Here is a 57,671-nt window from a genome sequence, read left to right as displayed (position 1 = left end):
GTTCCTGTCCGGCGGCCAGACCGACGAACAGTCCACCGCGCACCTGGATGCCATGAACCAGATGGGCAACCTGCCGTGGCCGCTGAGCTTCTCCTACGGCCGCGCCATGCAGCAGGCCGCGCTGAAGCTGTGGGCCAAGGACACCAAAGCCAACATCGCCAAGGCCCAGCAGACCGTGTACGACCGCGCCAAGGAAAACGGCCTGGCCGCACAGGGCAAGTGGAACGGCTGATACCGGCCTGACCGCGAATGAAGAAACGCCGGCCTCGCGCCGGCGTTTTTTTGGGTTCTTCGTCGATTTGCGCGAACTCACCTGCGAGCTACAGCCTCAGATCAACGGCAGTGACCGGTATGCGCTGATTGGGCTGGCGCGGGTGGGTTGGCGGGACACGCCGTGAACCCCGCTCCGCGGCCCGGCCCAGCCGCCGGCGGCTGAGCGTTCAGTCGCATGCGAGGCAGTGCCTCGCAAGCAATGCGCCTTCACCCATGGGGGCTTGGCGAAAACATCCATGTTTTCGACAGTCCCGCCAACCCACCCACGCCAACCCTCCACACATGGCTGGTACGCATGGGAAAGCGTAGGTCCAAGCCAAGCTTGGACAACGTGATGCCGAGACGAAGTGTGTCCAATCACGGGTCGGACCTACCCCCGATGGGGTTGCCAGGAATTGGAGCAGTAGGGCCCACCGATGGTTGGACGCCGTTGCCGTTGTCGTTGCTGTTGCTGTCGCTGGTGATCTTGACCTTGATTTACCTCCCCCTTGGAGCGAGCCGAGCATCGCAGCGGCAGTGGGGGCGAAGAGGCGCGGGCCAAGCATGAAGCGTGCTAAGGGATGCGCGGCAACACATGGGCGCGTGGCGACGCGTTGGAGCGACCGGCGCCCGCTGGTCTGGGGGCGCGAGCGAAGCGAGTTCCGCGCCGTCCCCCGATGACGCGAGAAGCGCAGGGAACCGGCGGGCGCAGCCCGCTGGCGAGCGGACGGGGGCGTGTTCTTTGGTTACTTTCTTGCACGAGCAAGAAAGTGACTCGCGTCCCGAAGGGGCACGAAACGCTTTCGACGTTGACGTCATCCGCGAAGCGGAAAAGCAACAGCATCCAACGGCCGGCATCACCAACCTCTCTACCCTGCCAACGACCTTTGGACGGCAGCCCTGGACCTGGGCGAAGAACCCTTTGGCCAACCCCCCGGTGCTCTGTCACGATGCGATCCATCGTTTGCCTGGATCGACCCGATGATCGTGCGTGCCTGTGCACTGCTGCTGTTACCACTGCTCCTTGCCTGCACCGTCGCGCAGGCCGCGCCGTCGCGCGGATTCGATGTGCTGCACTACGCGGTCGCGCTGGTGCCCGACATCGCCGCCAAGCGCGTACAGGGCCAGCAGACCCTCCGCTTCAGGGCCGGGCAGCCGCTGCCCACGCTCACCCTGGATGTGGGCGAGCTTGAGGTGACCGCAGTGATGCAGGGCAATCGCGTGCTGGCCTTCGAACAGGGCGACCAGCAGCTGCGCATCCGCTTGCCCACGCCGCTCAAACGCGGCGCCGTGGCCGAGCTGCGCATCCTCTACCAGGGCGCGCCGACGTTCGGCCTGGAATTCGACCCCGCACGCGACGAGGTCTATACGATCTTCTCCACCCGCCAGTGGATGCCCTCGGTGGACGCACCGGACGAGCGCGCCACGCTCGACCTGTCGGTGACGCTGCCGCCGGCGCTGCTGGCCACCGGCACCGGGCGCGCGCTGCCCACGCGTACGCTGGCCGATGGCCGCCATGAACATCGCTGGCGGCTGGATACGCCGATGCCCGGCTATGTGTATGGCTTCGCGGCAGGCCGCTACCAGCAGGCCACGCAACAGCATGGGGCGGTCCAGCTGCGTTTCCTTTCCGTGGACCGTACGCCGGCCCAGTTGCGTAGCGTGTTCGCGCGCACCGGCGACATGCTCGACTTCTTCGCCGCGCGCGCCGGCCTGCCGTATCGCGGTGATTACCAGCAGGCACTCGTGGCCAGCACCATCGGGCAGGAAATGGCGGGGGTGTCGTTGATGTCCGAGGCCTACGGGCAGGATGTGCTTGCCGATCCCAGCCAGACCGCGTTGATGGCCCATGAGGCCGCGCACCAGTGGTGGGGCAACCGGGTGACCTGCGCCAGCTGGCAGCATTTCTGGCTCAATGAAGGATTCGCCAACTTCATGACCGCCGCCTACCTGCAGCAGGCGCAGGGCGAGGCCGCCTATCAATCGCAGGTGCAGCGCTGGCGCACGCGCTGGGAGGCCGTGCGTGCGAAGGGCGCCGACCATGCGCTGGTCTATGCGAACTGGGATTCGCCCAGCGGCGACGACCGCACGGTGGTCTACCAGAAGGGAGCCTACGTGCTGCACCTGCTGCGCAGCGAACTGGGCGAGGAGGTGTTCTGGCACGGTATCGGCGACTACACCCGCGCCAACGACGGCCGCTCGGTGGTCACCGCCGATTTCCAGCGGGCCATGGAGAAGGCCGCTGGACGTTCGCTGCAGCCGTTCTTCGCGCAGTGGGTCTACGCCGCGGCGGCAGCGGCGCGGTAACCGGCCCCGCTGGCTGGCTCAGTGCGCCGCCGCCGGTGGCAGGCCGAGCTCCAGCGACGGCAGCAGCGGCGCGGGCGGGGCATCGATCGGCTGGCCCTGGGCGGCCAACGCCGACTGGTAGGCCTTGAAGGTGGCCGCGTTGTAGGCCACCAGGATGATCCGCCGCGGCTGCTGGTGCGAGCGCTGCCAGGTCAGGATCTCGGTGGCGGCGATCTGCGCGGCCTGGTGCAGCGGGTAGCCGAACACCCCGCAGCTGATCGCCGGGAACGCGATCGACTGCACGTCCAGCTTTTCGGCCAGCTGCAGCGATTTCCAGTAGCAGTTGGCCAGCAGCGCCGGTTCGTCGCGCTGGCCGTCCTGCCAGACCGGGCCGACGGTATGGAAGACATATCGTGCCGGCAGCTGGTAGGCCGCCGTGGCGCGGACCTCGCCGGTGGTGCAGCGGATGCCCGGGCGGATTTCGGCCAGCGCCCGGCATTCGGCCAGCAGTTGCGGACCCGCCGCGCGGTGGATCGCGCCGTCCACGCCGCCGCCGCCGAGCAGGGACTCATTGGCCGCGTTGACGATCGCATCCACCGCCAGGGTCGTGATGTCGCCCTGCCACACTTCGATCTTCATGCGTACCACTCCTGACTGAAACCGGGTCCATGCAACGGGATGCCACCTCGACGCCTGCACGTTACCGGGCAGGACGTCCAGGCTGCGTCATCGTCGTCTCAAGCAGTGCGACCCGGCGTGCACTGCCCCGCATTCATACGATGGGGGGCGCTGCCTTCACCGCAGATGAAGGCGGCAACGCGACCTGAATACGAACACGCCCACCAGGAGGTGGGCGTCGGTGGGATATGCAGGACAACGCGGGGATCAGGGCAGACCGGCCAGCCAGTCGTCGTCGGAGCCGTCATTGATGTCGGCAAACAACGGCGTGGAGAAGTAACGCTCGCCGGTGTCGGGCAGCATCGCCAGGATCACGCTGCCCGGCGCGGCGCGCTCGGCGATGTCCAGCGCACTGGCCACGGTGGCGCCGGCCGAGATGCCGACGAAGATGCCTTCCTCGGCGGCCAGCCGGCGCGAGGTCTCGATCGCGCGGGTATCGTCGATGCTCAGCAGTTCGTCGTAGACGCTGCGGTTGAGCACCTCCGGCACGAAGTCCGGGGTCCAGCCCTGGATCTTGTGCGGCTTCCATTCCTCGCCCTTGAGCAGGGCCGCGCCGGTGGGTTCGGTGGCCACGATACGGGTGTCCGGGCGCGCCACCTTGAGCACTTCGCCCACCCCGGTCAGGGTGCCGCCGGTGCCCCAGCCGGTCACGAAGTAGTCCAGCCGCCTGCCGGCGAAGTCGCGCAGGATCTCCGGGGCGGTGGTATTGCGGTGGTAGGCCGGATTGGCCGGGTTGGCGAACTGGCTGGCCAGGAACCAGCCGTGCTCGTCGGCCAGCTCCTTCGCGCGGCGCACCATGCCCGAGCCGCGCTCGGCGGCCGGGGTCAGGATCACCTTGGCACCGTAGGCGCGCATCAGCTTGCGGCGCTCGATCGAGAAGGTTTCCACCATGGTGGCCACGAACTTGTAACCGCGCGCGGCGGCCACCATCGCCAGCGCCACGCCGGTGTTGCCCGAGGTCGCTTCGACGATGGTATCGCCGGGCTTGAGCACGCCGCGGGCCTCGGCGTCGAGGATGATCGCCAGCGCCAGCCGGTCCTTGACCGAGCCGCCGGGGTTGAACGACTCGACCTTGGCATACACGGTGACGTGCGCCGGGGCGAGGCGGTTCAGGCGCACCACCGGGGTGTTGCCGATGGTGTCCAGGATCGAGTTGTACAGGGCCATGGGTTGCTCCGAGGTAGGTCCGGCCGCCGCATCGGGGCGGCGGCGCGCAGGAAGGGCCGGTGCCGGCCCGGCCGGGATCGATCAGACCGTAGCGCCGGCATATGACCGCGCGAAATGACCTGATTACCTTCTTAAACAACATTTGGTTATAAGCTGGTGACGGCAATTGCCCTACAGTCGGATTGCCCTCCCTTCGCCTGCCGTGCCGCACGCCCATGACGCTGACCCAACTCCGTTATCTGGTGGCCATCGCCGACGCCGAGCTGAACATCACGCTGGCCGCCTCGCGCGTTCATGCCACCCAGCCCGGCCTGTCCAAGCAGCTCAAGCAGCTGGAAGACGAGCTGGGCTTCCTGCTGTTCGTGCGCAAGGGCCGCAGCCTGGAAGCGGTGACCCCGGCCGGGGTGGAAGTGATCGGCCGTGCCCGTGCGGTGCTGGGCGAAGCCAACAATATCCGTACCTATGCCGCCAACCAGCGCCGCGAAAGCCAGGGCCAGCTGGTGCTGACCACCACCCATACCCAGGCGCGGTTCGTGCTGCCGCCGGCGGTGGCGCGGATCAAGCAGGCCTATCCGCAGGTCAGCGTGCATCTGCAGCAGGCCGCCGAAAGCGATGCGCTGGACCTGCTCAGCCAGGGCGATGCAGACATCGCCATCATCTCCACCGCTGGCGCCGAACCCGGTGCCGGCATCGCCATTCCGCTGTACCGCTGGCGCCGGCTGGTGCTGGTGCCGCGCGGCCATGCACTGGACCGCCCCGGCGCGGCGCCGGACCTGCAGGCGCTGGCCGGCCATCCGCTGATCAGCTACGAATCCTCCACCCGCGGCAGCTCTTCGTTGCAGCGTGCCTTCGCCAGTGCCGGGCTGACCCCGGACATCGCCCTGACCGCGCTGGATGCGGACCTGATCAAGACCTATGTACGCACCGGCCTGGGCGTGGGCCTGCTGGCGGAAATGGCGGTCAATGCCGGCGACGAAGACCTGCGCGCCTGGCCGGCGCCGGCCCCGATCGACGAGTGCATCGCCTGGGCGGTGCTGCCGCGCGACCGGGTGCTGCGCGACTACGCGCTGGAACTGGTGCACGTGCTGGCGCCGCAGATCGATACGCGCGACCTGCGCCGGGTGATCGACGGCAACCAGGAAGCCAACTGGCCGTTGCCGCCGACCTGGGAATCGCTGACGCAGACCATCACCGTCTGAGAAGCGACGGTGATGGCCGCGCATGCTTCCTCTACCCCGCGCCTTTGGCGCGCCCCCTTCAACAGAAGGGGGCTTTTCTCCAGACGGGGTGAGGGAATCGGCCGGGGCTTTGCAGAGGCCGCTGCGACGGTTGGTCGCAGGGCTTTGGGCTGCCCGACCAACGGTCGGGCGCTACCATGACGGGGTGAACGTCCGCCGTCGCCCGTATGCCGTCTTTCTGCAGCTTGCCTTCGTGGCGACGCTGCTGATGGCGCTGGCGCCGCTGGTCAGCCGCTGGCGGCAGGCGCATGCCGAGGCGCCGCTGATGCTGATGCCGATGGGCATGGCGATGCCCGGCATGGACCACCCGATGCCCGCGCCGGCGCCAACCGCCGACCCGCATGCCGGCCACCACATGGCCGGGCATGGCACGCCTGCGCACGCGCTGCCGGCACACACGATGCACAGCGATGCCGCACCGGATGACACCCCCGCACCCACGCCGCCGCTGAGCGAACACGCCGGCCACGGCGAGGCCTGCGAGTACTGCATGATGGCCTCGCGGCTGATGCCGTGGCTGGCGGTATTGATCCTGCTGCTGCCGGCGCTGCCGGTGATCGCACCCCGCGTGCCGCGCGCGGTGGCCACGCCACGCAGCCTGCGCTGGCCCGCACACGCCGCCCGCGGCCCGCCGCTGCACGCCTGAAACCGTCATCTCCTTCCTGTTGCGCGACGCCGTGATGGCGCCGCGCGCCTGTGCGTTTTCCGGAGTTCCATCATGAATATTCGTTCCCGCAGCGCGGGCGCATCGACGCGCCTGTCTGTTTCCCTGTCCCTGGTACTGGCCGCATTGCCGTTGCAGGCTGCCGAGCGCGACACCGCGCAGACCCTGGACACCTTGGTCGTCACCGCCACCGCGCCGTCCTCGCCGCTGCACTGGGTCACCGACCCGCGGCTGCCGCGCCAACCGGTGCCGGCCAGCGATGGCGCCGACTACCTCAAGACCGTGCCTGGCTTCTCGGCGGTCCGTAACGGCGGCACCAACGGCGACCCCGTGCTGCGTGGCATGTTCGGTTCGCGGCTGAACATCGTCAGCAACGAGGGCAACCTGATCGGCGCCTGCCCGTCGCGGATGGACAACCCGCTGTCCTATATCGCCCCGGAAACCTTCGACCGGCTGACCATCATCAAGGGCCCGCAAAGCGTGCGCTGGGGTGCCGGTGCGTCGGCCGGCACGGTGCGCTTCGAACGCGACACCCCGCATTTCGATGCCCCCGGCATCGACCTCAACGCCAGCGCCCTGGTCGGCTCGCGCAACCGCAACGACCAGGTGCTGGACCTCACCGCCGGCGCAGCGCAGGGCTATGTGCGGGTCAACGGCAACCGTTCCGAAGCCGACGACTACACCGACGGCAACGGCGAGGTGGTGCCATCGAAGTGGCGCAAGTGGAACAGCGACGTGGCCGTCGGCTGGACCCCCGATGCCGACACCGTGCTGGAACTGTCGGCCGGCAGCGGTGATGCCATTGCCCGCTATGCCGGGCGTGGCATGGATGGTGCCGCGTTCAAGCGCACCAGTTACGCCGCCCGCTTCGAGAGGGACAACCTGCCCGGCGCCTGGGACAAGCTGCTGGCCAACGTCTACTACAACGACGCCGACCACCTGATGGACAACTACACCCTGCGCACCCCCAACCCGGCCAGCAGCATGCCGATGCCGATGGCCGCCAACGTGGACCGGCGCACCCGCGGTGGCCGCATCGCCTCGGAATGGCGCTGGCAGGGCATCGCGATCGTGGCCGGCGTCGACGCGCAGGACAGCCGCCACCGCAGCCGCAACGGCATGGGCCGCAACACCTACCGCCAGCAACCCTGGGAGACCGACGCACGCTTCGAAAACCTGGGCGCCTTCACCGAAATCACCCTGGGCGAGGGCACCGCCCGGCGCTGGGTGGGCGGCCTGCGTATCGACCGCGCCGAGGTCACCGACCAGCGCGCCAGCACCGGCATGATGGCCATGCCCAATCCCAGCGCCGGCCAGCGGCGCCGCGAAAACCTCGGCAGCGGCTTCCTGCGCATGGAACGCGACATCGCGCCGGCGCTGACCTGGTATGCCGGCATCGGCCACAGCGAACGCATGCCCGACTACTGGGAACTGTTCTCCCCCGACCGGGGGCCGGTCGGCACGGTCAACGCGTTTTCCGCCATCGCGCCGGAGAAAACCACCCAGCTCGATCTTGGCCTGCAGTACCGCAGCGAGCGCCTCAACGCCTGGGTATCGGCCTATGCCGGGCGCCTGCAGGACTACATTCTGTTCACCTACCGGGACGGCGGCATGATGGGCAGCATGAGCCAGGCCAGCAACGTCGATGCGCGCATCGCCGGCGCCGAAGCCGGCGCCGACCTGCGCCTGGGCCAGCACTGGAAACTCGGCGGCACGCTCGCCTATGCCTGGGGCGAGAACCGCAGCAGCGGCGGCCCGCTGCCGCAGATGCCACCGCTGGACGCCCGCCTCAGCGCGAGCTGGGAGGGCCAGCGCTGGACCCTGGGCGCCCTCGGCCGCGCCGTGGCCCGCCAGCACCGCGTCGCCGATGGCCAGGGCAACGTGGTGGCGCGCGACCTGGGGCCCAGCGCAGGTTTTGCCACCCTGGCGCTCAATGCCAGCTATCGGCTCGGTGAGGGGCTGCTGCTCAGTGCCGGAATCGACAACCTGTTCGACCGCGCCTACAGCGAACACCTGAATCTGGCCGGCAGTGCCGATTTCGGCTTCCCGGCCGACCCGGTGCGGATCAACGAGCCGGGCCGCACCGCGTGGATGAAGGTGAATTACCGCTACTGACCTGCCAGGTGGCGCCGGGCAGGGCCCGGCGCCACCGTGGCCCGCCCGGCGTCGGCCGACACCCGCCGATACACGTTGACACACAGCCGGCGGCCCCAGCACGAAAGGGGTTGCGGCCGTCACCCGGTGCCGGTAAACGCTTGGCACATATGCCCGGATGGCCCCGGCCCGTACACTCGGCGGTCGTGCAACAACCGGGATTGTTTTTCATGTTGGGACGCAATACAGGGCGCTTCGCCGCTGGCCTGGCCCTGGCCCTGCTGGCCGGGTGCGGCAGCAAGGACCAGGCCGCGCGTGGGCCGGCCGAGGTCGTGCCGGTCACCACCCAGGTGGTGCAGCCCTCCGCATGGAGCGACACCCTGCAGGCGCTGGGTACCGCCAAGGCCCGCGAGTCGGTGACCATCACCGCCAAGGTCAGCGAAATCATCGAGACCGTGCACTTCGAAAGCGGCCAGCAGGTTGCCGCCGGCACGCCGCTGGTCACCCTGCGCGGGCAGGCCCAGGAAGCGGCCCTGCTGCAGGCCCAGGCGACCTTCGCCGAGGCCGACCAACTGTACAGGCGCCAGCGCGAACTGGCCGCCCAGCAACTGGTGGCCAGCGCCACCCTGGATACCCAGCGCGCGATCCGCGATGCGGCCGCCGCGCGCGTACGTGAAATGCAGTCGGACATCGGCGACCGCCGGGTGCGCGCGCCGTTTGCCGGCGTGCTCGGTATCCGCCAGGTCAGCGCCGGTTCGCTGCTGACCCCGGCCACCACGATCGCCACGCTCGACGACATCGAGCGCATGCATGTCGACTTCCAGGTGCCCGAAGCCGAACTGGCCACGCTGTCGCAGGGCGACAAGGTCAGCGCCACCAGCGTGGCCTATCCCGGCCGGCAGTTCGACGGGGTGGTGGCCACCATCGATACCCGGGTCGACCCGGGCACGCGCGCGGTGACCGTGCGCGCCGACTTCATCAACACCGACCACGCGCTGCGCCCGGGCATGCTGCTGGATGTGCGCATGTTCCGCCCCGAGCGCCAGGCCCTGGTCATCCCCGAAATCGCCGTGGTCCAGGTGGGCCGCGATTCGTTCGTGTACCGGGTCAAGGCCGACCACAGCGTCGAACGCATCGACATCAGCAGCGGTGCGCGCCGCGCCGGCGTGGTCGAAATCCGCAGCGGGCTCAAGGCCGGCGACCGCATCGTGGTCGACGGTACCGGCAAGCTGCGCCCGGGCCTGAAGGTGGATGACCGTCCCGATCCCGCCGTGGCGGCAACCAAGTCCAGCGGCGCCGCCGGATGAAACTCTCCGACGTCTCCATCCAGCGCCCGGTGTTTGCCGTGGTGATGAGCCTGCTGCTGGTGGTGCTGGGCATCATGTCGTTCACCCGGCTGACCCTGCGCGAGCTGCCGGCCATCGACCCGCCGATCGTCTCGGTGTCGGTGGACTACACCGGCGCCTCGGCCGCGGTGATCGAAAGCCGCATCACCCAGGTGCTGGAAGACGCGCTGGCCGGCATCGAAGGCATCGACACCATCAACGCGCGCAGCTCCAACGGCCGCGCCCAGGTCAGCATCGAGTTCAATTCCAACCGCGATATCGAAGCGGCGGCCAACGACGTGCGCGATGCGGTCAGCCGGGTCGCCGACCGCATGCCCGAAGAGGCGCGCCCGCCGGAGATCGCCAAGGTCGAAAGCGACGCCGACCCGATCATCTGGTTCAACATGACCTCCTCCAGCATGGACACGCTGGAGTTGAGCGACTACGCCGACCGCTACGTGGTCGACCGTTTCTCCAGCCTGGACGGGGTAGCCCAGGTACGCATCGGCGGCCGCCAGCGTTACGCCATGCGGATCTGGCTGGACCGCGACCAGTTGGCCGCGCGCGGCTTCACCGTGGGCGACGTGGAAACCGCGCTGCGCAACGAAAACGTCGAACTGCCGGCCGGCCGGATCGAATCGACCGACCGCGATTTCACCCTGCGGGTGGAGCGCAACTACGTCAAGCCCGAGGACTTCGCCACCATTCCGCTGGGCAAGGGCGCCGATGGCTACGTGGTCCGCATGGGCGATGTGGCCAAGATCGAGCTGGCCTCCTCCGAGCGCCGCGCCTATTACCGCAGCAATGGCGAGCCGGGCATCGGCCTGGGCATCGTCAAGACTTCCACGGCCAACTCGCTGGACGTGGCCCGCACCGCGCGCGCCGAAGCCGAGCGGGTCGGGCTGACCCTGCCCGAAGGCACCCACATCTTCGTGGCCTTCGACAACACCACCTTCATCGAGGCGGCCGTGGACCGCGTGTACGCCACGCTGGTGGAAGCCATGCTGCTGGTGCTGGTGGTGATCTGGCTGTTCCTGGGCAGTTTCCGCGCCGCCTTGATTCCGGCGGTGACCGTGCCGGTGTGCCTGGTCGCCGCGTTCATCGCACTGTATGCGTTCGGCTTCTCGATCAACCTGCTGACGTTGCTGGCGTTGGTGCTGTGCATCGGGCTGGTGGTCGATGATGCGATCGTGGTGGTGGAGAACGTGCAGCGCCGCATCGACCTGGGCGAGCCGCCGCTGGTGGCCTCCAAGCGCGGCAGCGCGCAGGTCGCCTTTGCGGTGATCGCCACCACGGCGGTGCTGGTGGCGGTGTTCCTGCCGGTCGGCTTCCTGGAAGGCAATACCGGGCGCCTGTTCCGCGAACTGGCCGTCGCCCTGGCCGCGGCGGTGGCGTTGTCGGCGTTCGTGTCGCTGACGCTGACCCCGATGATGGCCTCCAAGCTGCTCAAGCCGCATACCGGCAAAGCGCCGCGCGGCCTGCACGGGGTGATCAACCGCAACCTGGACCGGGTTTCGGCCGCCTACGGGCGCGTGCTCGATGCGCACGTGGGGCGCACCTGGATCTACGTGGTGGTGATGGTGCTGTCGTTGCTGGCCAGCGGCCTGCTGCTCATGGTGCTGCCCTCCGAACTGGCGCCGGCCGAAGACCGCGGCTCGTTCCAGATCATGATCGATGGCCCCGAGGGCGCCGGCTACGACTACACCGTGGCCCAGGTGCAGCAGGTGGAGAAGGTGGTGGCCGGTTTCGTCGGCGACGACAAGCCGATCGTGCGCGCCAACCCGCGCGTGCCCGGGGGCTTCGGTGCCAGCGAGGAAATGCATACCGGTCGCATCAGCGTGTTCCTGCAGCCGTGGCGGCAGCGCGCGATCGGCACCCCGGAGGTGGCCGCCGAGCTGCAGACGCATTTGAACGATCTGCGCGGCGTGCGCGTGCGCACCCAGGTCGGTGGCGGCCTGGTGCGCAGCCAGGGCCAGCCGTTCCAGATCGTGCTGGGCGGCCCGGAGTACGCCGAGATCGCGCAGTGGCGCGACCGCCTGCTGCAACGCATGGCCGACAACCCCGGCCTGGTCGGCGCCGATTCGGACTACAAGGAAACCCGGCCGCAGATGCGGGTCAACATCGACCGCCAGCGCGCGGCCGACCTGGGCGTGTCGGTCACCGCGATCGGCAGCGCGCTGGAAACCATGATGGGCTCGCGCCGGGTCACCACCTTCGTCGACAACGGCGAGGAATACGACGTGCTGGTCCAGGCCGGGCGCGACGGCCGCGCCTCGCCAGCCGACCTGGCCGCGATCCGGGTGCGCGCCAGCAGCGGTGAACTGGTGCCGTTGTCCAACCTGGTCACCCTCAGCGAAGTGGCCGAAGCCGGTTCGCTGAACCGCTTCAACCGGCTGCGTTCGATCACCATCAGCGCCGGCCTGGCCCCGGGCTATCCGCTCGGCGAGGCGATCGCCTGGGCGCAGCAGACCGCCCGCGAAGAGCTGCCCCAGCACGCCCAGCTCGACTGGAAGGGCGAGTCGCGCGAATACCAGAACGCCGGCGGCGCGGTGCTGCTGACCTTCGCGATGGCGCTGCTGGTGGTGTTTCTGGTGCTGGCCGCGCAGTTCGAGAGCTTCATCCACCCGCTGGTGATCATGCTGACCGTGCCGCTGGGCGTGCTCGGCGCGCTGCTGGGGCTGTATGTCAGCGGCGGCAGCATCAATCTGTTCAGCCAGATCGGGATCGTGATGCTGGTCGGCCTGGCGGCCAAGAACGGCATCCTGATCGTGGAATTCGCCAACCAGCTGCGCGATGAGGGCCGCACTGTGCACCAGGCCATCGTCGAATCGGCGATGGTGCGGCTGCGCCCGATCCTGATGACCTCGATCGCCACGGTGGTCGGTGCGGTGCCGCTGGTGGTCGCCGGCGGCCCCGGCTCGGCCAGCCGCGGCACGATCGGCATCGTGGTGATCTTCGGCGTCGCGGTGTCCACCTTCCTGTCGCTGTTCGTGGTGCCGGCGTTCTATGCGCTGCTGGCCCCGTACACGCAGTCGCCTGAAACGGTGGCGCGCGAGCTGGAGCGGCAGGAACAACAGACCCCGTCGGTGGGCGGGCATGCCTGAGCCGGCGCCGCGCGGCCTGGCCCGCGGCGGCCATCGGCTGCCCTGAGCGGCCGGCGGGCCCCACCCCGGGCCGGTCCAGGCCAGGCCGGCCGGCCTGATCCGGCGGCCGGCCCGGCAAGGCGCAATCGGCGCTACCCGTGGCGGCCGCGATCAGGGAGAATCGAACCGGTCCCCTCCAGCCGTCGGGACGTCCTTCATTTTCCGCCGACTGGAGAGAGTAAGTGGAAGCAGCCGTAGAGTTCATCAACAGCATCATCTGGAGCAAGGCACTGATCTTCCTGTGCCTGGCCGCCGGCCTGTACTTCAGCGCCCGCACCCGCTTCATGCAGATCCGCGGTTTCTTCGAAATGTGCCGGCTCACCGTGCAGGGCGAAAAGTCCGAGGCCGGGGTGTCTTCGTTCCAGGCCCTGGCCATGTCGATGGCCGGGCGCATGGGCATCGGCAACATCGCCGGGGTGGCCACCGCGATCGCCTTCGGCGGCCCCGGCGCGATCTTCTGGATGTGGATCATGGGCTTCCTCGGTGCTTCCACCTCGTACGTGGAATCCACCCTGGCGCAGATCTACAAGACCAAGGACGCCGAAGGCCGCTACCGCGGCGGCCCGGCGTACTACATCGAAAAGGCGATGGGCCTGAAGTGGTATGCGCTGGCCTTCGCGGTGGCCACCATCGCCGCGGCCGGCTTCCTGATGCCCGGCGTGCAGGCCAATGCGATCGCCGACAGCATCATCAATGCCTGCCGCGGCGGAACCCTGTGCGGGCCGCTGGACGGCCAGTTCATGGGCATGGCATCGGAGCAGGCGCTCAAGCTGGGCATCGGCACCGTGGTGGCGCTGCTGCTGGGCGTGGTCATCTTCGGCGGGGTCAAGCGCATCGCCAACTTCGCCGAAGTGGTGGTGCCGTTCATGGCCGCCGCCTTCATCCTGATGGCCATCGTCATCATGATCATCAACTACGACCGCGTGCCGGACATGTTCCGCACGGTGTTCAGCAGCGCCTTCGGCGCGCACGCCGCGTTCGGCGCGATGATGGGCCTGGCCGTGGAGTGGGGGGTCAAGCGCGGCATCTACGCCAACGAAGCCGGGCAGGGTACCGGCCCGCACGCGGCGGCCGCCTCGGAGGTCTCGCACCCGGCCAAGCAGGGCTACGTGCAGGCGTTCGCGATCTACTTCGACACCATGCTGGTGTGCACCTCCACCGCCTTCCTGATCCTGGCCGCGGGCACCTACAACGTGTACTCGCCGGTGGCCGGCGGCGCACCGGTGTTCGCCGGCCTGGCCGGCGTTTCCGAAGGCGCCGGTTACGCGCAGGCGGCCGTCGAGACCGTGTTGCCGGGCTGGGGTTCGGCGTTCGTGGCGATCGCGATCTTCTTCTTCGCCTTCACCACGATCATGGCCTATTACTACATGGCCGAAACCAACCTCAGCTACATCAACCACAACCGCAAGCGCCCGCTGACCGTGCTGCTGCTGCGCCTGGGCATCATCGGCATGGTGGTGTTCGGTGCGTTCCACAACGCCAAGATGGCCTGGGCGCTGGGCGACATCGGCGTGGGCCTGATGGCGTGGCTGAACATCATCGCCATCCTGATCGTGCAGAAGCCGGCGTTGCTGGCGCTGCGCGATTACGAGAGACAGAAGAAGCTCGGCCTGGATCCGACCTTCGACCCCGATGCCCTGGGCATCAAGAACGCCGATTTCTGGCGTCACCGCAAGCTGGAGCCGTCCCGTAGTGAATGATCCCTGGAAGAATGCCCGCCGCCCGTCGGCGCGACCGCCGCGGGCCACCCCGTTGCCGCCGCGCGAGGGCGCGACGGCCCCGCCGCCGGGGCGCGGCAACGACGAACTGCGGCTGTACGGCTGGAACGCCGTGCAGGCGCTGTTCGACAAGCGCCCGCAGGCCCTGCGCAAGCTGTACCTGGTGGAGGAACTGATCCCGCGCCTGCAGCCGTTGCTGAAGTGGTGCGTGGCCAACCGGGTGGGCTACCGGGTGGTGGAGGAGGGCGACCTCAACAAGCTGGCCGCCACCACCCACCACGAAGGCGTGGTAGCCGACGTATTGCGCGCGCCGATGCTGGAGCTGGGCGACTGGCTGGACGGCCTGCCGGCCGGCCAGCCGGTGCTGGCGCTGTGGCTGGACGGGGTGGGCAACCCGCACAACTTCGGCGCGATCCTGCGCTCGGCCGCGCATTTCGGCGTGGCCGGCCTGTTGCTGCCGCCGGGGGCGACGCTGGCGTTGTCCGGGGCGGCCGCGCGGGTGGCCGAGGGCGGTGCCGAAGCGGTGCCGCTGGTGCGTCTGCCGGCACTGCCGCAGGCGATGGCGCAGCTGCGTGCGGCCGGTTTCGGCCTGGCGGCGACCCTGGTCGAGGGCGGCGACAATCTGTTCGCCAGCACCTTGCCGACCCGCCTGGTGTATGTAATGGGCGCCGAAGGCGAAGGCATGGACCGCGAGCTGGCGCAGGACTGCGACCAGCAGCTGTCGATCCCCGGCAGCGGGGCGGTGGAGAGCCTGAACGTGGCCTCGGCCACGGCGGTGCTGCTGGCGCACTGGTACGGGCAGAAGGCCCGCTGAGGCCGTGGTTTTCGGGCAGCGCGCAGGCGCGCCCGCCCCGCGCGGAGTGTGGTACGAGTCACTGATCGCATCGTGACTACACGCGATTCGGATTTTTCGCATAGTGCACGGGCGTGACCCCGCGCACAGTGCGATGGCGCTGTGCTGCGTAGGTGAGGAGAGACACCCACCCAGCGCGGTGCCGTTGTCCGGACCGCAGTGTCATCTGTGGCACTCACCGCGTGGGGTGTGTCGAATCCCGGTAACCCGGTCGCCGTGCGGCCGGGTTTTTTTGTTGCTGGATCCCAGCCGGATGCCGCAGTCGTCGGTGTCGTTGCAGCGCAGCGTTCTCCGCGGTGGCGGTGACCGGATAGGTGCGGCCCATGATCGGACTTGCATTGCAAATGGAAATCGATAATCCGCCGGCCATTTGCAGCGCATTGGGTTTTTCAACGCCATCGCGAAGGGTGTAAAACCAAGTCCGTGTGGTCGTTCACAGATCCGCACTTTTCACGATTCTGGATATTCTCCCGCGCCCGGATGCAGGCGCAGATTGTCGCCGCGGTGTAATCGATACCGCTGCCCGCAATCTTCTGGGAGACAGTCCATGACCCTGCATCCATTGCGTTCCATCCGTGTGGTTCCCCTCGCCGCTGCCGTAGCCTTCTGCGGTTTCTTCCCGCCATCGGCCAGTGCCCAGCAGCGCACGCTGGACGGCGTCAACTTCACCGGCCCGCTGATCACGCCCAATCCGGCCGGCCTGCCGAAAGGCCATTGGTACATCGAACCGTACCTGGTGCGCGTCGACAGTAGTGCCTACTACGACGGCAGCGGCCAACGCCGCCGCAGTGACGAGGACAGCGGTGCGTGGGTTACCGTGGTGCCCTTCATCTACGGCTTCAGCGAGCGCGTCACCGGCCAGGTCAATCTCAGCGCGTCCACCGCCGAGTCCGGGCGCGCGCGCAGCAGCGGCTTCCGCGCCGGCGATACCACCGCCAAGCTGCAATACCTGCTGCAGGCGCCCAGCGCCGATGGCACCCGCCCGGCGGTGTCGGTGGCCTTGAGCCAGCGCTATGCCACCGGCAGCTATGACCGCATCGCCGGCAATCCGCTGAACGCGCAGGGCGACGGCGTGCAGCGCACCAGCCTGTCGCTGGCTGCCCAACAGGTGGTGTGGATGCCCAACGACCGCCCGCTGCGCTGGCGCGGCCAGCTCACCGCCAGCCCGGCACCGTCGCGGGTGGCCCTGCATGGCAGCAGCGTGTACGGCACGCCGGACGGCTTCCGCGGCAGCATCGCGCGCGGCTCCTTGCTGGGCGTATCGGCGGCAGCCGAATACAGCTTCAATCCGCGCTGGGTCGGGGTGATGGAGTTTTCCGCCAGCCGCGAATCGCAACGGCAACTCACCGGCTATGCGCCCGACGCCGATGGCGTGGCCCGGCGCATCGATGAGCGGCGCCCGTCCAGCAGCAGCATCACCCTGGCACCGGCGATCGAATACCACTTCAGCCCCAGCATCGGCCTGATCGCGGGGGTGGAATTCAGCGTGGCCGGGCGCAACAGCGGCCACTTCGTCAGCCCGCAGGTCGCACTGGGGATGTTCTTCTGAGCCGCCAGCGGTGGCCTGTTCCGGCGCTGCAGGGTGGCGCCGGTTTCTCGGTAACAAGGAGTGTGACATGAACGTGGAAGCTGTCATTGGCTGGATCCTGGCGGTGGTCTGGAGCCCGGCCTTGGTGGGGCTGTGCCTGTTGGCCGGGCTGTATTTCAGCGTGCGTACCCGCTTCATCCAGTTGCGCGGGCTGCCGGACATGCTGCGCCTGATGTTCCGTTCGCCCAGTTCGGTGGCCGGGCTGTCTTCGTTCCAGGCCTTGAGCATTTCGCTGTCCAGCCGGGTCGGGGTGGGCAACATCGCCGGGGTGGCGATGGCGATCGCCTTCGGTGGCCCGGGTGCGATCTTCTGGATGTGGGCGGTGGCGTTCTTCGGCGCCTCCAGCGCCTTCATCGAATCGACCCTGGCGCAGATCTACAAGGACCGCGATGCCGACGGCCTGTACCGCGGCGGCCCGGCCTACTACATCGAAAAAGGCCTGGGCCAGCGCTGGTATGGTTGCCTGTTCGCGGTGAGCACGATCGTCGGCGGCGGGCTGTTCCTGCCCGGAACCCAGTCCAACGCGATCGCCGCTGCGCTCGACCATGCCTGGGGCGTGCCGGCCTGGGGCGCGGCGGCCGGTGTGGTCGCCCTGCTGGCGCTGGTGATCTTCGGCGGCGTGCGCCGCATCGCCCATGTCACCCAGGTGGTGGTGCCGTTCATGGCGCTGGGCTACCTGCTGGTGGCGGCGATCGTGGTGGTGCTGAACCTGCCGGCGGTGCCGGAGATGTTCATGCTGATCGTGCGCAGCGCATTCGGTACCGACGCTGCGTTCGGCGGAATGATCGGTGCGGCGATCCAGTGGGGCGTGCGCCGTGGCGTGCTGTCCAACGAGGCCGGCATGGGCAGCGGTGCGCATCCGGCCGCGGCGGCCGAGGTCAGCCACCCGGTCAAGCAGGGCCTGGTGCAGTCGTTCTCGATCTACATCGACACCCTGGTGGTATGCAGCGCCACCGCCTTCCTGATCCTGTCCACCGGCGCCTACAACGTGCACGACCCCAGCCCGGCCGTTGCCGGCGAGGCGGCGCGGATGATCGTGGCCAATGTGCCGGCACTGGAGGCCGGGCCCAGCTTCGTGCAGCACGCGGTGGAATCGGTGCTGCCCGGCTTCGGCTCGTCGTTCATCGCGCTGGCGATCCTGCCGTTCGCGTTCACCACGATCCTGGCGCTGTACTACATCGCCGAAACCAACCTGGTCTACCTGCGCCGCAGCCGGCGTTCGCCCCGGCTGCTGCTGGCGTTCAGGCTGGCCTTCCTTGGCGGGGTGACCTATTCGGCGTTGAACACGGCCACGGTGGCCTGGTCGCTGGGCGATATCGGGGTGGGGATGATGGCCTGGTTGAACATCATCGCGCTGATCCTGCTGCACAGGCCGGCGCTGGCCGCGTTGCGCGACTACGACGGCGCGCGTGCGCGTGGGCTGGACCCGTGCTTCGATCCGGAGCGGATCGGCATACACAATGCGCCGATCTGGGCCGACATCGCCGCCGCCCGCGCCGAGGCGAAGTAACCGGCGTCACCGGGCGCGGCCCCGCCGGCCGCGCCCGGTGCATGGTTCACTCGTTGGGCGGGGTGGTCGGCTTGGCTTCGCTGCCGAAGCTGCCCTCGGCCTCGGCAGCCAGGTAGGCGAACACGGTATAGGCGGCCACGTTCTGCGCCAGCGCCGCCGGGTCGATCTTGTCCAGGGTGTCGTCGGCGGTGTGGTGCAGGTGGAAGTAGTCGCTGCCATCCTGCGCCAGCCACGCCCAGGCGCCGCCCTTGGCCGCCAGCGGGCCGACATCCGGGCCCGGGCCGCCCTTGTCCGGCGCGTAATCGATGCCCAGCGGCTTGAGCACCTCGGCGATCTGCCGGGTGGCCTCGCGCGAGCCGGCCGGATTGGGCGAGCCGGTGTTGAAGGCATAGATGCGGCCGGCACCGAAGTCGCTTTCGGCGGCCAGTTGGTGCAGCGCCACGTCCTTGGCATGCGCCTCGGCATAGGCCTTGCCGCCGTAGAGGCCCTGTTCCTCGTTGGCGAAGGCCACCACGCGGATGCTGCGCTTGGGCGCCTGCTTGAGTTGGCCGATCAGGTGGCCGGCGGCCATGGTGATGGCCACGCCGGCGCCGTCATCGACCGCACCGGTGCCCAGGTCCCAGGAATCGAGGTGGCCGCCGATCACCACCACTTCCTTGGGCAGGCTGCGCCCGTTGATCTGCCCGATCACGTTGTAGGAGGTGGCCGTGCCGTCCCAGCCGCAATCCAGGCTGAGCTTGAGCGTGGTGCTGCCGAGGGCGACCAGGCGTGCCAGCTGGTTGGCGTCGGGCACCGACAGCGCCGCCGACGGCACCGGGGTCAGGCCATCGTCGAAGCGGGTGATGCCGGTGTGCGGCACGCGGTGCGAGTCGGTACCGGCCGAGCGCATCACAAAGCCCACCGCGCCCTTGCGGATCGCCTCGGACGGACCCTTGCTGCGCACCGCGCCGCCATTGCCGTAGTCGCGGCCGTCGCGGTAGGCGGTCATCTGGTAATCGACGAAGGCGATCTTGCCCTGCAGCGAACCGGCCGGCGCGGCCTGCAGCGCGGCCAGGTCGGCAAAGCGCACCACCTCGGCCTCGACCGTGCCGCCCGGGCTGCCGCCCAGGGCGGTGATGCTCAGCGGCTGGGCATGCCTGCCGGTGACCTGGGCGTGTTCGCTGCGGCGCTCCCACTTGGGGAAGGTCACCGGCTCGGTCCAGACCTTGTCAAACCCCAGTGCCTTGAACTTGGCCACGGCCCAGGCCACGGCGCGGGCATCGGCCTCGCCACCGGCGATGCGCGGGCCGATCTCGGTGGTCAACGATTCGACCACCTTCCAGCCGGTGTCGTCCTTGAGCGCCTGCTCGCGCAGCTGCGCAGCAGTGCCCAGCGAGGCCGGCGGCAGGGTGGTGGCCGCCGGTGCGGCGAACGCCGGCGACGCCAGCAGGGCAAGGGCGGATGCGAGGGCAACAACGCGGGCACGCATGGCAACTCCGGTAGGCAGGGCGTAAGCCCCAGAGCTTAACAGTCCGTGCCTATCGCACATGGCCGGTAGGTCATGCTCCGGTGAATGCTGTTTTCCATAGGCGAAAGCCCCGCCAGGGCGGGGCTTTCGAATGTGCATGGACCGGTAGTGCCGGCCGCTGGCCGGCTCCAGGCGATGCTGGGTTTATGCAGAGCCGGCCAGCGGCCGGCACTACCCGGACCCGATCACCTCAGCGCTTGAGGTTGTCGCGGATCTCGCGCAGCAGCAGCACTTCCTCGGCCGGCGCGGCCGGTGCGGCGTCCTTCTTGCGGGCCAGGCGGTTGATCACCTTGATCACCAGGAAGATCGCAAACGCCACGATGACGAACTGCACCAGGGTGTTGAGGAAATCGCCGTAGCCGATCACCACCGCCGGGATCTCCTTGCCGTCGGCCCCCGGCCGCGCCGGGGCCAGGGTCCAGGCCAGCTGCGAGAAATCGACCCGACCGATCAGCCAGCCCAGCGGCGGCATGATGATCTTGTCGACCAGGGCGGTGACGATCTTGCCGAACGCGGCACCGATGACGACACCGACCGCCAGGTCGATGACGTTGCCACGCATGGCAAATTCCTTGAACTCGGTAAGCACTCCCATCGGAGTCTCCTGTGGCGGGTAATTAAAGGGCTGCGCAGCGTAACCCAGCGCTTGTCATCCAGCGATGATGCCGTGGCGTTCGGCGACATTCTCCAGCCGCGCGCTGAAACGGTCGCCCGGCTGCAGCGCGGCCACCCCGGCCGGGGTGCCCATGAACACCAGGTCGCCGGCGCGCAGCGCCCACAGCTTGGACAGCTCGTGCAGGATCTCCGGCACGTTCCAGATCATCTGGTCCAGCAGCGACTGCTGGCGGACCTGCCCGTTGATTTCCAGCGACAGGTTGAGCGCGGCCAGGTCGCCCACTTCGCCGGCCGGGACCAGCTCGCTGACCGGCGCGGAGTGATCGAAGCCCTTGGCCGGATCCCACGGATGGCCCTTGGCCTTGGCCGCGGCCTGCAGGTCGCGGCGGGTCAGGTCCAGGCCGACGCCATAGCCGAACACCAGCGCCTCGGCCTGTTCGACCGGCAGCACGCCGGCCGGGGCATCGCAGCCGATCGCCACCACCAGTTCCACTTCGTGGTGCAGCTCGTGGGTGGCCGAAGGATAGGGAATCACATCGTCGTGCCCGACCACGATCGCATCGGCCGGCTTGCTGAAGAACATCGGCCGGCCGCGGTCATCGGCCGCCGGCACCGCGGCCCCCATCTCGCGCGCATGGTCGGCGAAATTGCGCCCGACGCAGTAAATGCGGCGCACCGGGAAGGTGCCGCCGCCGGCAACCGGAATGCGCGGTTGCGCGGGAGTGGGGATTACATCGGTCATGCTCGCGTCCTGTCACGTAAGGTCGCAGGCAGTCTAGAACGAGCGTGCGCGCGGTGCCACGCCGGCGTGGCGTTACCGGGTACGGAAAAGCATGCGGGCGAAGGGCCGCGCAGCAGCGCGGCGCGAATTCAACGCGACAGCGGCAAGGCTTGCTTGCGCACCACGCGGTACTCGGCGTCGACCACCTGCGGATCGCTCTGGCGGCCGGCCTGCTTGCGCTGGGCCAGCAGCTTCCAGGCCAGCCCGGCAATGATCATCGCCGCGCCCACGAACACCCCCACGAACACCAGCGCGGCCAGGATCGCCAGGCCCAGCAGGCCCACTGCAACGCGCACCAGCGGATGGCGCGGCTTGCGCGGCGCGAACAGGGTACGGAACGTGTTGAACTGGAAGTAGCGGCTGTACATGGTGGTGGCTTGGCTGAAGTCAGCGAGCCATGAGTATCCGGGGTGGCCTCTGTCATTGAGTGAAAAACTCGTTAAATGTCGCTGCCGTTCATTTCAAATCAATGACTTGTGTTCATCGCAGGGCCAGCCACGTGAGGGCGTGAGAGAATGCCGGCCCGTTGAATCCGTGTGCCGACATGTCCGTTTCCGATACCGCTGCCGCCCCGTTGATCGCGCTGGAGGCCATTGCCGACCAGGGTTTCGCCGAGGTCGAAGCAACCGTGGACGGCGACAGCGAATCGGTGGTGCTGTACCGCAACGGCGGGCAGGTACGTGGCTGGCTGAACATCTGCCCGCATGCCGGGCGCCGGCTGGACTGGGCGCCGGGGCAGTTCCTCAAGAGCCGCGAGGGCCACCTGGTCTGCGCCGCGCATGGTGCCTCGTTCGCGCTGGATGACGGCAACTGCGTGGCCGGCCCATGCAAGGGCGACCGCCTGCGCGCGGTGCCGCTGCAGGTGCGCGATGGGCAGGTGTGGCTGGATGCCGCCCCCTGACTAAAGGGGTTCTGCACCAGATGCATGGTCGGTAGTGCCGGCCGTTGGCCGGCTGTCGTTGCCGTTGCCGTTGCTCATGATGTTGATGTTGATCCACCGACCCCTTGGAGCGAGCCGAGCATCGCAGCGGCATACGTCAGGAGATAGGCGCGTGGCGACGCGTTCTTCACTACGGAGATTCGCTGTTACGAAGGCGCGGGCGTGTTCTTTGGTTACTTTCTTGCACGAGCAAGAAAGTGACTCGCGCCCCGAAGGGGCACGAAAGCTCTTGATCCTGTTTAGGCTTCATGAGGATCCGGCCAGCGGCCGGCACTACCGTTCATTGCAGGTTCGCTATGGACGGTTCCGTCGCCTCAGAACATCAGGTTGATCATCAACACCACCACGGCGGTGTAGACCAGCGACAGCGGCGCGCCCACCCGCCACAGTTCGCGCGGGGTGTAGTTGGCCGGGCCGGTGATCATCGAGATCACCGGGTTGGACGCGGTCATCAGGTTGTTGGACGCCGACAAGGCCACGATCAGCGCGAACGCGGTCGGGTTGCCGCCCACCGCCAGGGCCAGGTTGACCGCGATCGGCACCATCACGATGGTCGCCCCGACGTGGCTGATCACCAGCGAGAAGACCGTGGTCAGCAGCGCCAGCGCGATCTCCAGCACCCACACCGGAATGCCGGTGGGCAGGCGGTCGATGGTGTGCCCGGCCACCCAGGCCGCCGCACCGCTGCTGTCCATCGCCCAGCCCAGCGGAATCAGCCCGGCCATCATGAAGATGGTCTTCCAGTTGATCGATGCATACGCCTCGTCCATGCGCAGCACCCCGGTGAGCAGCATGCCGGCCACGCCGGTCATCAGGGTCAGCGCCACCGGCAGCTTGGAGGTCAGCGCGATCAGGATGGTGATGGCGAAGATGCTCATCGCGATCTTGAACTTGTGCGGGCGCTGCTCGCCCTTGGGGTAGTCGGTGACCACCACGAAGTCACGGCTCTTGGCCGCCTGCGCCAGGTCGGTCCAGATGCTGTGGAACACCAGCATGTCGCCGGCGCGCAGCGCCACGTTGCGCACGTCCTCGCGGATCACCTGCTTGTCGCGGTTGATCGCCAGCAGGCTGATGCCGCGCTGCTTGCGCAGGCGCAGTTCGGATGCGGTCTTGCCGATCACGTCCGAGGTCGGCGGCACCACCGCCTCGGAAATGCCGGCGCGGCTGGGGTTGAACAGGTCGCCCAGGTGCTTCAGCCGCGAGGACATGCGCAGGAACTGGTTCTGCGCGAAATCGCTGACCTGCTGGCGCGCGCCCATCACCCCGAGCACGCTGCCCACCCAGATGCGCATCTCCGCCGGCGGCGCCAGCCGGGTATCGTTGCCGGTCTTCAGGGCCAGCAGCAGCGGCGCATCGTGCACGTTCTCGGCCTCGCCCAGGGTCATCCCGACCAGCGGGCTCTCGGCGCTGACCACCAGTTCGAAGACATCGCCTTCGATGCCGTAGGTCTTGGCGAAGTAGCTCTCGGTGCGCGCCGGGGTGACCCCGTCGTTGGCCAGGGTTTCTTCTTCGACCAGTTTGCGGTCGCCGAAGTAGCGGAAGTACAGCAGGGAGGCAGCCAGCAGCGCCAGGCCGATCGGCAGCGGCGCGAACATGCGCAGCGGCTCGATCGTGGCCAGGCCCGAGGGCAGGTTGTTGTTGGCCGAGGCCAGCAGATCGTTCAACAGGATCAGCGGCGAATTGCCGACCATGGTCAGCGCGCCGCCCATCACGATCGCCGCGGCGATCGGCAGCAGCAGCCGCTGCAGGGTAAGCCCGGTGCGCGCGGCCAGCCGCGAGGCCACCGGCAGGTACAGCGCCATCACCGACGGGTTCTGCATGAACGAGGAATTCAGGCCGGCGATCGCGGTGGTCATCATCAGCAGGCGGGTTTCCACCCCATGCCCGCGCCGCAGCAGCCAGGCCGCCAGCCGGTTCAACGCCCCGGTGCGGTCCAGGCCCGCGCCGAGGATGGTGGTGGCGATGATGCTCATCACCGCGTTGCCCGAGAAGCCGCCGAAGATTTCTTCCGGGGCGATCAACCCGGTCACGCCCAGCACCACCAGCACCACCAGCGCCACCACGTCGGCGCGGATGCGCTCGAACAGGAACATCGCCATCGTGAAGCCGACCAGCCCGAGCACGAGCTTCATATCGGTGGTCAGCGTCAGCGCGGTATCCATGGGGTGGCGCGGTTCCTTGGTAAGGGATCAGGTACGGTCGTACAACAGGTCCCACACGCCATGGCCGAGCTTCTGGCCACGGGTTTCGAAGTGGGTCTGCGGGCGCCACGCCGGGCGTTCCACCTGGCCGCGCGGACCGGCGCGGTTGCTCAACCCGGCGGTGGCGTCGAGCACCTCCCACATCTGCTCGGCATAATCTTCCCAATCGGTGGCGCAGTGCAGGCGGCCACCGACGCGCAGCTTGCGCACCAGCAGCTCGGCAAAGCCGGGCTGGATCAGGCGGCGCTTGTTGTGGCGCTTCTTGTGCCACGGATCGGGAAAGTAGATGCGCACTTCGTCCAGCGCGCCATCGGCGATTTCCTGCTCCAGTACTTCCACCGCGTCGTGGTGGTACAGGCGCACGTGGTCGGCATTGTCGTCGGCCAGCGCATTGAGCAGGCGGCCCACGCCCGGGGCGTGCACTTCGATGCCGATATAGTCGCGGCCGGGATCGTGCTGGGCGGCAAAGCGCAGCGCGGCCCCGTTGCCGAAGCCGATTTCCAGCACCTTGGGCGCGGTGCGCCCGAAGGTGGCGTCCAGGTCGCGCCGCTGCCCGGTGAAATCCAGGCCGAAGCGCGGCCAGCGGTCGTCGAACGCGCGCTGCTGGGCGGGGGTGAAGCGGCCCTGGCGCAGCACGAAGCTGCGCACCTCGCGGCGGCCTTCGGTGATGGTGAACGGCTTGGCCGGGGCCTTGGCGCCGGCGCTGTCGAAGGGATTGGTCATCAGCCGATCAACCCGTCCACCGGCGAGGACGCACTGGCATAGCGTTTGCGCGGAATGCGCCCGGCCAGGAAGGCTTCGCGGCCCGCTTCCACGGCCTTGCGCATCGCGCTGGCCATCAGCACGGGGTTGCGCGCGCCGGCGATGGCGGTATTCATCAGTACGCCGTCGCAGCCCAGTTCCATCGCGATGGCTGCATCGGAAGCAGTGCCCACGCCGGCGTCGACGATGATCGGCACCTTGGCGTCCTCGATGATCTGCAGCAGGTTGTACTTGTTCTGGATGCCCAGCCCCGAGCCGATCGGCGCGGCCAGCGGCATCACCGCCACGCAGCCGATCTCCTCCAGGCGCTTGGCCAGGATCGGGTCGTCGGAGGTATAGACCATCACCTCGAAACCGTCCTTGACCAGCTGTTCGGCGGCCTTGAGGGTCTGCACCACGTCCGGGTACAGGGTCTTCCGGTCGCCCAGCACTTCCAGCTTGGTCAGGTTGTGCCCGTCCAGCAGCTCGCGGGCCAGCCGGCAGGTGCGCACCGCATCGTCGGCGGTGTAGCAGCCGGCGGTATTGGGCAGGATGGTGTAGCGGTCCGGCGGCAACACGTCCAGCAGGTTCGGCTCGCCCGGGTTCTGCCCGATGTTCGTGCGGCGGATCGCCACGGTGACGATCCGGGCCCCGGCCGCTTCGGTGGCCAGGCGGGTTTCTTCCAGGTCCTTGAACTTGCCGGTCCCGGTCAACAGCCGGGAATCGTAAGTCTTGCCGGCGATCACCAGCGAATCAGTGGGGGCATGTGCATTCATGGGCGGAATTATCGCCTATCGCGCGTCACGGTGCTGCGCGTTCGCGCAGGCCGCCGTCGCGCTGCCAGTGCCATGCGCACGCTGCCGTGGGCGCGGGAAACCCGGCCACCCACGGCTCTGGCCACCGGCACCGCTGCGGCGGTTGCGCCGATGGCGCGACGCACACCCGGCAGGACCGGCGCGATGTCAGCCGCCACCCAGCGCGTGCACGATCTCGACCACGTCGCCGTCGCGCAGCGGGTGGGTGGCATGCTGGCTGCGGGTGATGATCTGGCCATTGACCTCCACCGCGACCCGGCGCTCGAGCAACTGCTCCTGCAGCAACAGGTCGTGGACGGTGGCGCTTTGCGGAAGCTGGCGGGTGTCGCCGTTGAGCACGATGTTCATGTCGCCATTGTCCCTGAATGCTGCTGCGCTGCGTACCCTTGGAGCCCCCTGGATCACCTGCCGGGCCCGGTGCGACAGGGCCGGCGCCGTTCGTGTCGGAGTTCATGCCGCAGCGCAGCGTGAATTGGCCCGGGGCCAGTGAAACCATGGCACCGTGCGCCGGCGTACGTCGGCCGTCCCCCTTCCCAAGGAGCTTTACATGCAGATCAGCAAGCGACCGCTGCGTTCCCTGATGGCCGTCGCCATCGCCCTGGCCGCCGCGCCGGCCATGGCGCAATCGCCTTATTCCAAGTCCGTGGTCATCGGCGACAGCGTCAGCGATGCCGGTTACTTCCGTCCGCTGCTGCCGGCCGCCTCGCGCCCGGTGATCGGCCAGTTCACCACCAACCCGGGCTGGACCTGGGCCCAGCACGTGGCCCACTACTACGGCGTCAACGGAGCGGCGAACGGCAACGGCCAGGGCGGTGACAACTACGCCATCGGCGGCGCCCGCGTCGGCGTGGACACCAGCCTGGTGCTGGACCCGCGCCTGCCGGCAGTGCCGGTCTACTCGATGAAGACCCAGACCGCGCAGTACCTGGCAGCCAACGGCGGCAAGGCCGACGCCAACGCGCTGTACAGCGTGTGGGGCGGCGCCAACGATCTGTTCGCGATCCAGCGTGGCGCGCCGCTGCAGGCCACCCTGGTCGGCGCGGTCACCGACCAGGTCGGCATCGTGGCCACCCTCAAGGGCGCCGGCGCGCAGTACGTGGTAGTACCGACCATTCCCGACATCGGCCTGACCCCGGGCGCCCGCGCCGGCGGCCCGGCGGCGATGGCCGCCGGCACCGCGTTGGCCAAGGCCTACAACGATGCGCTGTTCGGCGGCCTGAAGGCCGCCGGCCTGCAGGTGATCCCGGTCGATACCTTCCACATCCTGCAGGAAATCGTCGCCAGCCCCGGTACCTATGGCTTCACCAACGTCACCAGCCCGGCCTGCACCGACGCCAGCTCGCTGACCTGCAGCCCGCTCAGCTATGTGACCCCCAACGCCGCCAACAGCTACGTCTTCGCCGACGGCGTGCACCCCACCAGCGCCACCCATGAAATGCTGGGCCAGTACACCCTGTCGATCCTGGAAGCCCCGCGCAACCAGCAGATCCTGACCCATTCGGCGCAGACCGTCGGCCGTTCGCGCGCCGACCAGGTCAGCTGGCACCTGGCCGGCCGCCCGGCCGATGGCCTGAGCTGGTGGGGCAGCCTGCGTGGCGACATGCAGCGTTACGCCCATGCCGACCTGTACGACGGCATGGCCCCGGCCGGCCTGTTCGGCGTGGATTGGGCGCGCGACGGCATGGTCGCCGGCGGCTTTGCCGGCTATGGCCGCATGGATGCCGATTTCGGCAACAGCAAGGGCGATTTCACCCAGTCCGACACCACCCTGGGCCTGTTCGCCGGCTGGTATGGCGAGCGCGCCTGGGTCAACGGCCAGGTCAGCTACAGCTGGCTGGACTATGACGTGACCCGCAAGGTCCAGCTCGGCCCGGCCACCCGCGAGCACACCGGTTCGCCCGAAGGCAGCAACCTTACCGCCGCGTTGAACGCCGGCTACGAGTTCGGCACCGAAGGCGGTTTCCGCCACGGTCCGGTCGCCGCGGTGATCTGGCAGAAGGTCAAGCTGGACGGTTACGCCGAAAGCAACGCCAGCGCCACCGCGCTGGGCTATGCCAGCCAGGATGTGGATTCCACCGTCGGCCGCGTCGGCTGGCAGGCGCGCTTCGACGGCGGCAGCATCAAGCCGTACGTGCAGGTCACCTACGACCACGAGTTCGAGGACGGCCAGCAGGCCAGCGCCTGGCTGCAGAGCATGCCGGACGTGGGCATGTACAAGGTGCCGGGCCTGGAGTTCGACAAAAACTACGCCACCGCCGTACTGGGTGCGCGCCTGAACCTGTGGGGCCTGAACAGCAACATCGGCATGAGCACCACCACCGCGCAGAAGCGTGCCCGCGACGTGTCGCTGTTTGCCAGCTTCAGCGGCAGCTTCTGATCCACCGCGCGCAGCGCCCCGCCCGGGGCGCCGCGCACGGCAGGCGAAAGCCTGATGCAACGGGCGGCCAGGTGCCGCCCGTTGCCTTTTGACCGCCGCGCCGCATAAACTTGCCCGGCACCATGCGGGTGTAGCTCAATGGTAGAGCTGTAGCTTCCCAAGCTACTGACGAGGGTTCGATTCCCTTCACCCGCTCCATATCCCATAGCGGTTTCAGGGAAGTGGCCCGCTCCGCAATATCCGTACGGCTCCGCAATGCCGCTTCACTGCATGAGGTCAGCGGATATGGGTGGGCGACGCCAACCAAGTCAAGGTCAAGATCAGCGCGGACCAACAACCTGTTCCGTTGCTTGGTCGTGCGCGCCAAGCCCGGGAAGAATGAGGGCGATTGGGCCATCAAGGCGTTCTGACGAACGAAGTAGCGAAGTTTCAAGGCTGGCGGCGGGAACTCGCCGCCAGCCGACCCTGGTGTCCAGGAGTTACTGGCAGAAGTCCAGATAGCACTCGTCGCGCAGTTGCACGCATACCGGAACGCTGTGCCCTTCGGCGATGCACGCGGTATACACCCGGTTACACTCAACCCGACCGGCGTTGCAGTAGATCGGGTCGGCACTGGCGATAGAACCAAGTGCCAAGGTGGAAATCAACGCTGCAATAGAAAGCCGAATCGTCCTTTTCATGCTTGTCTCCGCTGTTGTCAGCCCGGATGGGCAGCACGAGCTTATGAGAAACCGTTACGTCGATATGTGACACAAGTCTCGTAGCCCTGATGGAAGTGCCCAACCAGCAGCACATCGGTATTGGAACGCTGGTCCACCCGCGGGCGGCCGGCGGCGCGCGAATGGCAGTTTCGTTCCAGACCGGCACTGCCCGTTGCCCCCCGTCCTGCTGTCCACCCACAGAGGGTGGGGCTTGGCAGGTCGCAAGCCCGCCTATCGCTTTCCTCCCCCGAACCTGTGCGCCTCATCCCGTACCGATGCGGTGGCGGGAAGGGCGAACGCCAGTGGCCGCCTTCAGCCCGAACAAGGGACGCAACCAGCGCACGCGGCGGATCAGGTATTCGTGCAGCAGCAGGCAGCCGGCCACCGTGGCGATCAGTACCAGCAGCGGTTCCCACACCGGGCCCAACTGCAGCGGTTTGAGCCAGAACAGCGCGGCGATCAACAGGCTCTGGTGCAGGATGTACCAGGGGAAGACCGCCTCGGTGCAGTACGGCAGCCAGTGGAAGGGGCGGTCCAGGTAGCGCCTGGCCCAGCCCAGCAGGGCCAGCAGCATGCCCCACACGTAGAGCATTTCGCAGAACTTCGACTGCAGCTCCCAGAACGGTTCGGGCCACGTGCGCAGGCGCGAGTCGGCAGGCAGCCATGCGCCCAGTGCTTCCAGCAGGAAATACCAGCTGACCGCCGCAAGCACGGCAACCAGGCTGGTCCAGCGCAGGCGCATCACGCGCTCCCAGAATGCCGGCTCGCGCCCGAGCAGGTAGCCGATCAGGAACACGGTGAGGTACTTGGCATGCTGGTACCGGTCGTTGACCAGCGTGTTGGTGGCCGGGTGGGTGGGAGCAAGCCAGGCCAGCCAGAGCAGCAGCACCGCTGCCGGCAGGCCGATCAGCACCCAGGCTGGTGCCCGGGCCAGGCGGCCGGTGGCCCTGCGCATCGGCGCGGCATCGAGCAGCGGCTTGGCCACGATCAGAAGCATGCTGTAGCACCACAGGTAGGCCAGATACCACAGGTGGTTCCAGGTGATGCCGAATTCCGCGCCAGCAAAGCTGCCCTGCGGCCATGGCTGCACCTGCCAGTAGCGCAGCAGGAACGACCAGAACCCCGGCCCGGCGTGCCCATTGCTGACCGCTTCGCAGTACGGTTGGATGGGAACCACCACGAACATGCCGAACAGCAGGGGCAGCAGCAACCGCCAACTGCGCATCAGCGCGAAGCGGCCGCGGCGCAGGCCTGGCCCGAGCAGGGCGATGGCAACGCCGGAGATCAGGAACAGCAGCGACATGCGCCAACCGTTGACCAGGCGCATCGGCCACTGCAGGCCGGCGGTGGTGTGCACGCTCTTGAGGTGGAACCCCCATCCGTCCACGTAGGCCATGCCCAGGTGGTAGAGGATGAGCAGGGCGAAGGCGAACACGCGCAGGGCGTCGATATCGTGTCGTCGGGTCATGCCGGCAGGTTGCGGTGAGGGCCGTGCAGCGTGCTTGCCACGCCTGCCGCTTGCCACGCGACAGGGCCAGCGTGCCGGGGAAAAGTGACCGGTGGTGGCTGTGGAGGGACCAATGGGGCGGCGCGTGGCATCGAGAGTGGTTGCCGCGCGGTTGAGGCTGGGCGATGCCGCATCGTTGCGGCGGCTGCTGCGCAGGCAACGGGATGCCACGCCAAGCCAGATGCGCGGCTGAATTGGAGACGTTCTTATGCATAGGCTTGTTTGATCCGGAATATCAATCAGGCCGCGCTGCAGAGGTTGACCCGGTCGCCAGAACCGGCGGCATCTTTCCCGCAGCATGGGTACGCAGCAATCGGCTGCTTCCAGGGAAGATGCAGATGAACATGGGAATGAAGGGGATGTTGTTGATGTTGGCCAGCCTGCCGTTGCCGGCGCTGGCCGCCGAACTGGCGCTGGCTGGCAGCGCGTTGCCGCCCCTGCAGGTGCCGACCGGCACGCGGATCAGTGGCGGGCATGACCCGGCCCTGGCCCCTGCGGTGCAGGGCAGTGCACGGGCGCCGGCCGCGCCGCTGTCGCGGGTGGTGGTGGTGGGAGTCGGTTCCAGCCAGGCCGGAGGCTGGGAGTACATGACCACGCCGGGCCAGCTGTCGACCGTGCAGGACCATGGCGGGGCGGAGTTGAGCGTGGTGATCATGGAGGTGGGCTACGGTGGCTCGCCCAGCGCCAGCATGAACGGTGCGCTGCTGCCACGGTCGGCCGAGTACAAGACCGAGCCGCTGTGCCTCAACGGCGGCGATTACACCCCCTGCAGCATCGGGCAGACCTATGCTGCCTGGCTCCGCTATTACCAGCTGGACGGGTCGCAGGAAGGCAACTTCCACTACCAGAACACCTCGATCAACGCGCCGTTCAACACCTTGAGCACGGACATCTACATCCGTTGAAGGGTCGCACCATCGCGCGGCGACGGCGTGCATCGTGCGGCCGTCGCCGCGTGCTGCGGCGTGCCGTTGTCCCGGCCGGGGCGCGCGGGGCCGATCCACCACCGGCTGACAGACGCTGCCGGGTCACCGCGCGCCCTATGACAACACCCGGGCCGCGGTTCGGGCCGGGCGGGCTCCCCGTCATCGCGGCGTACCCGCCGCAGGCTATGCTGCGCGCTTTCCCGCCCCTGCACGCACCGCGATGAAACTGGCCATCCTGTCCCGCAACAGCAAGCTGTACTCCACGCGCCGGCTGGTGGAGGCTGCGCGGTCGCGCGGGCATACCGTGCGCGTGCTGGATCCACTGCGCTGCTACATGCGCATCGCCGCCGATGGTTTCAGCATGCATTACAAGGGGCGGCCGATCACCGGGGTGGATGCGGTGATCCCGCGCATCGGCGCCTCGGTCACCCGTTACGGCACCGCGGTGCTGCGCCAGTTCGAAATGATGGGCGCACGCACCCCCAACCCCTCCGACGCCATCCTGCGTGCGCGCGACAAATTGCGCGCGCACCAGATCCTGGCGTCCAAGGGCATCGACATGCCGGTTACGGTGTTCGGCGACAACCCCGACGACACCGTGGACCTGTTGTCGATGCTGGGGCCGCCGCCGCATGTGGTGAAGCTCAACGAAGGTACCCAGGGCCGCGGGGTGATCCTGACCGAAAAGGCCAGCGCCTCGCGCGGCATCGTTGAGGCACTGCGCGGGCTGTATGCCAACTTCCTGATGCAGGAATTCATCGGCGAGGCCCAGGGCGCGGACCTGCGCTGCCTAGTGGTGGGCGACCAAGTGGTGGGGGCGATGCAGCGCCAGGCCCCCGACGGCGACTTCCGCTCCAACCTGCATGCCGGCGGCAGCGCCCGCGCGGCCAAGGCCAGCCGCGCCGAACAGCAGGTGGCGGTGCGCTCGGCCAAGGCGCTGGGCCTGAGCGTGGCCGGGGTCGACCTGATCCGCTCCAGCCGGGGCCCGCTGGTGCTGGAGGTCAACTCCACGCCCGGTCTGGAAGGGATCGAGGCCATCTGCCAAGCCGACCTGGCCGGGCGCATCATCGACCATGTGGCGTCAATGAAAAAACCTTCTATTTCAAAAACTTGAATATTAATGGGGAGGGCCACCCGCGGTTTTAACGAGGCTTTAATCGGGCCCGGCGTAGGCTTCGACGAACCGCAGCTCTGCCCTCCTCAGCAGGATCGGTAATCGGGAAACACACTTCAGGCCCAGGCGGCTTCCGCCTGGGCCTTTTTCTGGCCCTGCCATGGCTCACTTGCTGATGTGAAGGAGACAGCGATACAGTCGGCGTTCCATTGACACAGACTAAGGATTGGTTGCCATGAAGCGAGTGAAGCTGGTTGTTGCTGCGGGTGTTCTGCTGCTGTCGATGGGGACGGCCCACGCCGCGGCCAAGGGGGAAGTGTTCGTGCCGGGCAAGTCCTTGTCTGAACAGATCGCACGCATTGAAACCGAGTTGAACGACGGCGAGACCTACGCCGAGCTCAAGCTCGAACAGCGCAGCCAGGTCCGCGAAGCCTTGGGGCGTATGCGTGGCACCCTGGAACAGCACCCCAACCAAGCCACCCTTCCGGACGCTGCCAAGACCGAGCTGTACAACGACCAGCAGGTAGTGAACACGGTTTTGACACAGGCTCGCGAAGATAGCCGTCTAATATGCCGTCGTGAGAAGGCCATCGGATCCAACATGGCCACTACCCAATGCATGACCGTTGCCCAGCGCCAGCGTATGAAAGACAAAGCGCAGAAGGACATGGGCGCAGCGCAGCGCGTCGGCAAATTTGCCAACTAGAGGTCACAGTGCGAATTCTTGTAATTGAAGACAACAGCGACATCGCCGCCAACCTGGGCGACTACCTCGAAGACCGCGGGCATACCGTGGACTTCGCCGCCGACGGCGTGACCGGCCTGCACCTGGCGGTGGTGCACGAGTTCGACGCGATCGTGCTGGACCTCAACCTGCCCGGCATGGACGGCATTGAAGTCTGCCGCAAGCTGCGCAATGAAGCGCGCAAGCAGACCCCGGTGCTGATGTTGACCGCACGCGATTCGCTGGACAACAAGCTGGCCGGTTTCGATTCCGGCGCCGACGACTACCTGATCAAGCCGTTCGCGCTGCAGGAAGTGGAAGTGCGCCTGAACGCGCTGTCGCGCCGCGGCAAGGGCGTGCAGACCCGGGTGCTGGAAACCGGCGACCTGGAGTACAACCTGGATACGCTGGAAGTCCGCCGCCAGGGCAAGCTGCTGCAGCTCAACCCGACCGCGCTGAAGATCCTGCAGGCACTGATGGAAGCCGCCCCGGCGGTGGTTACCCGGCAGGAGCTGGAAACCCGCGTATGGGGCGAGGAACTGCCCGATTCGGATTCGCTGCGCGTGCACATCCACGGCCTGCGTGCGGTAGTGGACAAGCCGTTCGAGATACCGTTGATTCAGACCCGCCATGGCATCGGATACCGCATCGCCGCGCCGGAAGCCTGATCCGGTGAGTGCCAAGGGGGAGCGCCGGCGCGGGCCTTACCGGCGCCGGTTGCGCAGCCGCATCATCGTGTCGTTCGTGCTGTTGGGCTTCTGCCTGACCACGCTGTTCGCGTTCGCGACCAACTGGGCACGCATGCGCGTGGAGAACCAGCTGGTCGAGGACGTGCTCAACCGCAACATCGACGAGTACGCGCACCGCTACGCGCTCGACCCCACCCGCAGTCCCGACCTGCCAGTGCAGCAGATGCGCGCACGCCTGGTGCGGCCGGACAAGTTCGAAGCGTTGCGCGAGGAAGAGCCGGACTGGTACGAGTTCGGCAACGGCAACCACAGCCTCAGTGGCGTGGATGAGCGTGGCCAGCCGTATTCCTACAAGCTGGCCGTGCGCAAGACGCCCGATGCCTGGTTCTTCCTGGCCTACGACACCACCGAAAGCATCCGTGGCGAGGCCCAGCTCAACCGCGCGCTGATTCTATCTGTCCTGGTGTTCAGCCTGCTGTCGCTGGTGCTGGGCTGGTGGTCGGCATCCAAGGTGATGAAGCCGGTCTCGGACCTGGCCGCACGCCTGCGCGCCTACCGCGGCGGCACCAGCGAGCCGGCGCCGCTGGCGCCGCGTTTCCCCGACGACGAGGTCGGCCAGCTGGCCCAGGCCCTGGACGACTATTCCTCGCGGTTGACCGAAGTGGTGCAGCGCGACCGCGAATTCAATGCCGACGTCAGCCACGAGCTGCGCACGCCGCTGGCGGTGATTCGTGGCGCCACCGAGCTGCTGCTGGCCCGTCCGGGCCTGGACGAAAAGGTGCTGCAGCGCCTGCAGCGCATCCAGCGCGCCGAGCAGCAGTGCACCGACCTGATCGGCTCGCTGCTGCTGCTGTCGCGCAACGAGCGCGGCCAGGGCAGCAGCAATGTGGCCCGGGTGGCCGAGCAGCTGCTCGATGCGCACCGCGCGCAGCTGGGCGGCAAGCCGCTGGAACTGGTGTTGGAAGGCGAGCGCGAGCTGGTCATCGACGCCCCCGAATCGGCCTTGTCGGTGGCGTTGGGTAACCTGATCGGCAATGCAGTCAAGTATTCGCAGGAAGGCTCGGTCCGGGTGGTGGTCACCGGCAACCGGGTCGATGTGATCGACAGCGGCCCGGGCCTGAGCGCCGAAGATGCGGCCAAGCTGTTCCAGCGCGGCTATCGCGGCACCCACGCCGGCCATTCGCAGGGCGGCGGGATCGGCCTGTCGATCGTCAGCCGCCTGTGCGATCTGTACGGCTGGCAGGTCAGCGTACGGCCCGGCACCGAACGTGGCGTGGTCGCGACGCTGACCTTCTCACCAGCCACGTAGCGCCGGGCTCTGCCCGGCTGCTGTTCGCGCGATTGGACGAAGGGCCTCTGTACGGCAGCCGGGCAGGGGCCGGCGCTATTGCGGGGTCAGCGCCTGGCGGCCAGTTCCCGGTAGCACCGGTCCAGCCGCTCCACATGCGCCTGCAGCTGTGCCGGGTCGCCGTCATTGACCACTACGTCATCGGCCAGTGCCAGCCGTGCCTCCCGGCTGGCCTGCGCGGCGATCATGCGCTCGGCCAGTTCGGCGGTGATGCCGTCGCGCTGCATCAGCCGTGCATGCTGTACCGCCACCGGCACATCCACCACCAGCACGCGGTCCAGCCACGGGTACTGCTGCCGGCCGCCGGCCTCGGCCAGCAGCGGAATCGCCGCGATCGCATACGGCCCGTCGGCCTGCTCGCAGGTCTGCCGCAGCAACTGGCGGATGGCCGGGTGGGTGATGGCTTCCAGTGCCTGGCGCTCCTGCGCCGAGGCGAAGATGCGCTGGCGCAGGGCGGCACGGTCGAGCTGGCCGTCGGCGAGCAGGATCCCCGGCCCGAACCGCGCCGCGATCCGGGCCAGGCCCTCGCTGCCGGGCGCGACCACGGCGCGCGCGGCGATGTCGGCATCGGCCACGGTGACGCCCAGGGCCTCGAAGCGGCGGCTCAGTTCGCTCTTGCCGGCGGCGATGCCGCCGGTCAGGCCGATAATGCAGTCGCTCACCGGCCGGCCCTCAGCGCAGCCCGGCAAAGCCCAGGTAGGCGTTGATCAGCTGCTCGCCCCACATGAACACGATCCAGCCGGCGATCGCCAGGTAGGGGCCGAACGGAATCGGAGTGGCGCGGTCGCGGCCGCGCGCATACAGCCAGGCCGAGCCGAGCAGGGCGCCGATGACCGAAGACAGCAGGATGATTGGCAGGATGCCCTTGAGCCCGCACCAGGCGCCCAATGCGGCCAGCAGCTTGAAATCGCCGTGGCCCATGCCTTCCTTGCCGGTGATCTGCTTGAACAGCCACCACACCGACCACAGCGACAGATAGCCGGCCAGCGCGCCCAGCAAGGCCGGCTTGGCCGGCATGTACAGGTTGTCGCTGGCCGCTATCAAGCCCAGCCACATCAGGGGCAGGGTCAACTGGTCGGGCAGCAACTGGGTGCGCAGGTCGATCCCGGACAGGGCAACCAGGAAGCAGCTCAGCACGATCGCGCCGAAGCCCTGCCAGCCAAAACCGAACTGCCACACGCCGGCCAGCACCAGCAGGGCGGTGACCAGCTCCACCAGCGGGTACTGGATCGAGATCGGCGCATGGCAATGCCGGCACTTGCCGCGCAGCGCCAACCAGCTGAACAGCGGGATGTTCTCGTACCAGGACAGCTTATGCTTGCAATGCGGGCAGTGCGAGGGCTCCACCACGATGCCTGGTGGTGGTGGCTCGTAGATGTCCGGCTCTTCCAGCACTTCGCGCGCGTCGCGCTTCCACTGCCAGTCCAGCCGCTTGGGCAGGCGCAGGATCACCACATTGAGGAAACTGCCCAGCAGCAGCCCCAGGCAGGCCGCGGCCGGGTAGCCGAGGCCGGGATGCTGGTCGAGAAATGCCATTGTCTGTTATCCAACCACCGAGGCGAGCTTGAAGATGGGCAGGTACATGCCGATCACCATGCCGCCGACGATGGTACCAATAACCACCATCACAATTGGTTCCAGCAGGCTCGCCAGCGCGTCCACGGCGTTGTTGACCTCCTGTTCGAAGTACTCGGCCACCTTGAACAGCATCGCGTCCAGGGCGCCGGCCTCTTCGCCGATGGCGGTCATCTGGATCACCATGTGCGGGAACAGGTTGGTCTGCTTCATGGCCATGTTGACCGGGTAACCGACCGACACGTCGTCGCGCATGCGCAGCACCGCTTCTTCATAGACCTTGTTGCCGGTGGCGCCGGCCACGATCCCCAGCGCCTCCACCAGGGGCACGCCGGCCTTGAAGGTGACTGCGGTGGTACGGGCGAAGCGGGCGATCGCGCTGTTGTGCATCAGCTGGCCGATCACCGGTGCCTTCAGGATCAGGCGGTCCATGGTGTGCTGCATCGACGGCGAGCGTTTGTAGGCATAGATGAACCCGGCCACGCTGCCGACAATTGCTATCAGGATAGGTAGCCACCAAGCCACCATGAATCGCGACAGGTTCACGATCATCTGGGTGAAGGCTGGCAGCTCGGCACCGAACCCCTTGAACACGTCCTCGAACTGCGGCACCACCCAGACCAGCAGGATGCTGCTGACCAGCATCGCCACCACGAACACCATGATCGGGTAGAACAAGGCCTTCTTGATCTTGCCCTTCAGCGCTTCGATGTTCTCTTTGTAGCTGGCCACCGTTTCCAGCACGGTCTCCAGTACGCCGGCGCCTTCGCCGGCCTTGACCAGGTTGCGGTACAGCTCGTCGAACTGCACCGGATGCCGGCTGATTGCCTCGTACAGCGACGAACCGCCCTCGATGTCCTGGCGGACGGTATCAACCATCTTCTTCATGCGCGGGTTTTTGTGCCCGCTGGCAATGATGTCCAGCGAGCCCACGATGGGCACGCCGGACTTCATCATGGTCGCCATCTGGCGACTGAAGAAGGCGATGTCCTTGGCGCTGATTTTGCTGCCGGCCGCGCCGAACAACGGCTTGGGCTTGGGCTTGACCACGCTCGGCGTAATGCCCTGGCGGCGCAGCTCGGCGCGCAGCAGGTTGACGTTCTTGGCGGGCTGTTCGCCCTTCATCTTCACACCCCGCTTGTCGGTCCCCTCCCAGACAAACGGTTGCAGCTCGGTTGTGCTGCGGTTCACCGGTTCTTTCTTGATTGCGCTACGGCTCACAGACATACAGGCTCCCCAGCCACGCCATCCCCAGGCGGGCTATCTGAGCGGCATGGTAGCCGGTTCCGGGGGGGTGTGGCATCCCTATGGGCGGTTGGACCGTGACCAGAGGCCCGGACCGCCCGGGTCAAAAGGTGACGCAACACGTCACATTGCATAGTTGGTCGCAGAATACCGTGAAGGGGGTTCCAATCCCGGGGATTGCTGCCATCATTGCGCCGGGGAATGCTGGGGAGCATTGTCGAAAAGTTGGCACGCAACCTGCTTTGATCCATCACGCACGGGCGCTCGCCTTGCTCAGCCGGTCCGCCGGCCAGGCCGCGACCCAGTGTTCACTTTCTACCTACCTCTAGGGGATGTACGCATGAAGAAGCAGCAGGGCTTTACCCTCATCGAACTGATGATCGTCGTGGCGATTATCGCCATCCTGGCCGCCATTGCGCTGCCGGCATACCAGAACTACGTTGCCAAGTCGCAGGTCACCGCCGGCCTGGCTGACATCCGTGGCGGCGTGACCGCGTTTGAAGAAGGCATCCAGTCCGGTACCAAGACTGGTGCTGCCAGTGTCGCTGACCTGGGTCTGGCTTCCAGCACCCCGCGTTGCGCCATTGCTCCGTCGGGCAACTGGGAAGCGGCTTCCGGGCAGAAGATCACCTGCACCCTGAAGGGCAACCCGAAGGTCGCTGGCAAGACCATTGAGCTGGAGCGCAACGGCTCGGGCGCTTGGAACTGCACCGCCGCGTCCGAACTGGCTGATTACAAGCCGGCTGGCTGCTAATCATCAGCGCCATGTTTGATTGAGGAAAGGGGGGCGGTTTCGCCCCCTTTTCTTTTGAAGTGCAACCGGACAGCATCCTATGGGGGGCGCCATGCGCGGGGAGCGTGGTTTTACGTTGATCGAATTGATGATCGTGGTCGCGGTCATCGCTATCCTGGCAGCTATCGCGCTACCGGCTTATCAGAATTACGTGGCCAAGTCGCAGTTGACGGCAGGCCTGGCCGAAGTGACCGGCGGCCGCACCATGTTCGAATCGCAGGTGCTGGCCAATAACGTCACCACCTTCAATCTGGCTGACATTGGGTTGCCGAGCAGTACCGCACGTTGCCGGTTGAGCATGTCGCCCACCGATGAGGGATACATCCGCTGCACACTGCGCGGCAGCCCGACCGTGGCCAACAAGACCATCGAGATCGCACGCAGCCGGTCAGGTGAATGGCGGTGCAAGGCCGATGCGTCGCTTGATGCAAAGCTGTTGCCGGCTGGCTGCAGCTGATCGTCTGTAGCCGAGGGAGATGGTGTTGTTGAACGGTAAGTACACGATGCGTCGTTGGCCGCACTGGGCAGGGCTAGCCCTACTTGTTCTCTTCGTGCTGGCCATTTATTGGCCAGGCCTAGCGGGTGCGTTCATCTTCGATGACTACAGCACGATCGTGGACAACACGCGGTTGCACGTGGATGTGCTGCGGCCGTCGTTGATCTGGCAGGCGGCAATCTCCTTCGATCCGGGGGGAACATTCGGGGCTCGTCCCTTGGCGATGGCTACCCTGGCGGTCAACCACGCTTTGGGTGGATTGGATCCCTGGGGCTATAAGCTCACCGGCTTGATCGTGCACCTGTGCAACACCTTGCTGGTGTGGGCGCTGGTCAACATCCTGCTCGGCGTGCGGACCACCACCGTGGTGGTGCAGGCCAGCGTGCGGCGGGTTGCTGTATTGGGGGTTGTGCTGCTCTGGGCAATTCATCCCATCCAGGTCTCCAGCGTTTTGTACGTGGTGCAGCGCATGGAGACACTTGCGGCCACCTTCATGCTGGCGGCATTGATCTGCTACGTGCGCGGGCGCTTGTGTCAAATCGGACTCGGTTCGGGTTGGCCATGGCTCCTGGCGGCGGTACTTCTGACCTTGATCGGTTTGCTATCAAAGGAGACAGCCGTACTGGTGCCGGTGTATGCGTTGGCAATCGAACTCACAGTGCTTCGGTTCGCTGCTTCCAATCCGTCGAGCGGGCGGCGCTGGCGCATGCTCTACGGACTTGGTGTGTTCGCCGCGCTCGTCGTTTTCGTCGTGGTCGTGGTGCCCCATTACTGGTCCAATCACTACATGGCGCGCAACTTCGGTACCTGGGAGCGGCTACTGACCCAGCTGCGGGTGCTGCCCATGTATCTGCTGCAAATACTTCTGCCCACGCCGGGCAATCTCACGTTCTATTACGATCACGTTCTGCCGTCGCGTGGATTGCTGCAGCCCATGTCCACGTTGCTGGGGGGCTTGCTGTTGCTGGGCCTGCTGGCGACTGCGGTCTGGACCCGCTGGCGGGCACCGCTGGTTGCGCTGGGAATCCTTTGGTTTTTCGTGTCGCACCTGCTCACCAGCAATGTGGTAGGGCTTGAGCTCGCCTTCGAACATAGAAACTACCTAGCCCTGCTGGGCGTGCTGCTCGTGGCCTGTGACCTCATTCTCCGCGCCCCGGTTGCGGCGCGCCAAGTGGTGTTGCCGGTCGCGGTCGTGGCCGTTCTGGTCGGATCCGCTGGATTGACCCTCATCCGATCCGCGACATGGGGTGACCCGCTGTTGCTGGCCACGGAATTGGTTGTCGAAAATCCGGGCTCGGCACGTGCCAGTGCGGATCTTGGGGCCATGTACTTTGGGATGTCCGACGGCTATGCGAACTCTCCATTCATCGACATGGCCATCGGCGAGTTCGAGCGTGGATCACGGCTTCCTGGCGCATCGATCATTAGCGATCAAGGGTTGATTCTGACGGCGGCCCAGAGTGGGCGCGAGGTGCCATCGATCTGGTGGGATCGGCTGGTGTCCAAGGTTCAGACCGGGACCTTGAGTCCGGAGACCACGGGTGCCTTGTTCTCATTGCTGGAAAATCGTTACAAGGACGTGGTACTGGACGATCAGCGGCTTGCCCAGGCGTTCCGCGCACTGTTCGAACGCACCGCACTTCCCCCTTACAGCTACGCTCAGGTGGGCGACTATGCAAAGGTGCACGCGCACGATGAGGTATTTGCCGATGAAATGTTCGTTCAAGCGATCAACAACAGCGTTGCCGATCCCCAATACGCGCGTAAGGTGATCGATACACTCGATCGCAAGGGGTGGCACCGTCAAGCCGAACTGGCGCGCGCAAGGGCCCTCGAACTGGGCCTGCTTGCCGATCGTGCCGGAGCAGCGTCGGTGGGAACGAAATAACCCTGCTCGTTGTCCCCCGACCGGGCAGCGGCCGACCTCTTCTGCCTCCTCGATCAGTTGAAAGGGCGTGAAAGACACATCGCCAACAGGTCAACGGTATCGCCCGCCAGCGCGTGCCAGTCGCGTACAGCGTTCGCTGCAGCCTCCCCGAGTATTGGCTCAGACAGTTGCTGGCGCAGTTTGAGCGCCAGCTCGTTAGCATTTCCCGGTTGGTAGCGTTGCGAAGGATCACTCAGGAGATCATTGACATCGCCCACTGCAGCAGCAACCACCGGTACGCCGCAAGCGAGGGACTCGGCAAGTTTTAGCGGGAAGCAGTAACGGCCGAAGCTGGAGTCGCGGTTGCAGACGACCGCAACGTCCAGTGCGTTGATGAGCAGGGGAACTTGTCGCCAGTCCAAGATGCCCAGGTCGATAATGCGGGGATGCTGGTATCGCGAAGGCGTACCATCGCGCGGTCCGGCGAATGCCAAGTGGAGAGTAGGATCCGCCCGTGCGAGGATTTCGAAGGCATCGAACAGATCTTCGATGCCTCTGTCGGCCTGGATTGCACCGGCGCAGCCGATGATCGCTGCGTTTTCAGGGAGGCCGAGCGCACGCCGGCAGTTGTTCCGGTCACGCGGGTGGAACATGGCTCTGTTGACGCCATTGCCCACTACGCCGCAATGCCCCGCTGCGGAGTAATTTTGCTGGACATGGCGTGCAAGGGAGTGGCTGACGATCGTCAGTCCCGCCGCTGCCTGGCAAGCTACACGGTATCGCCGTGATATGCCGGGAAGGCGAGCCAAGCCAAAATGCTCGTAATTGTCGTATAGATCGATTACGACCGGGATCTGCAGGGCGCGTCCGATCTCGACCGCCCAGATCGCGTGCAGCGCGTCTGAACTGGCCCATATGACGTCGGGCTGGCAGTCCGCAATGGCGTCAGCCAGGCTGCGGCTGGCGTGGAAGGGCCCCCATGGTACGGCGTTGGCGGATCGCCACGTTACCCCCGCCTTGCTGACATGGGGGGGCAGGCGCTTCCGCGGACGATAACTGGATGCAAGGCCATGCACGCGATGACCGAGTCGGGCCATGCCTTCAGGGATTTCATACAGGCGGCCGTACTGATCGGACAGCAGGTCACGCGCTGTGTATTGGCGTTTGCAGAGGACGAGTATATTCATCAAGCGTTCTGCGCCAGCGGGGCGGGTGTTCGGCCAGGGCCCTGTTGGCCACCTATAGTGTTACACAAAATGAGGATGGGGAATTTGCAGCCATTGCTTCGACTTAGGGGACTCGCAAACGCGCTGTCCAGTGAACGTTTCCAGCTTTTACAGCCCCTTATGCGGCGCGTGTTCCGGCACTCGCGTGCTGTCGTGCGGGTGCACGATTTCGATGGCAACCTCACCCTCGACCTGGACCTGGCCGAGCATATGCAGCGGCGCATCTTCTGGATGGGATATTACAACCTGCGCCTGGTGGCGCTGTTGGATCGCCTGCTGGCGTCGGGCATGGTGGTAGTAGATGTAGGGGCGAACATCGGGGAGGTCAGCCTGGTTTGTGCCAACCGGGTCGGCGCCGCCGGGCGCGTAATCGCTTTCGAGCCGGTCACGGCGATTGCCGACGAGCTGGAGCGCAATATCCAGGTCAATGCATTGCAGGATGTGGTCAATCTGCGCCGAGAGGGCCTGGCCGATGTGGTTGGCCAGTTCGATATCTACGCTTCCTGTGGGCAGGACGATTCGGACGAGTCCAACCGGGGACTGGGAAGCCTGCATGGCGCCCCTGGCTCGCACCGGGTGCTTGGCCGGATCGATGTCGAGACGCTCGATGGCCTGGCTACGACGCTTGGGCTGCACCGGCTGGACTTCATGAAGGTCGATGTCGAGGGAGGTGAGCTGGCCTGCCTGAAAGGCGCGCTTCAGACCATCGCGCGCTTCCTTCCTGTGATCGCGGTGGAAGTCCATGAGCGGTCGGCACGGATGGCGGGGTACCGAGGGCGTGACATCCTCGATCTGCTGGCTCCATTGGGCTATGTGTTTCTTCGCCTTGAGGCGCGGGGGCAACTGGTCCCCATCAGCGCTGACGCGCTGGGTGAGTACCAGGACGTCATCTGCTTGGCCGACCCGACGGTTCGGGCGCGGTTGACCGGCGCATGATTGCGTTGCTGCTGAGTCGGGTCGAAGCCGGTGGACTCGAGCGTGTGCAGTTCAACCTTGCCCGGGGGCTTGTGGATCGGGGGCATTCGGTACGGATCGTTGCAGGCCGCCTGGAGGGGGCTGCCCCCTGTGTGGATGAGGTCCACTTCATCGCGCCGTCCGGCGCATGGCAGTTCCTGTGGAGATTGCTTGGATGGATAAGGCGTAACCGTCCTGCTGTCATCGTGACGACCTCCAACGACGTCGCTGTCTGGGTGCTGTTATGGCGGCGCTGGTTGTACGCGGATGCGGAGGTGATCGTCACCCAGCACCTGGCCATTTCGGGGCCGCGTCTGGCTGCACGGGGTGTACGTTGGGTAAAGTTGGCCTGCATCCGTTGGGCAATGGCGCGCCTGTTGCCTTCGGCGGATGCGATCGTGGCAGTGTCAGCCGCGGTGGCGGCGGACATGCGTGCCGAGCTCGGCCTGGACGGCATATCGATCGACGTGATCCACAATCCCATCGTGGCGGTTGCCGATGCCGCAGCTCCCGACCTCCCTTGCCCTGAAGCGTGGCCATTCCCACGCGACGGCGTTCCAGTGCTCGTGTTCGTCGGGCGACTGGCGCCGGAAAAGCGGTTGGATTTGCTGTTCGCGGCGTTCATGCAGGTCAGGGCGACATTGCCGGTCCGCCTGCTTGTACTGGGCGCCGGCCCGATCGCTGCTCAGCTTGAACAATGGCGCCAGGACGCCGGAGTGGGGATCGATTGCCGTTTGATGGGGCAGATGCAGGATGTGCTGCCCTGGATCGCCAACAGCGATATTCTGGTTCTGCCTTCGGACTACGAAGGTTTCGGCAATGTGTTGGTGGAGGCGATGCAGTGCGCTACACAAATAGTTGCGACCGATTGCCCCAGCGGCCCGGCCGAAATTCTCGATCACGGGCGATTTGGGCAATTGGTCGCGGTGGGTGACGCGGCTGCATTGGCGGTGGCGCTTCGGCGCAGCCTCGATGGTTCCTTCCGGGTAGAGCGGGACGCGTTGCTGGCCCGTTCGGCCGAGTTTTCCATCGATCGTGCCGTGGATGCCTACGAACGCGTGTTCACTGCGAAGGAAGAGCGCGTGCCGCCTTCTTTCCAACGCTGAGCCACAGCGTGACCCACGCTGCCGAGGCCATGCCGATCTCCGCACAGATCACCATCCAGACCGCGCCGGTCAGCCCGTGTCGCGGGATCAGCCATGCACTCAGAAGTGCCATCGTGAGCAGGCCGATGGCCTCGATCAGGGTCTTGCGCAGCTTCAGGCCGCGTCCCACCAGAACGTTGCAACCGATCTGGCGCAAGCTGTAACCCAGGACGAACAGCCCCATCCAGCGCAGGGCTGGCACGGCAGGGGCAAAGTCCGGTCCCAGCAGGCGGGGCAGGACGGCTGCCCCCCACCACAGCAGGGCTGCGATGATTCCGGTGTAAGCGGCCGCGGCTGCGGCCATGGCCAGCACCAGACGGCGATGGCGTTCCTGCTCCTGGTTCGCGCGGAACAGGCGTGGCATCGACGACATCACCATCGCATCCAGCGGCATGGCGGCCACCGCAGCGATGCGGTAGCAGGCGGCGTATAGCCCGGTGATGGTGTCGCCGCCGGCGCGTAGTACCAGCGATTTATCCAGGGTAGTCACTGCCGTTGTTGAGGTCCAGCTGGCTGCGTGAGCTGCACCATGCCGCAGATCGCCAGGCTGCATTTGCCAGCGTTGGGGCTGCGGGGCGAGCAGGCGATTCACCGCCACCAGTGCAAAGGCGGCTCCGCCCAGCGAAGCCAGCAGGTGCAGGAGCAGGTAGTGGTCCAGGTCGCGCTGGATCGGCAGCAGGCTGAACGCTACGATTGCGATCAGGCGCAGCAGCGCACTGGCGGCTGGTAGCGCCGCCGCCCAGCCCATGCGCTCATGGGCGGCAAACGCGAAAGCGGCGTTGGTGACGTAGGGGTAGGCCAGGATCTCCGATGCAGCGATGAGGGTGATGCCGCTCAACGAGATCGATGCGCTGCCCAACACCGAGGGAAACAGCAGCGCCGCCAACGGCAGCGAGGTGAGCGCACACAGCACCAGAGTCTGCTTCCAGTACGGGGAAAACCGTGAGGGGTCCGAAGCGCTGTACTGATACATCAACATGCCGCTGCCAAGACCGACCAGGCCGGCCAGCGCCGAGGCGGTGCCGGCGATACCGGAGAAGATCCCGTAATGCTGTGCGCCCAGCCCGCGTGCGGCCACCACGATCCACGCCGCCAGGCACACCAGGCGCACGCCCTGCCATACCATCACCTGCAGCGACGTACGGGCCAGCGACCCGATAGGCAGGCGCCACTTCATGGATGGCCCGACTTCTGCGGCGTGCGCTCGGCACCAGCCAGCGCCGCCAGGCGGGCCGAGTACCCGGCTGCCACCGCGGCATGGTCGAAACGCCGCATCAATGAAGGACGCAACTGTTGAACCCAGGTTTGTCCAGCCGCCGGATCGTCCAGCAGAGCGTTGATCTGTGCCGCCAGCGAGCACGCGTCGCCGGGCTCGGCCAGATATGGAGGCCACTGGCCATCCCGCAGCTCGCGAATGGCAGGCAACCGGGTAGTCACCACCGGGCAACCGCATCCCAGTGCCTCGACCATCACCAGCCCCAAGCCCTCCTGGTCTCCCGAACGAGCCTGCACGAAGGGAGTGATCAGCATGCTGCTGCGCCGGTAGAGATTGGGAAGCGCATCCTGCGACAGGGCACCCAGAAAACGCACGTGCTCCTGCAGCCCGAGCCTCTCGACCTGCTGCTGGCAATGTGCCAGCTCAGGGCCGAAGCCGGCGATGCTGAGCTTTGCCTGGGGATGACGTTGAAGGACGAGGGGTAGCGCATCGAGCAGATGGGTCAGACCCTTCTTCTCCACCAGGCGCCCGACGAAAAGCAGTTCGTGGCCGGCACGCTGCATCTGCGTATCGGGTGTGAAGCGGTGTTGCAGATCGACCCCCATGGACGCCACTGCAAGCGAATCCGGGTCGGCGCCGAGCGCCAGCATCGGCCCGAGCATGGCGCTGCTGACCACCGAGCTGGCCTGCATCCGGCGAACGGTCAGTCGTTTGATCCACATGGGAAACCGCCCGCGCAGGGAGAACAGGTCCGCCCCATGCGAGGTCACCAAGGTGGGCGGCGTGCGGATGCCGACCATCTGCAGTAGCGCCACCATCAAGCCCTGGGGGAGAATCCAGTGTGCGTGGATGACATCCGGCCGAGCCGTGCACAGCATGCGGAGCAAGGACCACAGCTGGCCGAGCAGGAAGCTGGGCAGCAGTAGTGCGGTCCACGGACGATGGCGAAGGTTGCCGACGATGCCACCGTCGTTGACCAGTCGTTCCCAGCGGGCCGGCGCATAGCGATAGCGGATGACGTCTACCCCGTCCATGCACTCGCGCGGCAGCGCGCCGGCTGCGTGCGGGCAGAGCACCCTTACATCGAAATCCGCGACCAGGCGCTGGCTCAGCTCGTGCACGAAACCCGGCTCGGGGTCACCGTGCCAGCGCGGATAGGTCGACGCCAGCACCAGCAGGCGCGGCCGCCGCTGAGCAGAGTCGGCGGCGACCGTGCCACTCACTCCGATTCCCGCCCATCCCGCGCTGCCAAGTAGGTCAGCCCGGTGATCTGTTCGGAGATCAGCCCGATCAGGAAAATGATCACCGACGCGCTGAACAGCAGGGTACTCATGTTGGTGAAGCGGTGCATCGTGGCGAATGTATAGCCGTAATAGCCCAGGCCGAGCAGGAAGAAGCCTACCGCGATCGGCGCGAACAGCTTCAGCGGCGAGTACAGGGTGGCGATCTTGAAAATGATAAGCAGAAAGCGGATGCCGTCTTTTATCGGACGGATGTGGCTGCCGTTGCCGACCCGCTTGGCAACCGGGATCGGCACGTAGGCGACGGGGTAGGCGCTACGGAAGAACGCCATGGTGCTGGTAGTGGGGTAGCTGAAGCCGTTCGGCAGCAGATGCAGAAACTCGCGGAAACGCCGCGCGCGGACGGCGCGGAACCCGGAGGTGAGGTCCAGGATCCTGAACCCGGTCATGCGGCTGGCCAGCCAGTTGTAGAAGCGGTTGGCCAGGCCACGATGGACGTTCGCCTGGCCGCTGCTGTCGCGCGCACCCACGACCATGTCGTAGCCCTGGTCGAGCTTGCCCAGCAGGGTCTGGATGTGGGCCGGGTCATGCTGGCCATCGGCGTCCATGAACACCAGGATCTCGCCGTTGGCGGCGCGGGCGCCACGCTTGATGGCCGCGCCGTTGCCCATCGAATACGGGCTGGATAGAACCACGGCGCCATGGGCATGGCCGATCTCGGCGGTGCTGTCGGTGGAGCCATCGTCTACCACGATAAGCTCGGCGTGCGGATACAGCTGGCGCAATGCCGGCAAGGTACGGAGCAGGCCTTCTGCTTCGTTCTTGGCCGGTAGGATGATGCTGATGCTCTTCACATTGTTTCCCCGATTTCCCCGCGCCAATGTTACCCCGATGCCCCTGCTGGCGGGGTGGCCAGGTGAGCCGGACCGCATGACAGGGCACCTGAACGACCCCGCCCATCCCGCAATGCAGTAATCTTCCGCCATGACATGGGGAGCCCGCATCCAATGAACGCCGTCATCACCGCCAATCTCGTCGGGATCACCGGCATCGCCCGCCGCCTGGTCCAGGACGGCGCGCTGGACGAGGCTGCCGCGCGGGATGCGATGGCCAAGGCGGGGGCGGCCAAGCAGCCGTTGCCGCAGTGGTTTGCCGAGAAGAAGCTGGTCACCGCCGCGCAGCTGGCCGCCGCCAATGCGCTGGAGTTCGGTATGCCGCTGCTGGATGTGTCGGTGTTCGACGGCAGCCAGAACGCGATGAGCCTGGTCAGCGAGGAACTGCTGCGCAAGCACCATGTGCTGCCGCTGTTCAAGCGCGGCGGCAAGCTGTTCATCGGGACCAGCGACCCGACCCATTCGCTGGATGAGATCAAGTTCCACACCAACCTGGTGGTCGAGCCGATCCTGGTCGATGAGGATCAGATCAAGCGGACGCTGGAGCAGTGGCAGTCCAAGCACGACACCATCAGTGGCGGGCTGGGTGGCGACGACGAGGGCATGGCCAACCTGGACGTGTCCGGCGGCGACGAGGACGGCGGCAGCAGCGATACCGGCGTGGACGCCAAGGGCGATGACACCCCGGTGGTGAAGTTCGTCAACAAGGTGTTGGTCGATGCGATCCGCAAGGGCGCATCGGACATCCACTTCGAACCCTATGAAGACGACTACCGGGTGCGCTTCCGCATCGACGGCCTGCTCAAGAACGTGGCCAAGGCCCCGGTCAAGCTCAACCAGCGCATCGCCGCGCGCCTGAAGGTGATGTCGCAGCTGGACATCGCCGAAAAGCGCGTGCCGCAGGATGGGCGGATCAAGCTCAACCTGTCCAAGACTCGCCAGATCGACTTCCGCGTGAGCACCCTGCCGACCCTGTTCGGCGAGAAGATCGTGCTGCGTATCCTGGATGGCAGCGCGGCTAAACTGGGCATCGACAAGCTCGGCTACGAGCCCGAACAGCAGCGCCTGTTCCTGGAGGCCATCCACAAGCCCTACGGCATGGTGCTGGTGACCGGTCCCACCGGCTCGGGCAAGACAGTGTCGCTGTACACCGCGCTGGGCATCCTCAACGATGAAACCCGCAACATTTCCACTGCCGAAGACCCGGTGGAAATCCGCCTGCCCGGGGTCAACCAGGTGCAGCAGAACAACAAGCGCGGCATGACCTTCGCCGCGGCGCTGCGCTCGTTCCTGCGCCAGGATCCGGACATCATCATGGTCGGCGAAATCCGCGACCTGGAAACGGCCGAAATTGCGATCAAGGCCGCGCAGACCGGCCACATGGTGCTGTCCACGCTGCATACCAACGATGCGCCGCAGACCATCGCGCGCCTGATGAACATGGGCATCGCGCCGTTCAACATCACCAGCTCGGTCACCTTGGTGATCGCCCAGCGCCTGGCGCGGCGGCTGTGCAACAACTGCAAGCGGCCGACCGAGCTACCGGCGCATGCGCTGCTGGCCGAGGGCTTCACCCAGGCCCAGATCGATGCGGGGATCAAGCTGTACGAACCGGTCGGCTGCGAAGAATGCACCGAGGGCTACAAGGGCCGTACCGGTATCTACCAGGTGATGCCGATGAGCGAGGAGATCTCGGTGATCGTGCTGGGCGGCGGCAACGCCATCCAGATCGCCGAAGCCGCGCAGCGTGCCGGGGTCAACGACCTGCGGCAGTCGGCGCTGGTCAAGGCGGCCGCCGGTACTACCAGTCTGGCCGAGATCAATCGGGTCACCAAGGATTGACTGGTTGATGTGGTTGCACGGAGAGGCCCGCAGATGCGGGCTTTTTCATATGCGGACAACAACCGGCATGGGGTAGAGCCAGGCCATGCCTGGCTGTTGCGGGGCAAGACGCGCGCGTGTTGCGGGTCGAAGAGCAGCCACCCATGGGGTGGCTCTACCGGGGTTGGCGCGCGTGGTTCAGGTGGCCAGCCGCATGCCGGTCATGGCGCGCGGGCAGATGGCGCAGCCGCCCACCAGGTGAACCGCGCGCAGTGGAACGGAGCAGTCCGCGCGCCCTCAATCCATCCCCAACTTCTTCAGCTTGTAACGCAGCGCCCGGAAGGTGATGCCCAGCTGGGCGGCGGTGCGGGTCTTGTTCCAGCGGTTCTCTTCCAGCGCCTTCTGGATCGCGGTGCGCTCCATCTGCTCGATGTAGGTGGGCAGCGCGCCGTTGCCGGCGGGCAGGTCGACCACGGCTTCTTCATGCACTGCGCCGCTGCCGTGGCGGTGGCCGCCGTGCTGCGGCAGGCGCAGGTCGGCCGCGCCGATGCTGTCGTCCTCGGCCAGGGCCAGGGCGCGTTCGAGGATGTTCTCCAGTTCGCGCACGTTGCCGGGGAACTGGTACTGGGCCAGGGCGTCCAGTGCCGACGGCGCCAGCAGCGGGGTGGGGCGCTGGTGGGTGCGCGCCAGCCTGGCCAGGATCGAGGCGGCCAGCTGCGGCAAGTCGCTGCGACGCTCGCGCAGTGGCGGCACGCGCAGTTCGATCACGTTGATGCGGTAGTACAGGTCGTGGCGGAAGCGGCCGTCCTCGACCAGCTCGCCCAGATCCTTGTGGGTGGCCGACAGGATGCGCACGTCGACCGGCACTTCGGTGGCCGCGCCGACCGGGCGGATCGATTTTTCCTGGATCGCGCGCAGCAGTTTGACCTGCATCTGCAGCGGCAGTTCGGCCACTTCGTCCAGGAACAGGGTGCCGCCATGCGCGGCCTGGAACAGGCCGGGCTTGTCGGCATGGGCGCCGCTGAAGCTGCCCTTCTTGTGGCCGAAGAACTCGCTTTCCATCAGCTCGGAGGGGATGGCGCCGCAGTTGACCGGCACGAAGGCGCCGGGCGCGCGTGCGCTCTGCGCATGGATGGTGCGTGCCACCAGTTCCTTGCCCACCCCCGATTCGCCCAGGATGTAGACCGGCGCCTGGCTGCGTGCGACCTTGGCGATGGTGGTGCGCAGCACGTCCATCGCAGGCGAGTCGCCGAGCAGGCGGGCCGCCTGGTCGGTGGGCAGTGGCGGCGGCGCGGCGCGGTCGCTGTTGTTGAGTTCCAGCGCGTGTTTGACCAGCCCGCGCAGCACCGCGATGTCCACCGGCTTGCTGACGAAGTCGAAGGCGCCGGCCTTCAGCGCTTCCACCGCCAAGTCCATGCTGCCGAACGCGGTGATCATCGCCACCGGCGTGCGCGGATAGTGCTGGGCGATTTCGGTGACCAGCTCGATGCCGTTGCCGTCGGGCAGGCGCATGTCGGTGATGCACAGGTCGTACGGGTTGCTGGCGAGCAACTCGCGGGCTTCGGCGAGGTTGGCCGCGGTACTGATGCGCAGGCCCATCCGGCCCAGGGTCAGTACCAGCAGTTCGCGGATGTCACGTTCGTCGTCGACGACGAGGGCGCTGCGGTTGTCGTTCATATGATGGGAAGATAGCCGAGGGCGGTCGATTCCGACAAATGTTTGACGGAGGGAAGGGGCAGGCTCATTGCGGCAGCATCGTGTGCGGGCCGGGCAGTACCAGCCGGAAGCAGGCGCCGCCGGCGGGCACCGACACATATTCCAGGCTGGCCTGGTTGGCGCGGCACAGTTCGCGGGCGATATACAGGCCCAGCCCGGTGCCATGCTCGGAGGTGGTGAAGAACGGGCGGAACAGCTGGCTGGCCACGGTTTCGGGAATGCCCGGGCCGCGGTCCATCACGTCGATCACCGCCGCGCGTTCCTGGCGCGCCACGCGCAGGCGCACCCGCGCCGGGTCCTGGGCGATGCGCCCGTACTTGAGTGCGTTGTGGACCAGCACGGTGAGGATCTGGTGCAGATGGCGGGGGTCGATCAGTGCATGCACCGAGGTCTCGGTGATGATCGGCTCGACGCTGTCGGTTTCCAGGCTCAGCCCCTGTTTGTACTCCAGCACGAAGCGGCGCACGAACGCGGCCAGGTCCAGGTTTTCCGGGTTGGCGCGCTCGCGCCGGGCCAGGCCGAGCACGCTTTCGACGATGCCGTTGGTGCGCTGGCACTGCTGGTTGATGATCTGCAGCAGGCGGCGGTCGGTGTCGCCGATCGCGCTGGATTCTTCCAGCAGCTGGGCGGCGTAGTTGATCGCCGCCAGCGGGTTGCGGATCTCGTGGGCCAGGCTGGCCGAAAAGCGCCCCATCGCCGACAGCGTCAACGATTCGGCGCGGCGCGAGACCACGCTGGAGTCGTCCAGGAACACCAGGGTCAGGTCGCTGCCGGCCAGCAGGCGGGCAAAGCGCGGCTGCACTTCGGGCTGGTCCGGCGACAGCTGCAGCGGGGTTTCCTCGTTGGTCCAGCCATTGCGCCAACGTTGCAGGCGCCGGCTCAGGTCCGGCGAGGCACTGCCCAGTTCCAGCCGGCCGCTGCCGCCGTTGCCCTCGGCGTCGCCGATCAGGGTCGAGGCCGCTTCGTTGGCCAGGGTGATGCGGTTGGCGCCGTCCACCACCAGCACCCCGGTGCGCATGCGGCGGATGATCAGTTCGTTGATTTCAAACAGGTTGGCGACCTCGTCGCCGCGCTGATTGGCCAGCTGCTGGTTGCGCCGCGCGCGGCTGCCGACCTGGTGGCTGACGAAGGCCAGGGCCAGGTAGCTGGTGATGAACATCGCCAGTTCGGCCAGGGTGCGGGTGGGGTCGCCGCCTTCGAGCAGCTTCCAGACGTATTCGCCGGCGGTGGCGGCGCTGGCGGTCAGCGCCAGGCCCAGGCCCATCGACAGCGGCAGCAGGGTGGCCGCGGCGGCGATGTTGAACAGCAGCGACATCGACACCCCGGCACTGGCGCCGGGCAGCGCATGGGCCAGCAGGGTGGCGGCGATGATGTCCACCACCACCCCGCCGACCACGATCGGGCGCAGCCAGCGTTCGTTGCGGCCGATCACCAGCATCAGCAGCGACAGCAGCAGGTAGGCGCCGCTGACCACCGCGGCCAGGCGCGGGTGGTCGGCGCTGCCGACCAGCATGCTCAACGGGCTGAACAGCAGGGCGGCGATCACCGCGGCAATCAGCAGCCGGTACAGGGCGAAGAAGTACAGCTCCCGCTTCGGTATGGATTCGATGCGGTCGATCAATGAAGCACTGGGTGACACGCCGGAACTCCCCTTCAGGCATGCGGCCAGTGTAGAGGGTGTGGCCGTGCATGGGGGGCTCGGCCGATGCCGGCGGGGCAGCGGGCGGGGTGGCAATGCCACCGGCCGGGGCCCCCGGCACCGGCGCGGGGTTTGCGCGGTGCCGCTGCAGGGGCGGCCGGGGGCGACCGCCGCGGGGCCCGCAACTGACTGAAAAACCGCCGGAAATGGACCGCCGCCAGGGGCGGGGCGCTGGTGTCTTTGCGCCTGCGCGCCGGCTCGTCCACAATAGTGGGCCCGCCGCGGTCCGTGCCGGTGCCCGTGAGGGAGCCTTGGAGATGCGTGCGGTCGTTCCTATTCCCACGGTGACGCATGAATTTCCACGAATACCAGTCAAAACAGCTGCTTGCCGAGTACGGCATTCCCGTCCCGGCCGGCAAGGTCGCGGCGACCCCGGACGAGGCGGTTGAAGCTGCCAACGCCCTGGGCCAGGGCCCCTGGATGGTCAAGGCGCAGATCCACGCGGGTGGCCGCGGCAAGGCTGGCGGCGTCAAGTTCTGCAAGACCACCGACGATGTGAAGGCCGCTGCGGCCAAGATGCTCGGCACCAAGATGGCCACCTACCAGACCGCCGGCGTCGAGCTGCCGGTCAACCTGGTGCTGGTGACCACCGCCGGTGAGATCGTCAAGGAACTGTACCTGTCGGTGCTGGTCGACCGTGGCACCAAGACCATCACCTACATCGCTTCTTCGGAAGGCGGCGTGGAGATCGAGCAGGTTGCCGCTGAAACCCCCGAACTGATCCATTCGCTGAACGTCGACTTCGTCGAAGGCGTGCAGGGCTACCACGGCCGCGATTTCGGCTTCAAGCTGGGCCTGACCGCCAAGCAGGCCGGCCAGTTCGCCAACATCATGGTGAACCTGTACCGCCTGTTCAACGAAAAGGACCTGGCCCTGGTTGAAATCAACCCGCTGGCCATCCTGGACGACGGCAACCTGTACGCGCTGGACGGCAAGTTCGACAGCGACGACAACGCCGCGTTCCGTCAGAAGGCCCTGGTCGCCATGCGCGACAAGACCCAGGAAGATCCGACCGAAGTGATCGCTTCGGAGCTGGACATCAACTACGTCACCATGGACGGCAACATCGGCTGCATGGTCAACGGCGCCGGCCTGGCCATGGCCACCATGGACGTGATCAAGCTCAACGGCGGCGAGCCGGCCAACTTCCTGGACGTGGGCGGCGGTGCGAACAAGCAGCGCGTCATCGAAGCGTTCAAGCTGATCCTGTCCTCGGACAAGGTCGAAGGCATCTTCGTCAACATCTTCGGCGGCATCGTCCGTTGCGACATGATCGCCGAAGGCATCATCGCCGCGGTCAAGGAAGTGGGCGTCAAGGTTCCGGTCGTGGTGCGCCTGGAAGGCACCAACGTGGAAGAAGGCAAGCAGCTGCTGCGTGACAGCGGCATGGCCATCATCCCGGCCGACAACATCAACGACGGTGCCAAGAAGGTCGTCGAAGCTGTCAAGAACGCTGCCTGATCCGACACCGAAGGAAATCCAATGTCTGTACTTATTAACAAGAACACCAAGGTGATCGTGCAGGGCTTCACCGGCCAGCAGGGCACCTTCCACGCCACTCAGATGATCGAGTACGGCACCCAGGTGGTTGGCGGCGTGACCCCCGGCAAGGGCGGCACCACCCACATCGACCTGCCGGTCTTCAACACCGTTGCCGACGCCGTGCAGAGCACCGGCGCCAATGCGTCGGTGATCTACGTGCCGCCGCCGTACGCGGCCGATGCGATCCTGGAAGCCGCTGCCGCCGGCATCAAGGTCATCGTGTGCATCACCGAAGGCATTCCGGTGCTGGACATGCTGCGCGTCAAGAACGTGCTGACCCGCTCGCATCCGGACACCGTGCTGATCGGGCCGAACTGCCCGGGCGTGATCACCCCGGGCGAGTGCAAGATCGGCATCATGCCGGGTCACATCCACAAGCCGGGCAAGATCGGCATCGTGTCGCGTTCGGGCACCCTGACCTATGAAGCGGTCAAGCAGACCACCGAAGTCGGCCTGGGCCAGTCCACCTGCATCGGTATCGGTGGCGACCCGATCAACGGCCTGAACTTCGTCGACTGCCTGAAGCTGTTCAACGAAGATCCGCAGACCGAAGGCATCATCATGGTCGGCGAAATCGGCGGCGACGCCGAGGAAGCCGGTGCCGAGTACATCAAGCAGTTCGTGAAGAAGCCGGTGGTCGGCTTCATCGCCGGCGCGTCGGCTCCGGCCGGCAAGCGCATGGGCCACGCCGGTGCGATCGCATCGGGCGGCAAGGGCACCGCCGAAGGCAAGTTCGCGGCGATGGAAGCTGCTGGCGTGGTCACCGTCCGTTCGCCGGGCGACCTGGGCGCGGCCATCGCCAAGCTGGTGAAATAAGACCGCCAGCCGCGAAGCGGCTGTCGATCGGGTAGGGCCGAGCCATGCTCGGCTACGCGAAGGCCGCCCTCGGGCGGCCTTCTGCGTTCGCAGCATCCGGTGCTGCCGGCGTATGCGTGGTTGCCGGCCAGCGGCCGGCACTACAATGCATGTATTGCAACCACAGGCTGGAATCCCATGACCTCGCTCCGCATTGCCCTGGCGCAGTTCGATTTCCCGGTTGGCGCAGTGGCGCAGAACACCGACAACATCATCGCGATGATCGCCGAGGCGCGCGATGAACACGGTGCCGACCTGGTGGTGTTCCCCGAGCTGGCGATCAGCGGTTACCCGCCGGAGGATCTGCTGCTGCGCCCGGGCTTCCTGCAGGACTGCGCGCAGGCGCTGCAGCGCATCGCCGCGGCCACTACCGGCATCGCTGCCGTGGTGGGTTGGCCGCAGGCCACCGGTTCGGTGGTCTACAACGCAGCCAGCGTGCTGCGCGATGGCAAGATCGAGCACACCTACCGCAAGCGCGAGCTGCCCAACTATGCGGTGTTCGACGAGCGCCGCTATTTCGATGTCGACCCCGACGGCGGCAGCTGTGTGTTCGAGCTGAAGGGCGTGCCGGTCGGCGTGCTGGTCTGCGAGGACCTGTGGTTCGCCGAGCCGCTGGCCGACACCGTGCGCCAGGGCGCGCAGCTGGTGGTGGTGCCCAATGCCTCGCCCTACGAGCGCGGCAAGCACGCCCAGCGCGACGCGTTGCTGGCCGAACGTACGGCCGAGAGCGGGGCGGCAATCGCCTACCTCAACGTGGTCGGTGGCCAGGACGCGCTGGTATTCGATGGCGCCTCGGTGGTGGCCGACGGCGACGGCACCGTGCACCCGGCCGCGGCGGCGTTCACCGACCAGTGGCTGGTGGTGGACTACGACGCGCCCACGCGCCGCTTCCTGCCGCGCGAATGGATCGATGACGGCGATGAGAGCATGGACGCGCTGGCCTGGCGCGCGGTGACCCGCGGCATCCAGGATTACTGCCGCAAGAACGGCTTCAAGAAGGTCTGGCTGGGCCTGTCCGGCGGCATCGATTCGGCCCTGGTGCTGGCCCTGGCGGTGGACGCGCTGGGCGCGGACAACGTCACTGCGGTGCGGCTGCCGTCGCGCTATACCGCCGACATGTCCAACGACCTGGCCGCCGAACAGTGCCGCGCGCTGGGGGTGAAGCTGGAGGCGGTCTCGATCGAGCCGGTGTTCGAGGGGCTGATGAGCGCGCTGGGCCCGATGTTCGAGGGCCAGGCGGCCGACGTCACCGAAGAGAACCTGCAGTCGCGCAGCCGCGGGGTGATCCTGATGGCGTTGTCCAACAAGTTCGGCGGGCTGCTGCTGACCACCGGCAACAAGAGCGAATATGCGGTGGGCTACGCCACCATCTATGGCGACATGTGCGGTGGCTACGCGCCGCTGAAGGACCTGTACAAGACCGAGGTGTTCGGCCTGTCCAAGTGGCGCAACACCGTTGGTGGCGCCCCGGTGATTCCGCCGGCGGTGATCAGCCGGCCGCCGTCGGCCGAGCTGCGCGACAACCAGACCGACCAGGACTCGCTGCCGGCCTACGATGTGCTGGACGGCATCCTGTACCGCTTTGTGGACCAGGAACAGTCGCGCGAGGAAATCGTGGCCGCCGGCTACGCCGCCGAGGTGGTCGACCGGGTGCTGCGCCTGGTGCGCACCAGCGAGTGGAAGCGCCACCAGGCCGCGCCGGGCCCGAAGGTCTCGCGGCGCGCGTTCGGGCGCGAGCGGCGTTATCCGATCAGCAACGGGTACAAGGGCTGACCGGCAGGCGCCGACCGTTGGTCGGCGCGGGGCATAAAAAAAGGTTCTTCGCCCGTCTCCGGGGCTACAGCCCATCAAATGCTGTGGCATTGCGGAGGACATGCCACCGGGG

General features: G+C 66.9%; 48 protein-coding genes and 1 tRNA gene (1 of these 49 running past the window's edge). 28 read left to right on the top strand and 21 right to left on the bottom strand.

Going from position 1 to position 57,671, the window contains the following annotated elements; translation table 11 throughout:
* Positions 1-232 carry the 3' end of a class I fructose-bisphosphate aldolase gene (locus tag IC535_RS16330; protein ID WP_228887433.1) on the top strand. 773 nt of this gene lie to the left of the window's left edge, so 232 of the gene's 1,005 nt are visible here — the last part of the coding sequence; its start codon lies beyond the left edge, outside the window; it ends in the stop codon at positions 230-232.
* Positions 233-1,233: 1,001 nt separating this feature from the next.
* The gene (locus IC535_RS16325) at positions 1,234-2,559 is read left to right on the top strand and encodes a M1 family metallopeptidase (RefSeq protein ID WP_228887432.1); all 1,326 of its coding nucleotides are present in this window, start codon (positions 1,234-1,236) and stop codon (positions 2,557-2,559) included.
* Between the two features lie 18 nt (positions 2,560-2,577).
* On the opposite strand, the gene IC535_RS16320 is transcribed toward IC535_RS16325, so the two are convergent.
* Positions 2,578-3,177, bottom strand: coding sequence for an O-acetyl-ADP-ribose deacetylase (locus IC535_RS16320; RefSeq protein WP_228887431.1), 600 nt, complete (start codon positions 3,175-3,177; stop codon positions 2,578-2,580).
* Between the two features lie 246 nt (positions 3,178-3,423).
* Positions 3,424-4,383, bottom strand: coding sequence for a cysteine synthase A (cysK, locus tag IC535_RS16315; protein WP_228887430.1), 960 nt, complete (start codon positions 4,381-4,383; stop codon positions 3,424-3,426).
* A 215-nt stretch (positions 4,384-4,598) separates the two neighbouring features.
* On the opposite strand from cysK, the gene IC535_RS16310 reads away from it, so the two are divergent.
* The 9 genes from IC535_RS16310 to IC535_RS16270 all read left to right on the top strand — a co-directional run bounded on the left by IC535_RS16310 (position 4,599) and on the right by IC535_RS16270 (position 18,516).
* Positions 4,599-5,582: a LysR family transcriptional regulator gene (locus IC535_RS16310; RefSeq protein ID WP_228887429.1), complete on the top strand. Its 984-nt coding sequence runs from the start codon at positions 4,599-4,601 to the stop codon at positions 5,580-5,582.
* Between the two features lie 247 nt (positions 5,583-5,829).
* Positions 5,830-6,267, top strand: coding sequence for a DUF2946 family protein (locus IC535_RS16305; RefSeq protein WP_228887443.1), 438 nt, complete (start codon positions 5,830-5,832; stop codon positions 6,265-6,267).
* Positions 6,268-6,339: 72 nt separating this feature from the next.
* Entirely contained in the window at positions 6,340-8,400 is a 2,061-nt protein-coding gene (locus IC535_RS16300; protein WP_228887428.1) for a TonB-dependent copper receptor, read from the top strand.
* 209 nt (positions 8,401-8,609) lie between these two features.
* On the top strand, positions 8,610-9,686 hold the full coding sequence (locus tag IC535_RS16295) for an efflux RND transporter periplasmic adaptor subunit (RefSeq protein ID WP_228887427.1): 1,077 nt from the start codon (positions 8,610-8,612) through the stop codon (positions 9,684-9,686).
* The gene (locus IC535_RS16290; protein ID WP_228887426.1) at positions 9,683-12,808 is read left to right on the top strand and encodes an efflux RND transporter permease subunit; all 3,126 of its coding nucleotides are present in this window, start codon (positions 9,683-9,685) and stop codon (positions 12,806-12,808) included. Before IC535_RS16295 ends, IC535_RS16290 begins: the two co-directional genes overlap by 4 nt.
* A gap of 221 nt (positions 12,809-13,029) precedes the next feature.
* Entirely contained in the window at positions 13,030-14,547 is a 1,518-nt protein-coding gene (locus IC535_RS16285; protein ID WP_228887425.1) for an alanine/glycine:cation symporter family protein, read from the top strand.
* A complete protein-coding gene (locus IC535_RS16280; protein WP_429000406.1) occupies positions 14,540-15,379 on the top strand; it encodes a TrmH family RNA methyltransferase in 840 nt (279 codons plus the stop codon). Before IC535_RS16285 ends, IC535_RS16280 begins: the two co-directional genes overlap by 8 nt.
* 586 nt (positions 15,380-15,965) lie before the next feature.
* Positions 15,966-16,967 carry a hypothetical protein gene (locus IC535_RS16275; protein ID WP_228887424.1) on the top strand — a complete coding sequence of 334 codons (1,002 nt, stop codon included), beginning with the start codon at positions 15,966-15,968 and terminating at the stop codon, positions 16,965-16,967.
* Positions 16,968-17,034: 67 nt separating this feature from the next.
* Entirely contained in the window at positions 17,035-18,516 is a 1,482-nt protein-coding gene (locus IC535_RS16270; RefSeq protein ID WP_228887423.1) for an alanine/glycine:cation symporter family protein, read from the top strand.
* A 46-nt stretch (positions 18,517-18,562) separates the two neighbouring features.
* Here the strand turns inward: IC535_RS16270 and IC535_RS16265 are convergent, their stop codons facing one another.
* The 4 genes from IC535_RS16265 to IC535_RS16250 form a co-directional block, all read right to left on the bottom strand.
* Positions 18,563-19,984, bottom strand: coding sequence for a M28 family peptidase (locus tag IC535_RS16265; RefSeq protein WP_228887422.1), 1,422 nt, complete (start codon positions 19,982-19,984; stop codon positions 18,563-18,565).
* Positions 19,985-20,213: 229 nt separating this feature from the next.
* Positions 20,214-20,618, bottom strand: a complete 405-nt coding sequence (gene mscL / locus IC535_RS16260) for a large-conductance mechanosensitive channel protein MscL (RefSeq protein ID WP_228887421.1) — start codon at positions 20,616-20,618, stop codon at positions 20,214-20,216.
* 54 nt (positions 20,619-20,672) lie between these two features.
* On the bottom strand, positions 20,673-21,380 hold the full coding sequence (locus IC535_RS16255; protein ID WP_228887420.1) for a fumarylacetoacetate hydrolase family protein: 708 nt from the start codon (positions 21,378-21,380) through the stop codon (positions 20,673-20,675).
* A gap of 128 nt (positions 21,381-21,508) precedes the next feature.
* Positions 21,509-21,787, bottom strand: coding sequence for a hypothetical protein (locus tag IC535_RS16250; protein WP_228887419.1), 279 nt, complete (start codon positions 21,785-21,787; stop codon positions 21,509-21,511).
* A 176-nt stretch (positions 21,788-21,963) separates the two neighbouring features.
* Between IC535_RS16250 and IC535_RS16245 the strand changes: the two genes are divergently transcribed.
* On the top strand, positions 21,964-22,320 hold the full coding sequence (locus IC535_RS16245; protein ID WP_228887418.1) for a Rieske (2Fe-2S) protein: 357 nt from the start codon (positions 21,964-21,966) through the stop codon (positions 22,318-22,320).
* 353 nt (positions 22,321-22,673) lie between these two features.
* Here IC535_RS16245 and IC535_RS16240 read toward each other — a convergent pair whose 3' ends face one another.
* From IC535_RS16240 to thiS, 4 genes are all read right to left on the bottom strand, one after another.
* Complete coding sequence (locus IC535_RS16240; RefSeq protein WP_228887417.1) at positions 22,674-24,521, bottom strand: SLC13 family permease; 1,848 nt, start codon at positions 24,519-24,521, stop codon at positions 22,674-22,676.
* Positions 24,522-24,548: 27 nt separating this feature from the next.
* Complete coding sequence (trmB, locus tag IC535_RS16235) at positions 24,549-25,283, bottom strand: tRNA (guanosine(46)-N7)-methyltransferase TrmB (RefSeq protein ID WP_228887416.1); 735 nt, start codon at positions 25,281-25,283, stop codon at positions 24,549-24,551.
* Positions 25,283-26,077 (bottom strand): thiazole synthase, encoded by a 795-nt coding sequence (locus IC535_RS16230; protein WP_228887415.1) that lies wholly within the window; start codon positions 26,075-26,077, stop codon positions 25,283-25,285. The genes trmB and IC535_RS16230 overlap by 1 nt, the downstream gene beginning before the upstream one ends.
* 186 nt (positions 26,078-26,263) lie before the next feature.
* Positions 26,264-26,464 (bottom strand): sulfur carrier protein ThiS, encoded by a 201-nt coding sequence (gene thiS, locus IC535_RS16225; protein ID WP_228887414.1) that lies wholly within the window; start codon positions 26,462-26,464, stop codon positions 26,264-26,266.
* Between the two features lie 199 nt (positions 26,465-26,663).
* Here thiS and IC535_RS16220 point away from each other — a divergent pair, with 199 nt between their 5' ends.
* Both IC535_RS16220 and IC535_RS16215 read left to right on the top strand, forming a co-directional pair.
* Complete coding sequence (locus IC535_RS16220) at positions 26,664-28,493, top strand: autotransporter outer membrane beta-barrel domain-containing protein (protein WP_228887413.1); 1,830 nt, start codon at positions 26,664-26,666, stop codon at positions 28,491-28,493.
* A 124-nt stretch (positions 28,494-28,617) separates the two neighbouring features.
* Positions 28,618-28,691: transfer RNA gene (locus IC535_RS16215), tRNA-Gly, on the top strand.
* Positions 28,692-28,972: 281 nt separating this feature from the next.
* Here IC535_RS16215 and IC535_RS16210 read toward each other — a convergent pair.
* Positions 28,973-29,173 (bottom strand): hypothetical protein, encoded by a 201-nt coding sequence (locus tag IC535_RS16210; protein ID WP_228887412.1) that lies wholly within the window; start codon positions 29,171-29,173, stop codon positions 28,973-28,975.
* Between the two features lie 283 nt (positions 29,174-29,456).
* Positions 29,457-30,662: an acyltransferase family protein gene (locus tag IC535_RS16205; protein ID WP_228887411.1), complete on the bottom strand. Its 1,206-nt coding sequence runs from the start codon at positions 30,660-30,662 to the stop codon at positions 29,457-29,459.
* A gap of 398 nt (positions 30,663-31,060) precedes the next feature.
* Between IC535_RS16205 and IC535_RS16200 the strand changes: the two genes are divergently transcribed.
* The 5 genes from IC535_RS16200 to IC535_RS16180 all read left to right on the top strand — a co-directional run bounded on the left by IC535_RS16200 (position 31,061) and on the right by IC535_RS16180 (position 35,463).
* Complete coding sequence (locus IC535_RS16200) at positions 31,061-31,606, top strand: DUF4879 domain-containing protein (protein ID WP_228887410.1); 546 nt, start codon at positions 31,061-31,063, stop codon at positions 31,604-31,606.
* 241 nt (positions 31,607-31,847) lie between these two features.
* Positions 31,848-32,741, top strand: coding sequence for a 30S ribosomal protein S6--L-glutamate ligase (gene rimK / locus IC535_RS16195; RefSeq protein ID WP_228887409.1), 894 nt, complete (start codon positions 31,848-31,850; stop codon positions 32,739-32,741).
* A gap of 235 nt (positions 32,742-32,976) precedes the next feature.
* The gene (locus tag IC535_RS16190; protein WP_267473083.1) at positions 32,977-33,447 is read left to right on the top strand and encodes a hypothetical protein; all 471 of its coding nucleotides are present in this window, start codon (positions 32,977-32,979) and stop codon (positions 33,445-33,447) included.
* A gap of 8 nt (positions 33,448-33,455) precedes the next feature.
* Entirely contained in the window at positions 33,456-34,133 is a 678-nt protein-coding gene (locus IC535_RS16185) for a response regulator transcription factor (protein ID WP_228887408.1), read from the top strand.
* Complete coding sequence (locus tag IC535_RS16180) at positions 34,096-35,463, top strand: sensor histidine kinase (protein WP_228887407.1); 1,368 nt, start codon at positions 34,096-34,098, stop codon at positions 35,461-35,463. The genes IC535_RS16185 and IC535_RS16180 overlap by 38 nt, the downstream gene beginning before the upstream one ends.
* An 86-nt stretch (positions 35,464-35,549) precedes the next feature.
* Here the strand turns inward: IC535_RS16180 and coaE are convergent, their stop codons facing one another.
* From coaE to IC535_RS16165, 3 genes are read right to left on the bottom strand one after another with little or no spacing between them, the layout of a single operon-like run.
* On the bottom strand, positions 35,550-36,164 hold the full coding sequence (gene coaE, locus IC535_RS16175) for a dephospho-CoA kinase (protein WP_228887406.1): 615 nt from the start codon (positions 36,162-36,164) through the stop codon (positions 35,550-35,552).
* A 10-nt stretch (positions 36,165-36,174) separates the two neighbouring features.
* Positions 36,175-37,038, bottom strand: a complete 864-nt coding sequence (locus IC535_RS16170) for a prepilin peptidase (RefSeq protein ID WP_228887405.1) — start codon at positions 37,036-37,038, stop codon at positions 36,175-36,177.
* A gap of 6 nt (positions 37,039-37,044) precedes the next feature.
* The gene (locus IC535_RS16165) at positions 37,045-38,304 is read right to left on the bottom strand and encodes a type II secretion system F family protein (RefSeq protein ID WP_228887404.1); all 1,260 of its coding nucleotides are present in this window, start codon (positions 38,302-38,304) and stop codon (positions 37,045-37,047) included.
* Positions 38,305-38,662: 358 nt separating this feature from the next.
* On the opposite strand from IC535_RS16165, the gene IC535_RS16160 reads away from it, so the two are divergent.
* The 3 genes from IC535_RS16160 (at position 38,663) to IC535_RS16150 (ending at position 41,499) form a co-directional block, all read left to right on the top strand.
* Positions 38,663-39,076, top strand: coding sequence for a pilin (locus IC535_RS16160; RefSeq protein ID WP_228887403.1), 414 nt, complete (start codon positions 38,663-38,665; stop codon positions 39,074-39,076).
* 79 nt (positions 39,077-39,155) lie between these two features.
* Positions 39,156-39,572 carry a pilin gene (locus IC535_RS16155; RefSeq protein WP_306433109.1) on the top strand — a complete coding sequence of 139 codons (417 nt, stop codon included), beginning with the start codon at positions 39,156-39,158 and terminating at the stop codon, positions 39,570-39,572.
* 19 nt (positions 39,573-39,591) lie between these two features.
* On the top strand, positions 39,592-41,499 hold the full coding sequence (locus tag IC535_RS16150) for a hypothetical protein (RefSeq protein ID WP_228887401.1): 1,908 nt from the start codon (positions 39,592-39,594) through the stop codon (positions 41,497-41,499).
* A gap of 53 nt (positions 41,500-41,552) precedes the next feature.
* Here the strand turns inward: IC535_RS16150 and IC535_RS16145 are convergent, their stop codons facing one another.
* A complete protein-coding gene (locus tag IC535_RS16145) occupies positions 41,553-42,665 on the bottom strand; it encodes a glycosyltransferase family 4 protein (protein WP_228887400.1) in 1,113 nt (370 codons plus the stop codon).
* Positions 42,666-42,749: 84 nt separating this feature from the next.
* Between IC535_RS16145 and IC535_RS16140 the strand changes: the two genes are divergently transcribed.
* Positions 42,750-43,640: an FkbM family methyltransferase gene (locus IC535_RS16140; RefSeq protein WP_228887399.1), complete on the top strand. Its 891-nt coding sequence runs from the start codon at positions 42,750-42,752 to the stop codon at positions 43,638-43,640.
* Entirely contained in the window at positions 43,637-44,764 is a 1,128-nt protein-coding gene (locus tag IC535_RS16135) for a glycosyltransferase (protein WP_228887398.1), read from the top strand. The genes IC535_RS16140 and IC535_RS16135 overlap by 4 nt, the downstream gene beginning before the upstream one ends.
* Here IC535_RS16135 and IC535_RS16130 read toward each other — a convergent pair.
* The 3 genes from IC535_RS16130 to IC535_RS16120 are packed head-to-tail and all read right to left on the bottom strand — an operon-like array spanning position 44,721 to position 48,114.
* Positions 44,721-45,980 (bottom strand): lipopolysaccharide biosynthesis protein, encoded by a 1,260-nt coding sequence (locus tag IC535_RS16130; protein WP_228887397.1) that lies wholly within the window; start codon positions 45,978-45,980, stop codon positions 44,721-44,723. The genes IC535_RS16135 and IC535_RS16130 overlap by 44 nt on opposite strands.
* Entirely contained in the window at positions 45,977-47,242 is a 1,266-nt protein-coding gene (locus tag IC535_RS16125) for a glycosyltransferase family 4 protein (RefSeq protein WP_228887396.1), read from the bottom strand. The genes IC535_RS16130 and IC535_RS16125 overlap by 4 nt, the downstream gene beginning before the upstream one ends.
* Entirely contained in the window at positions 47,239-48,114 is an 876-nt protein-coding gene (locus IC535_RS16120) for a glycosyltransferase family 2 protein (protein WP_228887395.1), read from the bottom strand. Before IC535_RS16120 ends, IC535_RS16125 begins: the two co-directional genes overlap by 4 nt.
* A gap of 153 nt (positions 48,115-48,267) precedes the next feature.
* Between IC535_RS16120 and pilB the strand changes: the two genes are divergently transcribed.
* Positions 48,268-49,995 carry a type IV-A pilus assembly ATPase PilB gene (pilB, locus tag IC535_RS16115; RefSeq protein WP_228887394.1) on the top strand — a complete coding sequence of 576 codons (1,728 nt, stop codon included), beginning with the start codon at positions 48,268-48,270 and terminating at the stop codon, positions 49,993-49,995.
* 276 nt (positions 49,996-50,271) lie between these two features.
* Here the strand turns inward: pilB and IC535_RS16110 are convergent, their stop codons facing one another.
* Entirely contained in the window at positions 50,272-51,651 is a 1,380-nt protein-coding gene (locus IC535_RS16110; protein WP_228887393.1) for a sigma-54-dependent transcriptional regulator, read from the bottom strand.
* A 64-nt stretch (positions 51,652-51,715) separates the two neighbouring features.
* Positions 51,716-53,329 (bottom strand): sensor histidine kinase, encoded by a 1,614-nt coding sequence (locus tag IC535_RS16105; protein WP_228887392.1) that lies wholly within the window; start codon positions 53,327-53,329, stop codon positions 51,716-51,718.
* 351 nt (positions 53,330-53,680) lie between these two features.
* On the opposite strand from IC535_RS16105, the gene sucC reads away from it, so the two are divergent.
* The 3 genes from sucC (at position 53,681) to IC535_RS16090 (ending at position 57,559) form a co-directional block, all read left to right on the top strand.
* Positions 53,681-54,850 (top strand): ADP-forming succinate--CoA ligase subunit beta, encoded by a 1,170-nt coding sequence (gene sucC / locus IC535_RS16100; RefSeq protein WP_228887391.1) that lies wholly within the window; start codon positions 53,681-53,683, stop codon positions 54,848-54,850.
* Positions 54,851-54,871: 21 nt separating this feature from the next.
* On the top strand, positions 54,872-55,747 hold the full coding sequence (sucD, locus tag IC535_RS16095) for a succinate--CoA ligase subunit alpha (RefSeq protein ID WP_012511927.1): 876 nt from the start codon (positions 54,872-54,874) through the stop codon (positions 55,745-55,747).
* A gap of 177 nt (positions 55,748-55,924) precedes the next feature.
* Complete coding sequence (locus IC535_RS16090) at positions 55,925-57,559, top strand: NAD+ synthase (protein ID WP_228887390.1); 1,635 nt, start codon at positions 55,925-55,927, stop codon at positions 57,557-57,559.
* The last annotated feature ends 112 nt before the right edge of the window (positions 57,560-57,671 follow it).

The sequence above is a fragment of the Stenotrophomonas rhizophila genome (assembly GCF_020857975.1).
GTDB classification, from domain to species: Bacteria; Pseudomonadota; Gammaproteobacteria; order Xanthomonadales; family Xanthomonadaceae; genus Stenotrophomonas; species Stenotrophomonas rhizophila_C.
Note: the sequence above shows the minus strand (reverse complement) of the source record. Positions and strands in the feature narration are given on the sequence as shown.

What these genes read in the sequence shown, in the direction of transcription:
- IC535_RS16250 (WP_228887419.1), bottom strand. Translation starts at nt 21,787, where the DNA reads ATGTACAGCCGCTACTTCCAGTTCAACACGTTCCGTACCCTGTTCGCG.
- IC535_RS16310 (WP_228887429.1), top strand. Translation starts at nt 4,599, where the DNA reads ATGACGCTGACCCAACTCCGTTATCTGGTGGCCATCGCCGACGCCGAG.
- IC535_RS16155 (WP_306433109.1), top strand. Translation starts at nt 39,156, where the DNA reads ATGGGGGGCGCCATGCGCGGGGAGCGTGGTTTTACGTTGATCGAATTG.
- IC535_RS16230 (WP_228887415.1), bottom strand. Translation starts at nt 26,077, where the DNA reads ATGAATGCACATGCCCCCACTGATTCGCTGGTGATCGCCGGCAAGACT.
- IC535_RS16295 (WP_228887427.1), top strand. Translation starts at nt 8,610, where the DNA reads ATGTTGGGACGCAATACAGGGCGCTTCGCCGCTGGCCTGGCCCTGGCC.
- IC535_RS16130 (WP_228887397.1), bottom strand. Translation starts at nt 45,980, where the DNA reads ATGAAGTGGCGCCTGCCTATCGGGTCGCTGGCCCGTACGTCGCTGCAG.
- IC535_RS16150 (WP_228887401.1), top strand. Translation starts at nt 39,592, where the DNA reads ATGGTGTTGTTGAACGGTAAGTACACGATGCGTCGTTGGCCGCACTGG.
- IC535_RS16300 (WP_228887428.1), top strand. Translation starts at nt 6,340, where the DNA reads ATGAATATTCGTTCCCGCAGCGCGGGCGCATCGACGCGCCTGTCTGTT.
- IC535_RS16210 (WP_228887412.1), bottom strand. Translation starts at nt 29,173, where the DNA reads ATGAAAAGGACGATTCGGCTTTCTATTGCAGCGTTGATTTCCACCTTG.
- IC535_RS16245 (WP_228887418.1), top strand. Translation starts at nt 21,964, where the DNA reads ATGTCCGTTTCCGATACCGCTGCCGCCCCGTTGATCGCGCTGGAGGCC.
- IC535_RS16145 (WP_228887400.1), bottom strand. Translation starts at nt 42,665, where the DNA reads ATGAATATACTCGTCCTCTGCAAACGCCAATACACAGCGCGTGACCTG.
- IC535_RS16220 (WP_228887413.1), top strand. Translation starts at nt 26,664, where the DNA reads ATGCAGATCAGCAAGCGACCGCTGCGTTCCCTGATGGCCGTCGCCATC.
- IC535_RS16110 (WP_228887393.1), bottom strand. Translation starts at nt 51,651, where the DNA reads ATGAACGACAACCGCAGCGCCCTCGTCGTCGACGACGAACGTGACATC.
- sucC (WP_228887391.1), top strand. Translation starts at nt 53,681, where the DNA reads ATGAATTTCCACGAATACCAGTCAAAACAGCTGCTTGCCGAGTACGGC.
- IC535_RS16190 (WP_267473083.1), top strand. Translation starts at nt 32,977, where the DNA reads ATGAAGCGAGTGAAGCTGGTTGTTGCTGCGGGTGTTCTGCTGCTGTCG.
- rimK (WP_228887409.1), top strand. Translation starts at nt 31,848, where the DNA reads ATGAAACTGGCCATCCTGTCCCGCAACAGCAAGCTGTACTCCACGCGC.
- IC535_RS16135 (WP_228887398.1), top strand. Translation starts at nt 43,637, where the DNA reads ATGATTGCGTTGCTGCTGAGTCGGGTCGAAGCCGGTGGACTCGAGCGT.
- IC535_RS16160 (WP_228887403.1), top strand. Translation starts at nt 38,663, where the DNA reads ATGAAGAAGCAGCAGGGCTTTACCCTCATCGAACTGATGATCGTCGTG.
- IC535_RS16265 (WP_228887422.1), bottom strand. Translation starts at nt 19,984, where the DNA reads ATGCGTGCCCGCGTTGTTGCCCTCGCATCCGCCCTTGCCCTGCTGGCG.
- IC535_RS16090 (WP_228887390.1), top strand. Translation starts at nt 55,925, where the DNA reads ATGACCTCGCTCCGCATTGCCCTGGCGCAGTTCGATTTCCCGGTTGGC.
- IC535_RS16240 (WP_228887417.1), bottom strand. Translation starts at nt 24,521, where the DNA reads ATGGATACCGCGCTGACGCTGACCACCGATATGAAGCTCGTGCTCGGG.
- IC535_RS16255 (WP_228887420.1), bottom strand. Translation starts at nt 21,380, where the DNA reads ATGACCGATGTAATCCCCACTCCCGCGCAACCGCGCATTCCGGTTGCC.
- IC535_RS16305 (WP_228887443.1), top strand. Translation starts at nt 5,830, where the DNA reads ATGGCGCTGGCGCCGCTGGTCAGCCGCTGGCGGCAGGCGCATGCCGAG.
- IC535_RS16200 (WP_228887410.1), top strand. Translation starts at nt 31,061, where the DNA reads ATGTTGTTGATGTTGGCCAGCCTGCCGTTGCCGGCGCTGGCCGCCGAA.
- IC535_RS16165 (WP_228887404.1), bottom strand. Translation starts at nt 38,304, where the DNA reads ATGTCTGTGAGCCGTAGCGCAATCAAGAAAGAACCGGTGAACCGCAGC.
- IC535_RS16275 (WP_228887424.1), top strand. Translation starts at nt 15,966, where the DNA reads ATGACCCTGCATCCATTGCGTTCCATCCGTGTGGTTCCCCTCGCCGCT.
- IC535_RS16320 (WP_228887431.1), bottom strand. Translation starts at nt 3,177, where the DNA reads ATGAAGATCGAAGTGTGGCAGGGCGACATCACGACCCTGGCGGTGGAT.
- trmB (WP_228887416.1), bottom strand. Translation starts at nt 25,283, where the DNA reads ATGACCAATCCCTTCGACAGCGCCGGCGCCAAGGCCCCGGCCAAGCCG.
- IC535_RS16325 (WP_228887432.1), top strand. Translation starts at nt 1,234, where the DNA reads ATGATCGTGCGTGCCTGTGCACTGCTGCTGTTACCACTGCTCCTTGCC.
- IC535_RS16290 (WP_228887426.1), top strand. Translation starts at nt 9,683, where the DNA reads ATGAAACTCTCCGACGTCTCCATCCAGCGCCCGGTGTTTGCCGTGGTG.
- cysK (WP_228887430.1), bottom strand. Translation starts at nt 4,383, where the DNA reads ATGGCCCTGTACAACTCGATCCTGGACACCATCGGCAACACCCCGGTG.
- pilB (WP_228887394.1), top strand. Translation starts at nt 48,268, where the DNA reads ATGAACGCCGTCATCACCGCCAATCTCGTCGGGATCACCGGCATCGCC.
- sucD (WP_012511927.1), top strand. Translation starts at nt 54,872, where the DNA reads ATGTCTGTACTTATTAACAAGAACACCAAGGTGATCGTGCAGGGCTTC.
- IC535_RS16205 (WP_228887411.1), bottom strand. Translation starts at nt 30,662, where the DNA reads ATGACCCGACGACACGATATCGACGCCCTGCGCGTGTTCGCCTTCGCC.
- IC535_RS16180 (WP_228887407.1), top strand. Translation starts at nt 34,096, where the DNA reads ATGGCATCGGATACCGCATCGCCGCGCCGGAAGCCTGATCCGGTGAGT.
- IC535_RS16270 (WP_228887423.1), top strand. Translation starts at nt 17,035, where the DNA reads ATGAACGTGGAAGCTGTCATTGGCTGGATCCTGGCGGTGGTCTGGAGC.
- thiS (WP_228887414.1), bottom strand. Translation starts at nt 26,464, where the DNA reads ATGAACATCGTGCTCAACGGCGACACCCGCCAGCTTCCGCAAAGCGCC.
- IC535_RS16170 (WP_228887405.1), bottom strand. Translation starts at nt 37,038, where the DNA reads ATGGCATTTCTCGACCAGCATCCCGGCCTCGGCTACCCGGCCGCGGCC.
- mscL (WP_228887421.1), bottom strand. Translation starts at nt 20,618, where the DNA reads ATGGGAGTGCTTACCGAGTTCAAGGAATTTGCCATGCGTGGCAACGTC.